At 45.0% G+C, this 57671-nt stretch carries 39 protein-coding genes (1 of these 39 running past the window's edge); 24 read left to right on the top strand and 15 right to left on the bottom strand.

Annotated features, from left to right (window positions below; genetic code table 11):
• The 5 genes from HMPREF2983_RS02905 to HMPREF2983_RS02885 form a co-directional block, all read left to right on the top strand.
• A protein-coding gene (locus HMPREF2983_RS02905; protein WP_070666578.1) for a GH92 family glycosyl hydrolase crosses the window boundary here: on the top strand, nucleotides 1–916 show its 3' end. 1340 nt of this gene lie to the left of the window's left edge; the window shows 916 of its 2256 coding nt (coding positions 1341–2256); its start codon lies off the left edge, out of view; it ends in the stop codon at nucleotides 914–916.
• A gap of 57 nt (nucleotides 917–973) precedes the next feature.
• Nucleotides 974–3058 carry a beta-N-acetylhexosaminidase gene (locus tag HMPREF2983_RS02900; RefSeq protein ID WP_070666611.1) on the top strand — a complete coding sequence of 695 codons (2085 nt, stop codon included), beginning with the start codon at nucleotides 974–976 and terminating at the stop codon, nucleotides 3056–3058.
• 7 nt (nucleotides 3059–3065) lie between these two features.
• Complete coding sequence (locus HMPREF2983_RS02895) at nucleotides 3066–4751, top strand: sialidase family protein (RefSeq protein ID WP_070666576.1); 1686 nt, start codon at nucleotides 3066–3068, stop codon at nucleotides 4749–4751.
• Nucleotides 4752–4922: 171 nt separating this feature from the next.
• Nucleotides 4923–7103, top strand: coding sequence for a GH92 family glycosyl hydrolase (locus HMPREF2983_RS02890; protein WP_070666573.1), 2181 nt, complete (start codon nucleotides 4923–4925; stop codon nucleotides 7101–7103).
• A gap of 36 nt (nucleotides 7104–7139) precedes the next feature.
• Nucleotides 7140–7793, top strand: a complete 654-nt coding sequence (locus tag HMPREF2983_RS02885) for a carbohydrate-binding family 9-like protein (RefSeq protein ID WP_070666571.1) — start codon at nucleotides 7140–7142, stop codon at nucleotides 7791–7793.
• A gap of 786 nt (nucleotides 7794–8579) precedes the next feature.
• Here HMPREF2983_RS02885 and HMPREF2983_RS02880 read toward each other — a convergent pair.
• The 6 genes from HMPREF2983_RS02880 to surE all read right to left on the bottom strand — a co-directional run bounded on the left by HMPREF2983_RS02880 (nucleotide 8580) and on the right by surE (nucleotide 20824).
• Nucleotides 8580–10265, bottom strand: a complete 1686-nt coding sequence (locus tag HMPREF2983_RS02880; protein ID WP_070666568.1) for a RagB/SusD family nutrient uptake outer membrane protein — start codon at nucleotides 10263–10265, stop codon at nucleotides 8580–8582.
• A gap of 11 nt (nucleotides 10266–10276) precedes the next feature.
• On the bottom strand, nucleotides 10277–13054 hold the full coding sequence (locus HMPREF2983_RS02875; protein ID WP_210400355.1) for a SusC/RagA family TonB-linked outer membrane protein: 2778 nt from the start codon (nucleotides 13052–13054) through the stop codon (nucleotides 10277–10279).
• Between the two features lie 20 nt (nucleotides 13055–13074).
• Nucleotides 13075–14922 (bottom strand): RagB/SusD family nutrient uptake outer membrane protein, encoded by a 1848-nt coding sequence (locus tag HMPREF2983_RS02870; protein WP_070666565.1) that lies wholly within the window; start codon nucleotides 14920–14922, stop codon nucleotides 13075–13077.
• Between the two features lie 3 nt (nucleotides 14923–14925).
• Nucleotides 14926–18051 carry a SusC/RagA family TonB-linked outer membrane protein gene (locus HMPREF2983_RS02865; protein WP_070666561.1) on the bottom strand — a complete coding sequence of 1042 codons (3126 nt, stop codon included), beginning with the start codon at nucleotides 18049–18051 and terminating at the stop codon, nucleotides 14926–14928.
• A gap of 804 nt (nucleotides 18052–18855) precedes the next feature.
• Nucleotides 18856–20034, bottom strand: a complete 1179-nt coding sequence (gene lpxB, locus HMPREF2983_RS02860; RefSeq protein WP_070666558.1) for a lipid-A-disaccharide synthase — start codon at nucleotides 20032–20034, stop codon at nucleotides 18856–18858.
• 16 nt (nucleotides 20035–20050) lie between these two features.
• Nucleotides 20051–20824 (bottom strand): 5'/3'-nucleotidase SurE, encoded by a 774-nt coding sequence (gene surE / locus HMPREF2983_RS02855; protein WP_070666555.1) that lies wholly within the window; start codon nucleotides 20822–20824, stop codon nucleotides 20051–20053.
• A gap of 100 nt (nucleotides 20825–20924) precedes the next feature.
• Here surE and HMPREF2983_RS02850 point away from each other — a divergent pair, with 100 nt between their 5' ends.
• The 5 genes from HMPREF2983_RS02850 (at nucleotide 20925) to HMPREF2983_RS02830 (ending at nucleotide 27063) form a co-directional block, all read left to right on the top strand.
• Complete coding sequence (locus HMPREF2983_RS02850; protein WP_004371850.1) at nucleotides 20925–21689, top strand: ParA family protein; 765 nt, start codon at nucleotides 20925–20927, stop codon at nucleotides 21687–21689.
• A gap of 35 nt (nucleotides 21690–21724) precedes the next feature.
• Nucleotides 21725–22615 (top strand): ParB/RepB/Spo0J family partition protein, encoded by an 891-nt coding sequence (locus tag HMPREF2983_RS02845; protein ID WP_004377681.1) that lies wholly within the window; start codon nucleotides 21725–21727, stop codon nucleotides 22613–22615.
• Between the two features lie 3 nt (nucleotides 22616–22618).
• Entirely contained in the window at nucleotides 22619–23332 is a 714-nt protein-coding gene (locus HMPREF2983_RS02840; protein WP_070666553.1) for a DUF5683 domain-containing protein, read from the top strand.
• Nucleotides 23333–23396: 64 nt separating this feature from the next.
• Nucleotides 23397–24761: a lytic transglycosylase domain-containing protein gene (locus tag HMPREF2983_RS02835; protein WP_070666550.1), complete on the top strand. Its 1365-nt coding sequence runs from the start codon at nucleotides 23397–23399 to the stop codon at nucleotides 24759–24761.
• Between the two features lie 19 nt (nucleotides 24762–24780).
• Nucleotides 24781–27063, top strand: a complete 2283-nt coding sequence (locus HMPREF2983_RS02830) for a RelA/SpoT family protein (protein ID WP_070666547.1) — start codon at nucleotides 24781–24783, stop codon at nucleotides 27061–27063.
• A 544-nt stretch (nucleotides 27064–27607) separates the two neighbouring features.
• Here the strand turns inward: HMPREF2983_RS02830 and HMPREF2983_RS02825 are convergent.
• Complete coding sequence (locus tag HMPREF2983_RS02825) at nucleotides 27608–27958, bottom strand: MerR family transcriptional regulator (protein ID WP_070666544.1); 351 nt, start codon at nucleotides 27956–27958, stop codon at nucleotides 27608–27610.
• Nucleotides 27959–28104: 146 nt separating this feature from the next.
• On the opposite strand from HMPREF2983_RS02825, the gene alaS reads away from it, so the two are divergent.
• Complete coding sequence (gene alaS, locus HMPREF2983_RS02820) at nucleotides 28105–30768, top strand: alanine--tRNA ligase (protein ID WP_070666541.1); 2664 nt, start codon at nucleotides 28105–28107, stop codon at nucleotides 30766–30768.
• Between the two features lie 85 nt (nucleotides 30769–30853).
• Here the strand turns inward: alaS and HMPREF2983_RS02815 are convergent, their stop codons facing one another.
• From HMPREF2983_RS02815 to HMPREF2983_RS02795, 4 genes are all read right to left on the bottom strand, one after another.
• A complete protein-coding gene (locus HMPREF2983_RS02815) occupies nucleotides 30854–31501 on the bottom strand; it encodes a SprT-like domain-containing protein (protein WP_070666538.1) in 648 nt (215 codons plus the stop codon).
• A complete protein-coding gene (locus tag HMPREF2983_RS13355) occupies nucleotides 31492–32805 on the bottom strand; it encodes an alpha/beta fold hydrolase (protein ID WP_246829325.1) in 1314 nt (437 codons plus the stop codon). Before HMPREF2983_RS13355 ends, HMPREF2983_RS02815 begins: the two co-directional genes overlap by 10 nt.
• Before the next feature lie 48 nt (nucleotides 32806–32853).
• Nucleotides 32854–33453 carry a glucosaminidase domain-containing protein gene (locus tag HMPREF2983_RS02800; RefSeq protein WP_025879599.1) on the bottom strand — a complete coding sequence of 200 codons (600 nt, stop codon included), beginning with the start codon at nucleotides 33451–33453 and terminating at the stop codon, nucleotides 32854–32856.
• A gap of 363 nt (nucleotides 33454–33816) precedes the next feature.
• Nucleotides 33817–35460, bottom strand: coding sequence for an ATP-dependent DNA helicase (locus tag HMPREF2983_RS02795; protein WP_210400354.1), 1644 nt, complete (start codon nucleotides 35458–35460; stop codon nucleotides 33817–33819).
• A 6-nt stretch (nucleotides 35461–35466) separates the two neighbouring features.
• Between HMPREF2983_RS02795 and HMPREF2983_RS02790 the strand changes: the two genes are divergently transcribed.
• From HMPREF2983_RS02790 to rsmD, 3 genes are read left to right on the top strand one after another with little or no spacing between them, the layout of a single operon-like run.
• Nucleotides 35467–36006, top strand: a complete 540-nt coding sequence (locus HMPREF2983_RS02790; protein ID WP_083316654.1) for a hypothetical protein — start codon at nucleotides 35467–35469, stop codon at nucleotides 36004–36006.
• Nucleotides 36007–36014: 8 nt separating this feature from the next.
• Nucleotides 36015–36827, top strand: coding sequence for a DUF3822 family protein (locus HMPREF2983_RS02785; RefSeq protein WP_070666532.1), 813 nt, complete (start codon nucleotides 36015–36017; stop codon nucleotides 36825–36827).
• Nucleotides 36828–36836: 9 nt separating this feature from the next.
• Entirely contained in the window at nucleotides 36837–37367 is a 531-nt protein-coding gene (gene rsmD, locus HMPREF2983_RS02780) for a 16S rRNA (guanine(966)-N(2))-methyltransferase RsmD (protein WP_070666529.1), read from the top strand.
• Between the two features lie 61 nt (nucleotides 37368–37428).
• Here rsmD and HMPREF2983_RS02775 read toward each other — a convergent pair whose 3' ends face one another.
• The 3 genes from HMPREF2983_RS02775 to HMPREF2983_RS02765 all read right to left on the bottom strand — a co-directional run bounded on the left by HMPREF2983_RS02775 (nucleotide 37429) and on the right by HMPREF2983_RS02765 (nucleotide 40145).
• On the bottom strand, nucleotides 37429–38103 hold the full coding sequence (locus HMPREF2983_RS02775; protein WP_070666526.1) for a hypothetical protein: 675 nt from the start codon (nucleotides 38101–38103) through the stop codon (nucleotides 37429–37431).
• A 146-nt stretch (nucleotides 38104–38249) separates the two neighbouring features.
• Complete coding sequence (locus HMPREF2983_RS02770; RefSeq protein ID WP_070666523.1) at nucleotides 38250–39227, bottom strand: hypothetical protein; 978 nt, start codon at nucleotides 39225–39227, stop codon at nucleotides 38250–38252.
• Between the two features lie 30 nt (nucleotides 39228–39257).
• Nucleotides 39258–40145 (bottom strand): tetratricopeptide repeat protein, encoded by an 888-nt coding sequence (locus tag HMPREF2983_RS02765; RefSeq protein WP_246829324.1) that lies wholly within the window; start codon nucleotides 40143–40145, stop codon nucleotides 39258–39260.
• Nucleotides 40146–40322: 177 nt separating this feature from the next.
• Between HMPREF2983_RS02765 and HMPREF2983_RS02760 the strand changes: the two genes are divergently transcribed.
• The 5 genes from HMPREF2983_RS02760 to serB all read left to right on the top strand — a co-directional run bounded on the left by HMPREF2983_RS02760 (nucleotide 40323) and on the right by serB (nucleotide 45769).
• On the top strand, nucleotides 40323–40529 hold the full coding sequence (locus HMPREF2983_RS02760) for a hypothetical protein (RefSeq protein WP_070666517.1): 207 nt from the start codon (nucleotides 40323–40325) through the stop codon (nucleotides 40527–40529).
• A 286-nt stretch (nucleotides 40530–40815) separates the two neighbouring features.
• On the top strand, nucleotides 40816–42399 hold the full coding sequence (locus HMPREF2983_RS02755; RefSeq protein WP_018919325.1) for an L-lactate permease: 1584 nt from the start codon (nucleotides 40816–40818) through the stop codon (nucleotides 42397–42399).
• 84 nt (nucleotides 42400–42483) lie between these two features.
• Nucleotides 42484–43389: a YitT family protein gene (locus HMPREF2983_RS02750; RefSeq protein WP_004371839.1), complete on the top strand. Its 906-nt coding sequence runs from the start codon at nucleotides 42484–42486 to the stop codon at nucleotides 43387–43389.
• 11 nt (nucleotides 43390–43400) lie between these two features.
• On the top strand, nucleotides 43401–44501 hold the full coding sequence (mnmA, locus tag HMPREF2983_RS02745) for a tRNA 2-thiouridine(34) synthase MnmA (protein WP_070666514.1): 1101 nt from the start codon (nucleotides 43401–43403) through the stop codon (nucleotides 44499–44501).
• A 23-nt stretch (nucleotides 44502–44524) separates the two neighbouring features.
• Entirely contained in the window at nucleotides 44525–45769 is a 1245-nt protein-coding gene (gene serB, locus HMPREF2983_RS02740; RefSeq protein WP_018919323.1) for a phosphoserine phosphatase SerB, read from the top strand.
• A gap of 162 nt (nucleotides 45770–45931) precedes the next feature.
• On the opposite strand, the gene HMPREF2983_RS02735 is transcribed toward serB, so the two are convergent.
• Entirely contained in the window at nucleotides 45932–47599 is a 1668-nt protein-coding gene (locus HMPREF2983_RS02735; RefSeq protein ID WP_070666511.1) for a formate--tetrahydrofolate ligase, read from the bottom strand.
• Nucleotides 47600–48805: 1206 nt separating this feature from the next.
• Here HMPREF2983_RS02735 and HMPREF2983_RS02730 point away from each other — a divergent pair.
• The 5 genes from HMPREF2983_RS02730 to HMPREF2983_RS02710 are packed head-to-tail and all read left to right on the top strand — an operon-like array spanning nucleotide 48806 to nucleotide 57030.
• Nucleotides 48806–52132 (top strand): SusC/RagA family TonB-linked outer membrane protein, encoded by a 3327-nt coding sequence (locus tag HMPREF2983_RS02730; RefSeq protein WP_070666508.1) that lies wholly within the window; start codon nucleotides 48806–48808, stop codon nucleotides 52130–52132.
• A 19-nt stretch (nucleotides 52133–52151) separates the two neighbouring features.
• The gene (locus HMPREF2983_RS02725) at nucleotides 52152–53720 is read left to right on the top strand and encodes a RagB/SusD family nutrient uptake outer membrane protein (protein ID WP_070666502.1); all 1569 of its coding nucleotides are present in this window, start codon (nucleotides 52152–52154) and stop codon (nucleotides 53718–53720) included.
• Between the two features lie 20 nt (nucleotides 53721–53740).
• Nucleotides 53741–54625, top strand: a complete 885-nt coding sequence (locus HMPREF2983_RS02720) for a zinc-binding metallopeptidase (RefSeq protein WP_004371824.1) — start codon at nucleotides 53741–53743, stop codon at nucleotides 54623–54625.
• 14 nt (nucleotides 54626–54639) lie between these two features.
• A complete protein-coding gene (locus HMPREF2983_RS02715) occupies nucleotides 54640–55902 on the top strand; it encodes a DUF4302 domain-containing protein (protein WP_070666499.1) in 1263 nt (420 codons plus the stop codon).
• Nucleotides 55903–55920: 18 nt separating this feature from the next.
• The gene (locus HMPREF2983_RS02710; RefSeq protein ID WP_246829323.1) at nucleotides 55921–57030 is read left to right on the top strand and encodes a BACON domain-containing protein; all 1110 of its coding nucleotides are present in this window, start codon (nucleotides 55921–55923) and stop codon (nucleotides 57028–57030) included.
• Nucleotides 57031–57671 lie beyond the last annotated feature (641 nt).

Genomic DNA, 57671 nt, shown 5'->3' with positions numbered 1-57671 from the left:
TTACGACATCAACAAGGCCTACACAGCCATGAAAAAGGGTGCAATGACAGACGAAAAAAGCAATCCCTTGCGTCCGGATAACAACGAATATGTGGAAAAGGGCTATGTTTCGTTGCGCGATTCGTTTGATAATTCGGTGTCACATGCTTTGGAATATTACATTGCTGACAATGCTTTGTCGCGCTTGGCCAATGCTTTGGGCCACAAAGCCGATGCAAAGCTGTTCTATAAACGGTCGATGGGCTATCGCCATTACTTTAGTAAGGAGTTCAATATGCTGCGTCCTATTCTTCCAAATGGCAAGTTCTACAGTCCGTTTAATCCACTCCAAGGGGCCAATTGGGAACCTTCTCCGGGTTTCCATGAGGGAAATGCGTGGAATTATACATTCTATGTGCCCCACGATGTCTATGGACTGGCCAAGTTGATGGGTGGAAAAGAGCGTTTCGTTAAACAGCTTCAGTCGGTGTTTGACAGAGGAAACTACGACCCAACTAATGAACCTAACATTGCTTATCCTTATCTGTTCTCTTATTTTAAGGGCGAAGAATGGCGCACACAGGTGCTCACTCACCAGTTGCTTCAAACCTATTTCAAGAATAGTCCCGAGGGACTTCCCGGCAATGATGACACAGGAACCATGTCGGCTTGGGCGCTTTTCAGCATGATGGGCTTCTATCCTGATTGCCCGGGTGAGCCGGCTTATACGCTGACCTCACCAGTATTCGACAAGATAACCCTTCATCTTGATGAAAAACAATGGGGTAAAGACAAACTTGTTATCGAGACTCTGCGAAGCAATCCTAATACTGTCCGCATTGAAAAGATTGAAGTTGGTGGTAAGCCTTGGCATCAGTATCGCATCAGTCACAATGACTTGGTGAAGGCGGGTACATTGAAATTCACATTAAAATAATGGCGATTGTCGTGGCGTATCATTCAAAAGACGCCACGCATAGCCAATCTTGATGAAATGAAATCATACGTAAAATTAGGTGTAATAGTTTTGTTGACCGCGTGTTTTAGTTTTGAAACCCGCGCACAAAACATCATTCCGAAGCCCCAAAGTATAGTTAAAGGTAAGGGAACGTTGGCTTCAAGTCAGTTGGAAGGTATCATGTCCAATCTCAATGGAAAAGATATAGCCCTACTGAAAGATTACATCCCGCAGTCGATAAGCCAAGAATTAAATGTTAAAAAGAAACGTTCTGTACACAAAGATAGTGGCTGTTTCTTACAGTTGGTATGCACAGGAACACCCCAGCAGGCTCAAGTGGCAGCGGATAGTGTGCGGCTTCAAGGTTATCATCTTCGCATTTCCGACCATGGAGTGAAGATAGAAGCGCTCACACCCATGGGATTTTTCTATGGTTTGCAAACGCTTCGACAACTCGAAGAGAATGGGAAGTTTCCCTATATAGCCATTACCGACCAGCCCAAATACCCCTACCGAGGCATCATGATAGACTGTTCGCGCCACTTTTTCCCTATAGATGTGCTCAAGAAACAGCTTGATGCAATGGCTTATTACAAGTTTGATCGCTTCCATTGGCATTTGGTTGATGGTGGAGGTTGGCGCTTGGAAATCAAGAAATACCCTCGTCTGACGGAAGAAACTGCCTACAGAACACAGGAAGACTGGGAAAAATGGTGGAACAACGGTGACCGAACTTTCTGCCGAAAAGAAGCTCCCGGTGCTTACGGAGGCTATTATACGCAGGATGAAGTGCGCGATCTTTTGGCCTATGCTGCAGCCCGACACATCACGGTTATACCCGAAATAGAAATGCCTGGGCATAGTAATGAAGTGCTATGGGCCTATCCAGAGCTTGCATGTGGAGGCAAGGTGCATGGTCAATCCGATTTCTGTGTGGGCAAAGACAGCACCTATCAGTTCTTGAAAGATGTGCTTATGGAAGTTATGGCGCTGTTTCCTTCCTCTTATATTCATATTGGTGGCGACGAAGCAGAGCGTAAAACATGGGCCACTTGCACCGATTGTCAACGTGAGATGCAGGCAAACGGGCTCAAGACAACAGCCGAATTGCAAGGTCATTTCACAGAAAAGATAGAGCAGTTTCTCAACAGTCATGGTCGGAGACTCATGGGTTGGGATGAGATTATGGAAGGAAAACTCGCACCAAATGCCGCTGTCATGTCGTGGAGAGGCTTCAAAGCAGGACTCGAAGCTGCACGAAAAGGACATCCGGTTGTAATGACTCCCGGAGAATATTGCTATCTCGACATGTATCAAGACGCACCAATGACACAGCCAAAGGCACAAGGTGGCTTCGTAACACTTGAGAAAACGTATGGTTATGAGCCTCTTCCTGATAGTTGCAGGACACCACAAACCGAAGCTTTTGTTGAGGGATTGCAAGGTAATGTGTGGACAGAATATATCTCAACTCCCCAACATTTGGAGTACATGCTCTATCCCCGAGCCTTAGCTTTGGCTGAGATTGGATGGACAAATGGCCCTAAGGATTATGCAAAGTTCTGTAAACGGGCACTTCATGCCGTTGCTTTCTTACAGCAGAAAGGCTATAACACTTTCGATTTGACCCATGAGATTGGGGAGCGAAAAGAATTTGTTTCCGGCATTAACCATGAGGCTTTGAACAAAAGAGTGATCTATCTGAGTAAGTATGCACCGAAGTATCGTGCCGAAGGTGATAGCACTTTGACCAATGGACGCGGTGGAAACTGGGGATATATCGAGGGTAGATGGCAAGGCTTTATCGACCCTAAAGGCGTGGAAGTCATCATAGATATGGAAAAGGTTACAGATATTAAAGACATTGAAATCAACTTCATGCAACAGCCTGCCAGCATGATTTATACCCCTGCTTCAGTGCAAATTGGTGTGTCGGCAGGTGGAAAAGACTATGTTGAAATCGACAAAACAACTTGTGATATCCAACCTTCTGCAGGCTATCTCATTTATCCTTACCGTTGGAAAGGGCATGCCAAAGGTCGCTATGTGCATATCAAAGCGCAGCTTCATGAGCCTGACAGTTGGCTCTTTACAGACGAAATTATCATTAACCGAAAATAAATAGCATATGAAAAAGATACTTCTTGCGTTACTTCTTTTAGGCAGTTTTCATGCAAAAGCAGCCGACACTTTATTTATTAAGCAGCCCCAAGTGCCTATTCTCATAGAGCGTCACGACAATATATTGCTGCTGATGCGACTTGATGCCACGGAAACTAAGACGTTGGATAACGTTGAAGTCGACCTTGACAAGGCCTTCCCAATCAATCAAGTGAAGATAATCCGTCTCTATTATGGGGGTACCGAGGCTCGGCAACATAGCAAAAAGATGCGCTTTGCGCCTGTAGATTACATCACAAACTTTACACCTGGCAAGACTTTACGTGCCATACCATCGTATGTCGTGCTGCGAAGTGAACTCAAACCTACAGCACATCATCTCACATTACAAGCCAAACAACAACTCTTCCCAGGCGTAAATTATTTCTGGGTGAGCATTGAAATGCAGCCCAATGCGCCAGTTAAAACAAAGTTGAAAGCCGTGCTTTCAAAGGCTGTTGCCGACGGAAAAGCACTGCCACTTGTCAACACCTCAACTCCCGATATGGAGCGAAGAATGGGCATAGGTGTGCGTCATGCGGGTGATGATGGCGTTTCTGCGTATCGTATCCCTGGTTTAGTGACGACAAATAAAGGTACACTTCTTGGGGTTTATGACGTGCGCTATAACAGCAGTGTCGACCTACAAGAACACATAGATGTAGGATTAAGCCGCAGCACTGATAATGGAAAAACATGGGAACCCATGCGTCTGCCATTGGCTTTTGGTGAGAATGGCGGTCTTCCTGCTGCCCAAAACGGTGTCGGCGACCCTGCAATCTTGGTGGATAACACCAATAATACCATTTGGGTTGTAGGCACTTGGACTCATGGAATGGGTAATCAAAGGGCGTGGGTAAGTTCACAACCGGGTATGGACAAGTATCATACGGCACAATTAATGATGTCAAAAAGCACCGACGATGGGCGCACATGGTCGGCTCCTATCAATCTGACAGCACAGCTGAAGCACCCGGAATGGTACTTCTTCTTCCAAGGGCCAGGCCGTGGTATCACCTGTAAAGACGGCACATTAGTATTTGCCATGCAGTTTATTGATAAGAACCGAGTGCCTCATGCAGGTATCATGTATAGCAAAGACCATGGAAAAACATGGGCTATTTCGGAGCCGGCATGCAACAACACCACTGAAGCGCAGGTGGCAGAACTGCCTAATGGCGAACTTATGCTCAACATGCGGAACCAGAGTGGCGGTGGAAGGGCGGTGTATACCACACGTGATTGGGGTAAGACATGGCAGGAACACTCTTCTAACATCAAGGCTTTGCAAGAGCCAATCTGCATGGGAAGCCTCATCAGTGTGCGTGCCAAGGACAATGTCTTGGGTAAGAATATCCTGCTTTTTGCTAATCCTAACGACCCAAAGGAACGCAAAAACATCACTATTAAGATGAGTTTCGATGACGGAAAGACATGGAAAAGCGAGCATCAAGTGCTGTTAGATGATGGCTATGGCTGGGGATATAGCTGTCTTACGATGATAGATCGCGAAACCGTAGGCATTCTTTATGAGAGCAGTGTAGCACAGATGACATTCCAAGCCATACCGCTCAAAGACTTGATTACAGGGAAAGGGCAAGAGCATACGCCCAACACAGTTGTGAAAAAAGGGCCTGTTTGCCTGACAGAATAAACCATAGGGTAAAACCATATCGCTCAAACGGTTTTGCAATATGCCTCATCTTACGCGCTAATATGGCTCATCTTACGCTCTAATATGACGCATTTCACACGGTAATATGACCCATTTCGCAAAACGGTTACAACAGAAAACAAAAACAGATAAATAGAAATCAGTAACTAAATGATATTCAGTATGAAACAAATGTTATTGGGACTGATGCTCCCACTCGCTGGTGTTGCAGGCTTACAAGCTGCAACTCAGCCCACGATGCAAGACTATACGCAATATGTCAATCCCTTTGTGGGCACTGGAGGGCATGGACATGTGTTCCTCGGAGCTAACGTTCCATTCGGTCATATCCAAGCCGGCCCGACGCAGAAGAAGCAGGGTTGGGATTGGTGTTCAGGCTATCATTACAGCGATTCTGTTCTTGTTGGTTTCGGACAGATGCACCTTAGCGGCACGGGTATCGGCGACTTGGGCGACATTGCCTTGCTTCCGGTGACGAAAAACAACGAGCGCGAGGTGAAGTTCTCACATAAAGCTGAGTATGCAACGCCGGGGTATTATGCCGTAACTTTGGCCAATGGTGTGCGCGTTGAGCTTACCGCTACACAGCGAACTGCTTTTCATCGCTACACTTTCCCTGCTGATGCGAAGCAGGAACAAGTAGTGCTCGACCTGTCGCAAGGTATTGGTTGGGACAAGATGACAGCCTGCTCTATGAAGCAAGAGGGACAGAATATCGTCGTAGGTACACGCTTTTCAACGGGTTGGGCTAAGGACCAACGTGTGTTCTTCGTAGCCGAATTCTCGCAACCTATCACTCATCAGGTTATGGAGGGCGATACTTTGAGCGTGCTTTCGTTTCAACCTACTGGTCAACCGCTCATGGTGAAAGTGGGCATTTCTAGTGTAAGTATCGACAATGCCCGTAAGAATTTACACCAAGAATCGCCCAATTGGAACTTCAATACCGTTGTGGCTGATGCACAGACGGTATGGAACAAGGAGTTGGGAAAGATTGATATCCATACCAACAACGCTACCGATAAACGCATTTTCTACACAAGCTTGTATCACACCATGACTGCACCTTCGGTGTTTAATGATGTGAATGGCGAGTACAGAGGTGCTGATGGCAAGACCTATCACGGTGACTTCACGCCTTATACCACCTTCTCTTTGTGGGACACTTATCGTGCTGCTCACCCGCTGATGACGCTCATTCATCCCGAAAAACAACGCGACATTGCACAAACCATGCTGCATATCGCCCAGCAACAAGGCCGTCTTCCCGTGTGGTATTTAGAGGGGAATGAAACTGATTGCATGGTGGGTAACCCTGGTATTCCTGTGCTTGTAGACATTGCCTTGAAGGGTTTCGACGTGGATAAGCATGCAGTTTTGGATGCAGCTAAGAAGACACAGCTCTTCGGCGACCGTGGTTTGGACTTGTTAAAAAAGTATGGTTATCTTCCTTGCGACCTTGACCCCACTCATGAAACCGTAGCCAAAGGCTTGGAATATGCCTTGGCTGATGGCTGTATTGCAAGATTAGCCAAGGCGTTAAAGGCCGAGAAAGGCTATAAGTACTTCTTGAAACGCAGCCAATCTTACCGTGATTACTACTTCGATAAGCAGACTAAGTTCATGCGGGGCATTGATTCCAAGGGCCATTTCCGCGAACCTTTCGACCCATTCAAGACCATTCACCGTGCTGACGACTATACAGAAGGCACTGCATGGCAGTATATCTGGCTCGTGCCTCATGATGTTCACGGTCTCATTTCAATCTTCGGTGGCGACAAACCCTTTACAAACAAGCTCGACTCTCTTTTCATTGTGCAGGGCGACATGGGCGAAGATGCTTCCCCTGATATATCGGGTTTGATCGGACAATATGCGCATGGAAACGAGCCCAGCCACCATATTGTCTATCTCTATGACTATGCCGGTCAGCCTTGGAAAACCGCTTCGCGTGTTCGCGAGGTGCTCAATACGATGTATCATGATAACGTTGATGGTCTGAGTGGTAATGAAGATGTGGGTCAGATGTCTGCTTGGTACATCCTTTCTTCCTTGGGTTTCTATCAAGTTGAACCTGCTGGAGGTCGTTATGTCTTTGGTTCTCCACTCTTTGATGAGGCTACCATGAACGTTGGTAAGGGCAGAACATTCCGGATTATTGCGCATAACAACAGCAAAGAAAACATGTATATCCAGAGCGTTAAGCTGAATGGGAAGCCCTATACCCGTTCATATATCGACTTCAAGGATATCGTTCGCGGTGGCAAATTAGAGTTTATGATGGGCAGCAAGCCTTCGAAATTCGGTGTAAAACCTGCTGACAGACCTTAAAGAAAGTAGTGGAGTAAAGCATAAAATCCTAAAGAAATGAAACAAATAGAAGTAAAACGTTTAGATTGTCAGCAGGTGAAAGCTGCTGATATTCCCTCTCTTTTCAAGACCGAAAAAGTTGAATATCACAAGATAGACACTGTAGATTGGCCGTCAGACTACCCTTATTGCCCCCATGTTGAATTTGCCATAGCCCATAAAGGCGATGCTATCATGATTCATTATCGGGTAGAAGAGGATAGTGTACGCGCTGTTTCGGGCAATGATCTCGGTCCCGTGTGGGAGGATTCATGCTGTGAATTCTTTGTCAGTCCCGATGCAGAAGGAGGCTATTACAATCTTGAAACCAACTGTATCGGTACAGTTCTGCTTTGCAATGGACAGACACGAGAGCACAGAACACCTGCACCTGTTGCACTACTCGGCCAGATTGACCGTTGGGCTTCACTTGGAAGAACACCTTTTGACACGAAGAATGGGGCGCAGGCTTGGGAACTTTCGTTGGTCGTTCCCGTGTCCTCATTCTTCCGGCACCGTTTAGTTGACCTGTCTGGACAGCAGATGCGTGCCAATTTCTATAAGTGCGGTGACAAGACTTCGCGTCCTCATTTCCTCTCTTGGAACCCGATTGACGTGGCATCTCCCGACTTTCATCGTCCCGATTTCTTTGGTCAGATCACCTTCTTGTAGTCTTCTTTATCGGGATATTCCTACGCTTTCGCGCGTTTCATGCAATTCATGGTCTTGTAGATAAGCTTTTGCGCTGCTGTCATCCATTGCACGAAACGCGCGAAAGCATTTGATATGGCACAGTATCATCCTACGTAACGAATTATAGGTTAATTTCTTTCAAGAAACTTTACAATAGCCGTTGCATAGCTCGCGTATTCAAAATGTCAGGCTCTCTCGTTCAAAATACGTGCTGTATTTTGATTGTTTGTAATCCGTTGTCTATCATAAAGTTATGAAATTAAAGTCAAGAAGCAATGTGAAATCATGTTGAGAGAAGCCGTATTTTGCATCGAATGACCTTGTAATCTGCAGCAAATCGCACGGTCATCTCAGTCATATTGGGCGGTAAAGTGACTGAAATCACATTGCAATTTGATGCAAATTGCAATGCCTGGCAATGTGATTTTGCCCTGCATCTTGCGTCAAACCTCATAATTTGTTGATAGTCAAAGAATTGCAAACTGAAAGAATACGGCGCATATTCAGAGCGGAGAGAACACGCGTTTCAAATACGCGAACGATTTGAAAGCATTTGTAAACATTCATGATTGATTTTAACAAAAGGAACGCCAACTGTGAAATCATATGCAATCTTAGTTTATTCGGCATCGTTGTTTGCAACAAAAAACAAAAGAGGGGAAAGCAAACAGTTGCTCTCCCCCGAAACAAAGATAAAGAATTTAGAGATACTTGTAAAGTCAATTGATGACACTAACACAAACAGCAAGAGAAAGATTACTCCGCTTACTCACCCCAACCGGGATTTTGTTTCAAGTTAGTGTTCTTATAGCGTTCTGCATTCGAGATGGGATAGAAATACATCTTGTCGGTTATCTCATACGTGCAGAGCTTTTCTTTTGCGAAAGTCAGCGTGCCATCAGCCCGTTTTTCGATATTCACTTTATAGATATCCTTCATGTCACCAAGGGCTTTCCAGCGACGCAAATCCCAGAAACGATGTCCCTCGAAAGCCAGTTCCACGCGTCGTTCATTGCGTAAACGGGCAAGGAAATCGGCCTTTGACATTCCTGTCGGGAATTTAGGCATCTTCACATTCTTGCGGGAACGGACAAGGTTTACGGCCTCACGTGCACTCATTGTGAACGGACTTACCACCTGATCTGGGCCATAGGCCTCGGCCATTGCTTCTGCATAATTCAGCAATATCTCGGCATATCTGAACAATATCCAGTTGTGATCGAAGCTGTTTGTATTCTTTCCAGCCTCAAATATCACCTTGTTATTGAGATATTTCTTCAGATAATACCCTGTTGTTGTCGCATTGAGAAGTGGTTGTCCGTTACGTCCGCCATGATAAGTCTCTACGGGTGTTTTCGCAGGCCACTGCATTCCGTTGAACACAACAGTCATTTGAAGACGTGGGTCACGGTTCTTGTAGGGATCAGCTGCCTGTACCGGGTTGTTCCAATCAAACGAACTGCCGTCTGACATCTCGTAAGCGCTGACTAAATTCTCTGTCGGACAGGTATAACCTGACCCTTTTTCAACTCCAATAGGATAGTTGGCAGACTCAAAGTGCGTAGTCTTTCCCTCGGGACGGCAAAGGATAACCTCTGCACTTTGATTGTTGGTGGCACCGAAAAGGTTCTTGTAATCATCGTCAAGGGCATAGCCAAAGGCTGAAGCCTGACGGATAACATCAAATGCGGCAGTGGCAGCAGCCTCCCATTTTGCAACATCTCCCGAGGTATTGAAAAGCGGACTGGCAAGGTAGAGCGTTGCTCTTGATTTCAAAGCCAATGCTACTCCCTTGCTGACACGCTGCATATTGGCAGCTCCTCCGGGGAGTGTTGTTGTCTTTGCAGGAAGATGTTGAGCCACATCGGTACATTCATCAATGACGAAACGAAGCACATTTTCTGCCGAAACAGGCTCTGCCTTTTTTGCCTCTTCCTTAGTGAGTGTCTTTGTAATCAACGGGATATTACCATAACGTCTGACCAATTCAAAGTAGTAGAAAGCACGCAGACATCTCACTTCATACTGGTAATTGAGATAGCTTGTATAGGTGTCTTGGAAGCCATCTGTATATTTCCAATCCTCAAAAGTGAGGCCCAGACAGTTTTCCAAATAGAAGTTTGCGTCGTGAATTGCCTTGTAGTAATGGGCAAAAACATCATCAACGACATAGTTGGGCGACCAACTTCCATTGACAAAACGCTGAATAGCAGCCGTGTTGTTGATATGAATGGCATCGTCGGTAGCAGCATCATGCATGGCACCCCCAATGCCTTCCAACCCATTGGGCAAGTAACTATAGACCTCGGTGCACAACTGTGTAACCTTTGAAGGGTCGTATAACAGTTCGCTACGGTCATAATATGTTGACTCCGAAGTATTCAGAAAGTCACAGCTGGCAAACATACTGACAGTAACGACAAGCAGTGTTGTGATTTTAATATGTTTCATAACCGAATATTTTAGAATTTCAAATCGAAGCCAACAGCATAGCGTGTCATGCTTGGATGGCCTGTTTTCATGTTCTCAGGATCCATTACCTTGATATGATCAAGACTGAAAAGATCATATGCACGAACATAGACTTTGGCTGCATTCACGTATTTCAATGGCTTTAACTGATGCTTCTTGAAATGATAATACACTTCCAATGTGCGCAACTTAAAATAGGCTCCATTCTTAATCCAAAGGGAATTATTCGCGTAGTTGTTAACCGAACCGACAGAAGTCAGCCGTGGATAGCGCGCATTCGGAGTCTCCGGAGTCCAACGGTTGTCGTAGTATTCCTTTGAAATCGTGCGATTTCCAAACAAAGGATGATAGACACTGGGCGTGTTAGCCATTACACTGACATTGCCAATGCCTTGGAACATGGCATAAAGTCCCCATCCCTTGTAATCTAAATTCAAATCGAAAGAATAGTAGATCTCAGGGAATGCACTGTAGCCTAAAGCTTTCTGATCATACGAATCAATGATACCATCATTATTGAGATCCTTATATTTAAGGTCGCCCGGCTTCACTTGCGACAATGTCTGCTTGACATTACGCTGGTCAATCTCATTCTGATTCTGATAAATTCCCTCTACTACATAGCCGAAGTACTGGCCGATGCGTTTGCCTGTACGCTGTAAATAGCCATAAGGACGATATTCCTCGTTCTGGTTTACGATTTTATTGCGAATAAAAGAGAAAGTACTTCCCAAAGCATAATGGAAGTCTTTGAGCGACTTATTCCAACGAATTGAGGTTTCAATACCGCGATTATCCACTACACCGGAGTTCTCTTTGGGCACTGGAAGACCAAACAATGAAGATACCTTTCCATTGGCATCCACCAGAATATCCGTGCGATGATCGTAGAAGAAATCAACCGTTACGTCTAAATGCTTAAAGGTACGGAAGTCAAAACCAATGTTCAGCTTGTGTGATTTCTCATAAGTCAGATTGGAAATACCCAATTGGGTCAAGCGCAAACCATTATGCTTGAGAGGGTTTTTACCAAAGAAGAAACTACCACCATTGCCATACATATCGATAAAGAGGTCGTTGTCATAGTCTGCACCGCCTGAGATACCATAGCTGGCACGCAGTTTCAAGAAGTCTAACCAATCGCGTTTGGCAAACGTTTCCTCTGACACAATCCAGCCAATGCCTGCTGCCGGGAAAACTCCCCAACGGCTTTTGGGATCTAAGATGCTTGAAGCCGACTCCGATAGCGACACATCAAAAAGATAACGATGCTTGTAAGCATAGTGCAACTGGCTGACAATATCAATGAAAGCATACGATGTATTTTGCCCTTTGGCGATTAACTTATCCATACGATATTGTGCAGTTGCGGCCAAAGAATGCAGGCCCCAATCGCGCTGGAAGTTGGCAAATGCATTGAAATTGAAATGATTATTCGATGCACCTACTGAATGACTGGCACTCAATGCCGTTTCATTTCGCAGGTTCTTATAAGTGTAGCTCCTGCTTGCCCAATCATATGTAGACTGTTCATAGCCATATTTTCGAGCGTTTCCATCCCAATAAGAAGCATTGTTATCCAAACCTAATTGCAAACCAACCGAAAGGCCTTTCAAGAGAAAATCCAATCGATGTGTCAGCTTTAAATCGGCAAAGAAGTTTCTTTGTTGTGCGCGTGCATAACCCGTTCCGGATATCATTGCTACAGGATTGGTCTCAATATCTGTCGTACCAGCCCATACCCCACGAGCATTCTTTATAGGGAATGCACCAGAAGGTACCTTATAGAGCGCAGTGAAAATATCAGAGATTGTAGCATTGGGGCGGTTATGTTCAGAGAATGTTCCAAACATATTCAACTGCAACATCGTGTTGCGTCCCAACTCAATATCAAGGTTAGTACGGATGTTTAACTTAGAATATTTGAGCTGTGTTGAATAGCCTTGGTTATCATTGACAGGTCGCAATATACCGCTGTCATTCAGATAATTCAACTGTGTGAAATATCTAACAAACTTGCCACCTCCCGTTACAGAGAATGTAACATTGTTGCCAAAGCTATGGTTTCGAAGCGACTCTCCCCACCAATCTACATTGGGGTAGGCATCAGACAGACTTCCATCTTTGAATGCTGAAAGTTCGGAAGCATCGTAACGCGGTGCAAGTCCGTCATTCTGCATACCCTCATTCAAAGCTATGGCATAGGTATGTCCGTCAACAAATTTAGGCTTTCGGAACGGAGTTGCCATGTTAAGCTCATAAGAGAACTTGATTTTCGGCGCACCATTCATCCCTCGTTTCGTCTTCACTGCAATGACTCCATTAGCTCCACGCATACCATAGAGAGCGGTTGAAGCTGCATCTTTCAACACAGTTATTGATTCAATTTCATCCATTGAAAGTTGTCCAAGCTCACGTTCAAAGCCATCAACCAAAACAAGAGGCGCCTTTTTACTGAGTGTTCCATTGCCTCTGACAAAGAGACGGCCCGTAGTTTCCCAAGCTGCACCTTGGTTCTGCAACACCTCCAAGCCTGGTATCAAGCCATAAAGAGCATTGCGAGGATTTGTTTCCTTACGATGCGTAAGCTTCTCGCTGGTTATGAAAGACGCCGCAACCGTAGCTTCCTTCTGGTCGACAGACACGTCACGACCATAGGTTATTCTATGAGGTTTCTTCTCTGTCAGCAAGCTGTCAGTCTGAGCCGACATACAGAGCGGAGAGAAAAGAAGCGCTGCAAAATATAATTTATAGTTCATTTTATTCATGTTTAAATTACATCATAGACTTACTCCCAACCTGGGTTCTGCACTAATCCATAGCCTTTGTTAACCTCCTTTGAGGGGAATGCACTCAAACACATACGTGGTTCCCAGCCTGTTTTCCACCAAGCACGGTAATATTTTGTCAAGGCAAAAGGCTTTATGAGATATTCCTTGGTTTTCTTGTGCTTATAGACATGGAGACCATGGAGCGGTGTTTCAAAGACATCATACATCTTCCAACGTATCAAATCAAAGAATCTCACCTCTTCATATGCAAATTCAACCGCACGTTCATGCAGCACTGCTTTGCGGAAATCCTCCTTACTCATACCACTTAGTGCAGGCATACCGACACGCGCACGAACGGTATTGATAGCTTGATAAGCTTCTGGTGTGGGACCATCATAGTATTCATTCAAGGCTTCTGCATAGTTCAAATAGACTTCAGCAAGTCGCATCATCGGCCATTGTACAGGTCGGTTGTAGGCTTCTGTATTTCTATCGAGTCCCCACTTGCGGCATGCCAAACCTGTTGCAAGGCTCAGTTTGTGCATTCTTCCTTGCTCCCAATCCTTTCCTTTGGGGTAGTTGGCCTTGTCTTTAGGATTGACATCTGTCATCGCTGCAGTTCGCCCATTATACTTATCACCGTCCAAAATGAAGTTTTCATATAGTCGTGGATCACGATCTTTGAACGGGTTCTTTGCCATTTTGGGGTTCTTCCAATCGAAAGGACGGCCATCTTTCATCTCAAACATATCGAAGAACTCTTTCGTCGGGCAATAAGCTCCCCATCGAAGTGCCTTATCAAACTGTCCATTATTCTTCGTACAAAGGAATGTTCTACGGCATGATATCAGTGTTTCTGTATTTCCTCGGTCGAAATAAGCACTGGTATAGGCTTCGCGCTCGGTAGTAATACCATGGTCACCAGCCTGCACCAACTTGAAGAAACCATTTTTATTCAGCGCATCAAAGAACTCTTTGCAGGCATCAACAGCTTGTTTCCAACGCTGCTTATCATAGTTCCCCCACCATGTCATCTTCTTATCAGAAGCCTCTCCTTTGGCAAAAGGCGCATCGGAATTGAACAGTGGACTGGCAACGAAAAGCAAGACACGAGTCTTCAATGCCATAGCACCAGCCTTCGTCATTCGGCCATCCCAGTTCTCCATTTCATTTTCAGGAACACTCCAAGGGAAGTCTTCGCAGGCAATAGCATCGTTCAACAGCTTCACAATGAAATCCACTGTTTGCTGCAAAGTGGCCCGAGCTGGAAAGCTTGCATCGTCAGCAGAGATAGCATGATCAATGATTGGAAGAGATCCATAATGCCGAAGCATGTGAGCATAGAACACAGCTACCATCATCTTTGCTTCTGCTTTAAGTCGCGACTTCTCCTGTTCATCCATGTCAGGAACCTTATCTACGTTCTCATATAACAGCCAAGCATGGCGCACACCTGTCCAAATGCCCGATTGAGAGAACTGCATTTTCGTACGATGTGCATTGATACGCGTATTATCCTCTATCGAAGCATTGTATAATCCAGGGTAATATGTATTCGAAAGTGCCGAATATCCGATATTATCATAATTCAAATCAGTAAGTCCTTCAATGGTACTCATGCACATCTGCGTCCAAAATCCATTGGTTTCCATACCATATGGCAGATACTGATAACTGCGCCAAAGCACTCGTCTGGCATATTCTGCCTTCCCAAATATAGTATCTATGGTGACATCTGTGCTGGGGGGCTTCTGCAAAAAACGTTCACCGAATGCCAGATCCTCGCACGATATAATGCTCATTGTCAGCATCAGACCTGCAAAGAGGCTCCATATCTTATTCATTTTTTCCATATTCTTCATCGCTTAAAAACCTACTTTCAATCCTACATCAATAACTTTAATCAAAGGATATGCCCTTCCATCTGGATTAGCTTCAGGGTCACAGACTTTCAAATGATCGAAAGTCAGCAGATTATATCCCGATACAGCGAGGCGCAAGCTATTCAAATGCAACGCACGTGTGACGTTCTTTGCAAACGAATATCCCACTTCTATATTCTTCAAACGTATGTAAGAAGCATTCCTCAGCCACAAGTCTGAGTCCAAATAGTTATGAGACTTGTTGCGAAGGGATATGGCGGGAGCTGCTGCAGCATTACCCTTTTCAGGCGTCCATGCATCATTAATCATGTAGCGCATAAGGCTCCAGTTGTTCATTTCGCCGAAAGGTATGCGGTAAGGGCCACTCAAGAAGCGCGAAGTCTTCGATGCTCCGGCAAGCGTTATGCTTAGATCAAAGCCCTTCCATGACACTCCCATGTTCACAGCATACGTCAAAAGAGGATATGCCGGAGAACCAATATCGCGGATATCCTTTTCATCTATCTTGTGATCTCCATTCAAATCTTTATACTTCACATCGCCAGGTAGTGGAACATATCCGCTTCCTTGATCTGGAATACCGCCCTCTGTACCTTTCGTATGCTCATATTCAGCAACCTCTGCTTCTGTGAAATAGCCATCAAAAACATAACCGAAATTCTGACCTACAGGCTTTCCTGTACGCTGCATCCACTCATAAGGATACTTGATTTCGTCCATAAAGACAACCTTATTCTTGGCATAGGAAATATTTCCACCTATATAATATCGGGCAGTACGTATTTTATCCTGCCAACGCATGCTTACTTCAAAACCATGATTATTCACCTTTCCCATGTTCATTGTAGGCAGCTGCACGGCAAGATAGCCAGGAATGACACCACGAGAAATCAGAATATCCCGACGATGTTCTATGAAGTAATCAAAGTTAATGGATAAGTTGTTCTTGAAAAGCTTCATATCTATACCGTAATTCTGCTTGAAAGCGGTCTCCCAAGTCACATTGGGATTGCCAATTTTTCCTTCTGAGGCACCGAGTATCTTTGTGTTCGTTGTCGTGCCAAAGCTATAACTTCCAGAGCTGATATTATAGGTATCAGGCAGATAAAGGAAGCGGGAGTTGTCCCGAGTGATGTCATTTCCCACCTTACCATAAGAGACTCTGAACTTCAAATAGTCCACAACAGGACGCAACGGCTTGAAAAATTTCTCCTCAGAAACAATCCAACCCACTGAACCTGCGGGGAAAACTCCAAATCGGCGACCCTTAGCGAAGTTCTCAGAACCATTGTATCCCACGCTAAGATCCAAAAGATAGCGTGTCATATAGTCATAAGTGGCACGACCAACCAAGCCCACATAGCTGCGCGGAATATCTGCATAACTGCTTGAGGGATAGTATTTCATGGTTTGATTATACATCGCCAAGGCCGAAACATGATGCTGACCGAAATTGCGTTTGTAATTGAACGCACCTTCAAGATACCAGTTCTTGCTCAAACCATCCGACTCCGAGAAGTCAAGTTTACGATAAGTTTCAACCAATTTCAAGGCTACAGAGCCGTCAGGAGCATTGATTGCTTCATACAAAGGCTCACGTCCTTCACGACGCTTATAGATACTTACACCGCTGTTATAAGCTGCCTTCACGTGGAAGGAAAGCCCTTTTGTAAGGAAATTAAGCTTCTGTTTCAGCGTAAAGTCAAAGTTAAGCGTGTTATTGGCCGTCGTATTGTATCCCTTTCCATAATAGATATTCAGACCATCCTGTAGTTCTCCTATTGCAAATCGGTTCGAACTCATGCGTATCCGCTTTCCATCAACCAGTCCGGTACCACTGAAAGGCACTGCAGAATAAAGGTCACGGAAGATGAAATCACTCGACTTGGTCGATCCATTATTGTAGTTTGGCTCGCGACGACTGTTCAAATAGCCGCCTAAGTTAATCTGTGCCGTCGTAGTACGCGTCAAGTCAACATCCAAGTTGATGCGATAATTATAACGATTATACTTAAATCCTTTGTCATTTCGATTTTTATAGACCTTGAACAGGCCTTCCTGGGTCAGCACACCCAATGAAGCAAAGTATCTGACACGGTTTGTTCCACCCGAAATATGAATGTTATGACGTGACTGAACAGCGGCTTTTCTGATCATCTCTCCCGTCCAATCCACATCAGGATGAGTCAAAGGACTGCTGTGTGTGCGGAATTTCTCCAAGTCATCGGGCTTGAAGGTGAGCATATCTTCAGCCACTCCGTCATGTGCTTGCGCCTTATTATACTGCGTAGCCCACTCATAACTGTTGGCAAAATCAGGCACACGTGAAGGCACTTGAAAGCCAACTGACGTTGTAAAACTGATGCGGGGCCTATCTTTCGTGCCACGCTTTGTTGTGACAAGGATAACGCCATTAGCACCTCGAACACCGAATACTGCCGTGGCAGAAGCATCTTTCAGCACCGTCACATCCTCCACTTCATTCGGATCAATCTGTGAGAAAGGACGCTCTACTCCGTCAACAAGAATAAGCGGTTGCGACAAAGAAGTGCTCAACGAACCGACACCACGGATGAACAACTGTGCACCATCAGCTCCCGGCTGACCGCTCGACTGAATACCCGATAAGCCGGAAACCTTTCCAATCAGCGAGTTGCTCATGCTCGCAACAGGCGATTTCGTCAGTTCATCACTATTGACTGAAGACAAAGCACCTGTCACCGTGACCTTTCGTGTGGAGCCATAGGCAATGATCTGCACATCATCTAACGCTACGGTCTGCTCTTCCAACTTCACTTTCAACCGTCCTTCGCCCTTGCAAACTACGGTCTTCGACTTATAACCCACACTGGAGATTTCAAGCTTTGCGCCTAAAGGTACACGCAGATGAAACGCTCCATTCACATCCGTCACGGTAGCGGTCTTGCTCCCAACTACCTTTACCGATGCCCCGATAATAGCTCCCATATCGTCAAAAACAGTGCCATACAGATCAATCGTCCTGTCGGATTGTTCTGTTTTTTCTGTTTTCAAAGCATACATAGGAATAGTGGGCACAAAACTTAAAAGCAGCATGAACATACTGCATCGAATGATTTGTTTTTCCATTATGCTAAATATAAAGGTTTTTAACAGTAAATATGTATATCATAATAATAGCTGACCAGACAATCATCAAAGTCGTCTGATGAAAATGATTAACAGTTTAGAGATAAAAGTCCATGTTGCAAAAATACACATTTTTTAAATAACAACTGTGAAATATCGTTCAAATAACTTACAATATTGTACAAAAAGCCTGTCTATTAAGCCTAAACATACCGTTTCATCCCTATTTTCTCTGTTTCTACAGTCTTAAGACTCTGACTCTGACAGATGCTTTCACAACCATGAAATCAAGCGAAAAAAGACAACAAAACAAATCAGAAAACAAGATAAGTCGGCAGAATTTGCTTGGCACTTATCCTCAAATCATAACACGAAACCAACAAAGACGTCTGCGCTTTCAACCTTTGAAATCCTTAAAAACACACCTGATTTGGCCGTTTTCTGCATTAAACTTTTTTAATAAAAAACTCAAAAAAGCAGACAAAATCAATTTACATATTTTATATTATCCATGAACAAAACTCCTCATTGCAATCTTTTCACAACACGATGAACATCAAACGACCATGTAATATGCCTCAAATCACCATGTATTTTGACGCTGATTAAAAGCCCATTCGACTGAGATTAGAACACGATTTGATACATATTGCACCACCGTTTGCAACAAGGCATAAAAAAGGGGAAAGCAAATGGCCACTCTCCCCGATGCAAAGATAATGAATTTGAGAAGTAAATGCAAATCGGTTATGAATTAAGTTTACAGAAAAGATGCGTTTACCTCCAAGACATGAACCCTATGGACTATTGGTAACGAGCGGCTTCCTGGCGCAGAAGATTGACCATTAAGCGAGCTGCATTGTCGGGAGCTATGTCATTGCCCAAGCGCCGTTCCACTTCTTCATAAGCCTTGAGCATCACTGTCCGCCCCTCATTCCCAGGCAAAATCCGTTCAAGTTCGGAGGCAATGTTCTGCACAGAGAAGCGGTCGGCAAATAGTTCGGGAACGACTTCCCTATCGACAATGAGATTAACCAATGAGATAAAACGACACGAAAGTATATGATTGAACGCCCAACGGATAAGTCGAGGCACAGGCGTCTTATAGCAAACCACCTGCGGAACATGCAGCAATGAAGTTTCCAAAGTGGCTGTTCCACTGGTCACCAAGGCAGCAACAGCGTGGGCAAGCAAGCCGTAGGTGTCGTTATGAACAAGGCAGAAACTACCGTCAGAAAGGCCTTCTGCGGCATCAATGACCTGCCGGTAATAAGCCTTGTCAATGGAAGGTGCACAGGCAATGGCTATCTGGTAGCGATCTGAAAAGCGGCAGGCAGCACGCAACATCGGCACAAGATTATCCTTGATTTCCTGCGCTCTACTGCCGGGAAGCAATGCAATGAGCGGCTTTTTTCTGTCAATATGATGCGCTTTGCAAAAGGAAGCAAAGTCTACATGATAGTTTTCAAGAAAATCATGTATTTCATGTGCCGTCGGATTGCCTACGTAATGGATTTTATAATGATGCTTTCCTTCATAGAAAGCCACCTCAAACGGCAGTATCGAAAACATCTCTTTAACGTCTCGCCGAATAGCTTTGATGCGCCATTCTTTCCATGCCCATATCTTCGGAGAGATGTAATAATAGACGGGGATATTGGTGTTTCGCTTCAGAAACTTGGCAATATTGAGATTGAAACCGGGGTAATCGACAAGTATCACCACATCGGGTTGCCAAGCCACAATATCCTTCTTGCAAAACGACATATTGCGGAATATCGTGCGAAGATGCAGCAAAACGGGCACAAAACCCATGTAGGCAAGCTCCCGATAGTGCTTTACGCGGGTGCCTCCAACAGCAGACATCAGGTCGCCACCAAAGAAACGAAACGATGCCTCGCTGTCATTTTTCTTCAGCGAAGCCATCAAATGAGAGGCATGAAGGTCGCCACTGGCCTCGCCGACAATCAGATAATACTTCATAAACTGCGGCGTTCGGTTACAGATTCCACGATTTCACAGTGTCTATAAACTGATAATCGGTGACATCAATGCGCGTCGGCGTAATGGCCACATAACCGTGATTGAGCGCCCACTGGTCGGTATCTTCGGCTTCAGGCTCATCATTTCGGCATTCACCAGCCATCCAATAGTAGTCATATCCATGCGGATGATGTCCCTTTACGACCTCGTTTATCCAGCTTCCAAAGGTCATCCGGCACACTTTTACACCCTTGAAAGGAGGCTGTTTGGGGAAGTTCACGTTGAGACAGACACCCTTTGGCAGGCCTTCTGCAAGAACCTTGTCGACAATCCGGCACACATCATCACGAAGATAGCGTAAATCGGCCTGTTCATCACGGTTACATGAGGAGAAAGCCACTGACGAAATATTTTTCATGCAGCCCTCTCTGACTACGCCCATCGTGCCAGAATAGTGGGTGTTGACCGTAGAATTATCACCATGATTGATGCCACCGAGCACAAGATCAGGCCGTCGGTCGCCACAAAGTTGACTCAAGGCAAGCTTCACACAGTCAACAGGTGTGCCGTTACACGACCACACTTCTACGTCACCCATATTGTGACGACGCTTCAAACGCAAGGGAAGAGTAGCTGAAAAGGCACAGGAGAAACCAGAACGGGCTGCTTCCGGAGCACAGACTAACAGGTCGGCACGGTCTTTCAAAAAGGAAACGAGAGTCTTTATCCCGTTGGCATGATATCCGTCATCGTTCGAAATCAGTATAAAAGGACGCTTAATATTCATCATAAACAATGTTAGTTTGGGACAAAAGTACGAAAAAAAGGTTTATTTCTCGTATTTCTCATATAAAATATGTAACTTTGCCAACAAATAAACTCTTTTCAAAATGGGAAAAATTATAGCTTTAGCTAATCAAAAAGGCGGTGTGGGTAAGACCACAACGACCATTAACTTGGCGGCTTCTTTGGCCACTCTTGAGAAAACAGTTCTCGTGGTTGATGCCGATCCACAAGCCAATGCATCAAGCGGTTTAGGCGTTGACATCAAGGATGTTGACTGCTCACTATATGAATGTATCATTGACCACGCTGATGTCCGCGATGCTATCTATACCACAGATATCAATGGATTGGATATTATTCCGAGCCACATTGACCTTGTTGGTGCCGAAATCGAGATGCTGAACTTAGACAACCGCGAACGCGTTTTGAAAAATCTCCTTGCTCCTATCAGCAGTGAATATGATTACATTCTCATTGACTGCAGTCCTTCTTTGGGGCTGATTACGGTCAATGCACTGACGGCAGCCAACTCTGTAATCATTCCCGTGCAATGTGAATACTTTGCCCTTGAGGGTATCAGCAAGTTGCTTAATACCATTAAAATCATCAAGAGCAAACTCAATCAGCAATTGGAGATTGAGGGGTTCCTGCTGACCATGTATGACAGTCGTCTCCGTTTGGCCAACCAAATCTATGATGAAGTGAAGCGACATTTCCAGGAATTGGTGTTCAAGACGGTTATTCAGCGCAATGTGAAGCTAAGCGAAAGCCCCAGCCATGGCCTTCCTGTCATCCTTTACGATGCTGACTCAACCGGTGCAAAGAACCATTTGGCCTTAGCAAAAGAACTGATTAACAGGAATGCATGACCCATAATTCTGGGGAATAAATAACGAAACAGAAAATGGCAGTACACAAGAAATACAACAGTTTAGGTCGTGGTCTTGACGCACTCATATCAACAGATGCCGTGCGCACACAGGGATCATCGACTATCAACGAAATAGCAATCGACCAGATTGAAGCCAATCCCAACCAGCCTCGCCGTGAATTTGACGATGAAGCATTGCAGGATTTGGCCAACAGCATAAAAGAAATAGGTATCATTCAGCCCATCACACTCCGCCAGATTGCCGACAATCGGTTCCAGATCATTGCCGGTGAGCGTCGTTGGAGAGCTTCCCAATTGGCTGGTCTCAAGGCACTTCCAGCCTATATCCGCACGATAAAAGACGAAAACGTCATGGAAATGGCCCTCGTGGAGAATATCCAACGCGAGGATTTGAATGCCATCGAAATTGCTTTGGCTTATGAGCATTTGCTTGAGAGCAACGGAATGACACAGGAGAAAGTGTCGGAACGTGTCGGGAAAAGCCGTACGGCAATTACCAACTACTTGCGTCTTCTGAAGCTTCCTGCACAGGTTCAGATGGCATTACAAAAGAAAGAAATCGACATGGGGCATGCCCGTGCACTGCTTGCCTTAGACAGTCCGGCACTTCAAATCAAGCTTTTCAAGGAGATACTGAAGAATGGTTACTCCGTAAGAAAGGTTGAAGAGTTGGTGCAGGCATTGAAAAATGGCGATGACATTGAAAGTGGAAAGAAGAAGATAATCGCCCGAAATCAATTGCCGGAAGAGTTCTGTGTACTCAAAAACCGATTGGCTAAGTTCCTCAACACAAAGGTTCAGATGACCTGTTCCTCTAAAGGTAAAGGAAAAATAAGTATTCCATTTGCCAACGAAGAAGAGCTTGAACGCATCATGAACCTCTTTGACAAACTGAAAGACTGAAGCATGTCTTCATCAAGACTGACGCATATCATTATCACAGTAGCCCTGCTCATCCTGCCATTCTGTACCAAGGCACAGAATGAAGAGCTTCATATGCCTCTGCAAGACACTGCACATCTCAAGGCAAACGAAGTGCTTACGCATGCAGACAGCGTCACTTTGGCTACTGATTCTGTGGTGATGACTAAGAAAAAGAAGCGTGATTGGGCCACATGGAAGCCCAACCCGAAGCGTGCTTTGTGGTTAGGATTAGTGCTTCCTGGTGCGGGTCAGATCTACAACCGCAAGTTCTGGAAGCTTCCCATCATATATGGTGGCATCGTAGGTTGTGCATATGCCTTGAGTTGGAATAATCAAATGTATCACGATTACTCACAGGCTTACATGGATATCACGGATAATGACCCCACAACTGAAAGCTATAACCAGTTCATGCACTTAGGAGCAAAGATTACAAAAGACAACATCAGCCGCTATCAAACATTGTTCAAGAACCGCAAAGACCGCTATCGCCGATGGCGCGACATGAGTTTCTTTGTGCTTGTTGGCGTGTATGCCTTGTCGGTTATTGACGCCTATGTAGACGCTTCCCTGTCGGAGTTTGACATTTCTAAAGACCTTAGTCTACGTGTCGAACCTGCTGTTGTGAATACAAACAACCATCGTAATCCCTTACAATCCGGAGGTATTGGCGTGCATTGCAGCCTCAACTTCTGACCTCACAAAGATTTGGTATAAGGAGAATTATATTCAAAATTGGAAAAAAGAACCATTTAACAGAATGAAGAAAACATATTTAATCGCCCTTTCACTCTTGTTTATCAGCACTTGTAAGCTACAGGCTCAAGTCGTAAACAACGAGGAAGACGACAACGAACAGACAGAAATCACCGTAACGAACGCACAGGGTAAGGAGGAAGTAATCGACCTCCCAGAAGCCATGACCATGGAACTTGACAGCCTGATGCACCTTTACAACACGAAGATTTACCTTCGTCCTGATACCACATGCAACCTCCCTGATGTCAATCCCGTTTATGATATAGACGTCTACAAGAAGCGTCTTGCCATGCTTCCTACCGTTATTGAGATGCCCTACAACAATGTTGTCCAGCAGTTTATCGACCGATACAGTGGCCATCTTCGACGCTCGGTGAGCTACATGTTGGGGGCACAGAACTTCTATATGCCTATCTTTGAAGAGGCCTTGGAAAGCTATGGACTTCCTTTGGAACTGAAATATTTGCCTGTCATTGAGTCGGCATTGAACCCTCGGGCCGTATCAAGAGTGGGAGCAACCGGTCTTTGGCAGTTCATGATTAACACGGCAAAACGCTATAATCTGACTGTAAACTCACTCGTAGACGAACGCAGAGACCCCGTAAAAGCATCCTATGCAGCAGCTCATTACCTGAGTGATCTTTATAAAATCTACGGTGATTGGAATCTTGTTATTGCAGCATATAACTGCGGACCTGACAAGATCAACAAGGCCATTCATCGCTCTAAGCAGAACGACTACTGGCAGATTTATCCGTATCTTCCACAAGAAACGCGTGGTTATGTACCTGCCTTTATTGCTGCAAACTATATCATGAACTACTACTGTGAGCACAATATCTGTCCGATGACAACTGATTTACCCATGAAAACAGACACTGTTGTTGTCAATCGTGACCTCCATTTTGAGCAGGTGGCACATGTCTTAGGACTTGATGTTGACCAGATAGCAGCTCTAAATCCACAGTACCGACATAACATTATCAATGGAAACTGGCGTCCGTCAACGCTTCGTCTGCCTGCAACAATGGTCACCAAGTTCATCGACAACGAAGAAGCTATCTATAAATATATGCCGGAAGACCTGACAAGCAAACGCACAGAAGTCGAAGTAAACGATGAAGAGCCAACCTTTGTCAGCTATCGCCGTGCTCACAGAAGCCATGCTTCATCAAGCAAGTACAGCAATAAGAAAGGCAAGAAGAAGAAAGGACGCAAGGAAAAAAGCAAGAGTATAACCATCCGCGAGGGTGACACGCTATCGGAAATTGCAAAGCGCAACAAAGTTTCTGTCAAGCAACTGCGACGCCTCAACGGTATAAAAGGTAGCAATATCCGTGCTGGAAAGAAGATTAAAATCAAATAATCAATAAGGAGGGAACATCATGAACGAGCACGATATGAAAGAAGCAGCGCGCGAAGCTGCTGAAGAAAAACAGATTACAGAGGCTTTCCAGCATCTGCTTGACATTTATCTTGCATCACGACATCGCAAGAAAGTGGATATCATCACCAAGGCTTTCAACTTTGCCCGACAAGCACATAAGGGTGTCAGACGACTCTCGGGAGAACCTTATATCATGCATCCTATCGCTGTTGCACAGATAGCTTGCGAGGAAATGGGGCTTGGTTCGACCAGCATCTGCGCTGCCCTGCTCCATGATGTCGTTGAAGATACCGACTATACCGTTGAAGATATTGAGAACATCTTTGGCGAAAAGATTGCTCAAATCGTAGACGGACTGACCAAGATCAGCGGTGGTATCTTCGGAGATCGGGCTTCGGCACAGGCTGAGAACTTCAAGAAACTGCTGCTTACCATGAGTGATGACATCCGCGTTATCCTCATCAAGATATGCGACCGACTGCACAATATGCGCACATTAGCCTCGCAACCGGCCAACAAGCAATACAAGATTGCAGGCGAAACACTTTATATCTATGCACCACTCGCCAACCGTTTAGGCCTGAACAAAATCAAAACTGAACTCGAAGACCTGAGTTTCAGCTACGAACATCCTGAAGAATACGCTGCAATCAAAAGCAAATTAGCACTCACTCAAGAGAAACGCGACGAACTTTTCGCACAGTTTACGGGACCAATCCGCGAAGCTCTCGACCATATGGGCATCAAATATCAGATTAAAGCCCGTGTGAAAAGCCCTTATTCTATTTGGAATAAGATGCAGAACAAACATGTAACTTTTGAGGAAATCTACGATATTCTTGCCGTCAGAATCATATTTGAACCGAAGGTAAGAGCCGAAGAAATCAATGAATGTTTCAACATCTATGTGGCTATCAGCCGCATATATAAGAGTCATCCCGACCGACTTCGCGACTGGCTTAATCATCCGAAAGCCAATGGATATCAGGCACTCCACGTGACATTGATGAGCAAACAAGGCCGCTGGATAGAGGTACAGATACGCTCTGACCGCATGAACGAGGTGGCCGAACAAGGCTTTGCAGCTCACTGGAAATATAAGGACGGCGGAGAATACAGCGAGGATGAAGGCGAACTCAACGATTGGTTGAGCACCATAAAGGAGATACTTGACGACCCACAGCCTGATGCAATGGACTTCCTTGACAGCATTAAGCTCAATCTTTTCGCTTCAGAAATCTTTGTATTCACGCCAAAAGGCGAAATCAAGACCTTGCCGGCAGGATGTACGGCACTCGACTTTGCTTTCCAAATCCACACTTTTCTCGGCAGCCATTGCATCGGAGCAAAGGTCAACCACAAGCTCGTGCCATTGAGTCATAAGCTGAACAGCGGTGACCAGGTAGAGATATTGACCAGCAAAGCACAGCATGTGCAGCCCTCATGGATTAACTTTGTGTCGACAGCAAAGGCCAAAGCGAAGATTCAGGCCATTCTAAGACGTGACGACCGGGAGACACAAAAGGCAGGCGAAGAACTGCTGAAAGCATGGCTCAAGCGCAATTCCATGGAATTAACTTCCGTTGTTCTCGACAAACTTTGCGAGTTTCACAATGTTCAGAAGCATGAAGAACTGTTTCAAGCCTTGGGCGAAAAGACCATTATTCTTGGCGAATACGACCTTGATGTGTTGCTTGGCAAGAACAAAAAAGAGTCAACCTCGTTTGGCTGGCGACGCTATGTGCCGTTCCTCCACGAAAAGAACACCGAGAAACAAAAGGCAAAGAACACTGCACCGAAAGAACTTTTCACCGTTGACAAGGGCTTCAACAAGAAGAAATCTATCATCATCAGTGAGAGAAACATCAACAACTACATCTTCCCCGACTGCTGTCATCCCATTCCGGGTGACGATATTCTGGGCTATATTGACAACAATAACCACATTGAAATCCATAAACGCGCCTGTCCTGTAGCAAGCCGTTTGAAATCAAGCTACGGCAACCGAATTCTTGACGCCAAGTGGGATATGCACAAACGGCTGTTCTTTGACGCCACTATTGAAATCAAAGGAATAGATCGCAAGGGCATGCTTCACGACCTTGCTGATGTGATTTCCGACAAAATGGACGTCAACATCCACAAGATTACCATTCAGAGTAACGAGGGAATCTTTGATGGAACCATTGAAATACGTGTGCACGACCGCGAAGAAGTGCGCCAGATCATGGATAACCTCAAGGCTATAGACGACTTGAAGGAAGTAGTGCAAATCATGTAACACAACGATATTCCTTCATGGATGCAACCAAATCATACGTTGCACCGTGCTTCCTGCATCAGCAGTTTGAATGCCCACAGCTATGAAATAAGGTGAGAAGTTATGACATCTTCGCGCTGCTGACACGACACATCATCTCTTTTTAAGAGACTATATTGTAAATATTTATGGTCAAAAAGAGGCACTTCGAAAACCAATGTAATAAATTTGACAAAACGAAGAAATGTCGCATTTCGGTACATGGAAACTGTTTTTAGAACGCAATCCATGGCACATGATGCTGCAATATGCGTCAGATTACTGCGCCAAATGAAGCAAATCACGTTCTAATTCACGGCAAAACAGAGGCTGATATGATGCAGAATGCAAGATTTTCTGATGTAAAATTGCACTTAAAGAAGCAAGGAAAAAGATAACCACCTGACTGACAACAGCTTATAAAGCACGCCAAAAACGGGCGTATTTTCATCGGGAAAGACTTTCGTTCTGAATAACGTAGCTATGCGAAAGCAATTGTAAAGTTTTTTATGAAGAAAGAGAACAATCAGACCAAACCGTCGAGTTGCTTCTTCAACAACTTCAATTCATCGCGCACAGAAGTGAGTGTGGTCATCACCTCTGCCGTCTTGTCTACCCCTTCACGATTGGCATTAAGCACTTTCCGGGCTGCAGCAATCTTGAAACCACGCACTTTCACAAGATTGTAAATGACCTTTATCTGCTCAATATCCTTATCGGTATATTGCCTGATTTTCGTGCTGTTCTGCGTCTTCGGACGCAGCTGTGGGAACTCACCTTCCCAGAATCGCAGCGTACTTTCATTGATACCGAATTGTGCAGCAACCTCCTTGATGCTGTAATACAACTTTAGGTTCTTGTTTGTATTCAGAGACATAATTCCTGGTTTTAGGTGAAACGATGATGAATTTCTTTGCAAAGTTAGCAAAATTCTATGAACTCTCTCCCCCCATCTCTAAACTTTTTTGTATCTTTGCCACTGATTTTTCAGAATGAGAACAATTAAAAAACAATATATTGAAGATGATGACAGCAAATGAAGTCCGTGAGTCTTACAAGAAATTCTTTGAAGGTAAGGGACACAAGATTGTAGCATCAGCCCCTATGGTCATTAAAGATGATCCCACGTTGATGTTTACCAATGCTGGAATGAACCAGTGGAAGGACATTATTCTCGGAACAAAAGACCCGGGAAAAGACGTGCGCAGGGTAGACTCTCAGAAGTGTCTTCGCGTGAGTGGAAAGCATAATGACCTCGAAGAAGTAGGTCATGACACCTACCATCACACGATGTTTGAGATGTTGGGTAACTGGAGTTTTGGCGATTATTTCAAGGAAGGAGCTATCGACTATGCCTGGGAATACCTTGTCAGTGTGCTTCATCTTAATCCAGAAGACCTTTATGTAACCGTGTTTGAAGGTTCACCTGAAGAAGGACTTGAACGTGACGACGAGGCTGCATCTTACTGGGCAAAGCATGTCCCGGCTGACCACATCATCAATGGAAACAAGCATGATAATTTCTGGGAAATGGGAGATACGGGGCCATGTGGTCCCTGTACAGAGATCCATGTAGACTCTCGCACACCGGAGGAAAAGGCTAAAATGCCCGGTCGTGAACTCGTCAACAAAGATAATCCGCAGGTGATAGAAATCTGGAATATCGTTTTCATGCAGTACAACCGCAAGGCAGACGGCAGTCTTGAACCGCTTCCTATGCACGTCATTGATACCGGCATGGGCTTCGAGCGCCTTGTTCGCATGCTACAAGACAAGCACAGTAACTATGACACGGATATCTTCCAGCCAATCATCAAGCAAATAGAAGCAATCAGTGGAAAGAAATATGGCTTCACAACGCCTACCGGATTGAATGGTGAAGGCAAGGACGAACAGGAGAAGATTGACATTGCCATGCGCGTGGTTGCCGACCACTTGCGTGCCGTTGCATTCTCAATTGCCGACGGACAGCTGCCGAGTAATGCCAAGGCGGGCTATGTCATCCGTCGCATTCTGCGTCGTGCTGTGCGCTATGCCTATACTTTCCTCGATCAGAAAGAAGCTTTCCTGTATAAGCTTTTGCCTGTTCTGGTTCAGGAAATGGGGCAAGCTTATCCCGAACTCCCTGCTCAACAAGAGCTTATCGCCCGCGTGATGAAAGAAGAAGAAGACTCTTTCTTGCGCACATTGGAAAAGGGCATCAACCTTCTGAACGGCGATATGGACGAGCTGAAAGCCCATGGACAGACCGAATTGGACGGCACAAGCGCCTTCCGTTTGTTTGATACTTACGGCTTCCCACTTGACTTAACCGAACTCATTTGCCGCGAACACGGTTATACAGTAGATGAGAAAGGCTTCAATGAAGAAATGGCTAAGCAGAAAGCTCGTGCTCGAAACGCAGCTGTTGTAGAGAATGGAGACTGGGAAGTGATAAGAGAAGGAGAGCAAGTATTCGTTGGTTACGACTACACGGAGTACACTTGCCACATTCTTCGCTATCGAAAAGTGACCCAGAAAAAGAATACCTTCTACGAGATTGTACTCGACTACACGCCTTTCTATGGTGAAATGGGCGGTCAGGTTGGCGATCAAGGCACACTTGTCAGCGAGAATGAGACCGTCGAAATCATTGATACGAAGCGTGAAAACAACCAGAGTATCCACATCGTTAAGCAACTTCCGAAAAATCTTGAGGCTGAATTCATGGCTTGTGTAGACGTGGAGAAACGCAATGGAAGCGCTGCCAATCACACGGCAACCCACTTGCTTGACTATGCGTTGAAGCAGGTCTTGGGCGACCATGTAGAGCAGAAAGGCTCGTATGTTGACCCGACTACGCTGCGATTTGACTTTTCTCACTTCCAGAAAGTAACCGATGAAGAGCTTCGTCAGGTAGAGAAACTCGTCAATAAGATGATCCGTGAGGACTTCCCTCTTGATGAACATCGCGACACTCCGCTTGAAGAAGCCAAGGAACTTGGTGCAGTTGCACTCTTCGGAGAGAAGTATGGAGACAAGGTTCGCGTGGTTCGTTTCGGGCCAAGTTGCGAGTTCTGTGGTGGCATCCACGCCAAGAGTACAGGACGTATCGGTTTCTTCAAGATTATCAGTGAAAGCAGTGTTGCAGCCGGCATCCGCCGTATTGAGGCCTTAACGGGCCAGGCTTGCGAAGATACAATCTATGCACTGCAAGACATGATGAATGACTTGAAATCCATGTTCAATAATTCCAAAGACCTCAAAGCTACGCTGAAGAAGTTCATCGGAGAGCATGATGAGATGCGAAAAGAAATCGAGAAGTTCCAGGCACAAGCCGTTGAACGCACCAAGGAGGAACTTCTCAAGCGCGCACAGAACATCAATGGTGTTCAAGTGATTAAGGCAGTGTTGCCTTTAGAGCCTGCAGCAGCCAAAGACCTCGCTTTCAAATTGCGCGAAAACATCAGTGAAAATCTTGTTGTTGTCATTGGAAGTACGGCAGGAAACAAACCGCTGTTGACTGTCATGTTCAGTGATGACATGGTGAAAGACCACTCACTCAACGCTGGAACTATTATCCGCGAAGCTGCCAAACTCATTCAAGGCGGTGGCGGTGGTCAGCCTCATTATGCACAGGCTGGCGGCAAAAACCTTGACGGTATCAGTGCAGCTGTCGACAAGGTTATTGAACTTGCTAATCTGTAATCAGATAAATATAAATCTCACAAAATCAACAAAGCCTCGCATCGTGATGATGCGAGGCTTTAATTTTGCTTGCTATTAAAATCTTTCAGACAACAATCGGCGTCATTTCGGCCGTTTTCTCTTCATACACCTCCATTGAAACGCGGCGACCACGAAGGCTTCTCACGCGCGGAAATTCCATGAAATAGCGGTCGCGAGTGGTGTACCAACTGAAGCTTTTCACACGACTTACACAGCTGATATTACGGTCAATCTCATGCGCATAGCGTGGATTTACTACCGAAAACAAATGCTCTCCCGAGTCAAGAAGCAAGGCCAGAACAAGAAATTCGCGGTCAGGTTGTGGCTTTGCAGGCTTTATCCCGCGCGTGGAACCCGTCACCTTGATGTTCCAACCATACTTTCTGTTGAACGCTTCAGCCATTCTTCGGAACACAACTCCGTGTGGCGAACTGTCTTTAACTCCCGTGTAAGCAATATGATAATGTATCATCTCATGCAACAAGACATTCTGAAAATCGCGTTCAGAAAGGTCATAGTAGTTGCTTAGTCGAATGGTAAAATCAGAGAATTTCGTGCCTCTGAACAAACGAGTTACCCGCTTGCACGACATTGATCCCAAGCGCGTTTTCGACCGAGACAAGGCCAATCGAGGGAGCGGAAGCCCACCGTCAAAGTATTGTTCATTGAAAGTGGTGAACCATTGCTCCATCCATTGCGTGCTTATTTGCATAAAGTTTTAATCAGAAAATCAGAAACCAAGGCATCAGCACGATAGAGATTTTGCGTAAAACCATGGTCAAAACCATCAAGAAGCACGTATTCACTGTTCTTCCAAAGCTTGTGAAAGCGCTCTCCATAAGTATAAGGCACAAGCCTGTCTCCCGTTCCATGCACAATGAAAGCAGGGCCATCATAGGGTGCAGCAGTCTCATATATCGGCAAAGAAAAGGCAGTTACGATGTAATCACGACCGAGTTTCTTGCCTTCAAAGAGTTCAACAGACTCCGGAGGATCAAGCGGATTGCAGCTTTTTCCAAACGCACTGCCGCGGATAGCGTCTTCTCTTATCACGCCGGCCGGTGCCATCAATGCCACCGCTCTAATCTTCTTGCTGCCCAATTCGCCTGCCAACATACTCGCAACGACGCCACCTTGCGAATGTCCCGACACCGCAACAGCATCCACATAAGGCAATGCTGCAACATAATCATACACCTTCTTGGCATCTTCTATCTCGTTCAACACGGTCATTTTAGAGAAATCTCCCTCGCTCTCTCCATGCCCATTGAAATCGAAACGAACAGAAGCAATGCCATGAGCCTGCAGCGAATCGGCAATCAGTTCGTTCAACTGACCACCCTTGTTGCCCATAAAACCATGCAATATCATCACCATAGGGCACTTCTCACCTGCCGAAAGCACAGGTTTCTGAATAATAGCAGCCAACTTTCCCATAGCTCCTTCTATCGTCACTCGCTCTGAAGTGCCGGGGATAGTCTTCTTCTCGGCCGTCATTTCCGTCAGTGTTTTCTCCACCTTATCCGACAAAACAGACCTCAACACCACGTTGCCATCCTTGCCGATAATATACATGGCAGGGATCCACTTCACGCCATAATCCTTCGAAATCTTCGTGTCGTGCCACTTCTTCAACTCGCTGACTGCGGTATATTCCATGCCATATTTCGCAATCGCTTTCGTCCAATTGGCTTTATCGGTGTCGAAAGATACGCCCACGAAAGCCACACCTTTATCCTTAAACTCGCGGTACATGCGCACCACATTAGGCGCATCCTTGCGGCAATCCGGGCACCAACTGGCCCAGAAATCAAGCACAACAATCTTTCCTTTCAGGCTACTCAGTCTGAAATTCTTGCCCTCTGCCGTCTTCAAATGAAAGTCGGGAGCCTTTGTTCCGGGCTTCAACAACTCCGCAGCATACTTGCTGTCCGCATCAGGAAAATCCATCTGTGCCCTGACAACGACGCTGCTCATGAGCATCATTGCCATTACAACCAAACTTTTCAGCTTCATTTCTATCATCATTTTATAGTCAATAATCTTTCAATTCATCCTTTCCTGCTACAGCGTCCGCGCTATACGCCTCACCTTTGAGGTATAGGCTTTGTCTTCAGCATAGCCAATGCGATCAAGAAAAGCATAGTAATCGCCACTGATATACTTATACTGAACGGCATCACGATAGGCTCTCACGCAGTCCATCCAATTCGGAAACTCGAAATAACTGCCGTCAGAGGGCCTGCGAAGTCCAAAGATATTATGAATGGTCAGACACACATTGCTCGTGAAATTGCCTGTTTCGAGCAGCGCTTGTGCCATGACTATCTTCTTAAACTTAATGCCATACTGATCAAGAACATCTGAAAGGTTCTCTAAATTCAATTCCAATTCGGGCACAATCTCTGCCTCGGGATAATCTTCGGCATAGGTCATACCATCAAAAACAGGCTGCTGTTTCATGCTGTCGTTTATCAAGGGAACAGCCACAACATCAGCCTTTGCCTCACCAGGCAATATATCCTGTGCCGAAACCCACGCGGGCATCAGGCACAATATAAAAGAGAAAAGCGTTTTCAAAACAATATTATTTTTATCATTATAACGCAGTATCCAATGGAATATTATATCTATCAGATGGCTTTCTGCTCTGTTTTGTATCATCTGATGCCAACTTTCCCACCTGCTTATCCTCTCTCTTTTCTGCTTCTTCCCATGCTCTTCCATCGGTATCACAATCCCCTTAAAATCCAATGCAAAACCTCTTGGTTTTCAACATGCCTTTCTCTGTCTTGTAACATGCGTCATGTTACGCTGTGAAATGACGCATTTCACACGGTAAAACAAGGCATATTACACCGTAACATGACGCATATGAGAAAGCTATTCCTAAGAAGTTGATACTCAATATGATACATGACAATATTTCAGAAGACACAAATTCCCGACAACTTCATGACGTCTACCTTCATATCCCGCCTCTTCATATCCTGTATTCTCATGGTTGAGAGGTGTTCAAAGAAATCATCAGGAAGAATGGTTAGCCTCTTCTGTCTGTGCCTTTGGCCAGTTCACGAGGAACAATTTCTCTGTAGCACGCGTGAAAGCTGTATAGAGCCAGTGGATATAATCTGGCGTAAGCATGTCGTCGGTCATATATCCTTGGTCGATATACACGTGTGCCCACTGCCCACCTTGTGCTTTATGACAGGTCACGGCATAGGCATATTTAATCTGCAAAGCATTGAAATATTCATCTTGTTTGAGTTTAGTCATGCGGTCACGCTTTAAGGGAATGTCGGCATAATCCTCCATCACAGCCTCATAAAGCTGCTCCTGTTGCTCGTGAGTTAAGGCAGGAGCCTCCGTGGTCAGCGTGTCGAGAATAACCGTTTGCTGCATTTCGAAATCGTCGTAATCGGGAAATTGCAACCAAACATCAGCGAAACGGAAACCAAACAACTCGCGTATATTGCGCACACGTTGCACCTTTACACGGTCGCCATTGGCTATAAAAGCCAACTGACCATGGTCGCCTTGCGGTTTATCAAGATATTTATTCTTGACCACCATCAGCAGATCTCCGGTACAAAGTTCGTCTTCACGGTCGAGCACTGTAGCCCGAATGCCTTGGTTGTAGACGTTAGCCCGCTTGTTACTCCGCGTTACAACCATGGTTTCGTCCATGCCCACATCGGCGTAACTGCTGCTAATGCGCTCCACAAGTTCGTCACCCGGCACCATCACTATATCTGCAAACCCCTTGAAACGAATGCGGGGAAGCCCTACCTTTAACAAGTTATCACAAGAAAACTCGCTAAAATCAAGCCTGCTATTTGACTGTAACTGAACCTCCCCTCTCCTTGGAGAAAAACTTGAGTTGAGCCTACTTTCACTCATATTACTATCAATAAGCCCACAATCTGACTCCAACTGAGCCTCCCCTCTCCTTGGAGAGGGGCCGGGGGTGAGGCTTCTTATATACGTTGCATTCACCAAAATCCCACTATCTTGGCTCTGCCTGAGCACCTCTCTCAAGTCACATTCATAAACTTTCAGCCCCATAGCTTCAAGTACCTCGGCATGAAGTGCAGGCGCTTCTTCCTCACCTACAGGCGGCAACTGGGCACAATCGCCCACCAACAACATACGGCAATTCTGTCCATTATAGACAAACTGCACCAGATCGGAGAGCAAATCACCCGTTCCGAAGTCGTTCGTCATTCCCCCACCTCTTCCTATCATCGAAGCCTCATCTATCATAAAGAGCGTGTTTTTGTACATGTTGTCGTTCAGATTAAACTGGCCTCCAATGCCCGAATAGCTTTTCTCACGATAGATTTTACGGTGAATGGTGAAGGCAGTGTGCCCACTATTCATGGCAAAGACCTTGGCAGCACGACCTGTAGGCGCCATTAACAGCAGCTTTTGTCCTAACCGAGTGAACGTGCGCACCATTGCTCCGGCCAATGAAGTCTTCCCCGTTCCAGCCGAACCACGCATCACCATGACGCAGTTTTGCTCCCTATCGGCTAAGAAACGAGCAAAGGTTTCAAGGGCGTTCAACTGGTCATGCGTGGGCGTAAAACCGAACTCGCGCACCACTTCATCTATAAATTCCTGTATTTTCAATGCAATAACGTAGAAAGTTTTTTGTAACTTTGCAGACATCAGCACATGCTTTGCACGCGCTGGCCTATCATTAACGCTACAAAGATAGAAACAATTATCGGAATGAAGCTGGCAAAACATCATAATTTATGGCTCACGCTGTGCGTTCTCGGATTAGTGGTCATCTGCTTTTTGAGCATCAGTGCACCTATCAGATTTAAGAAAGAACAAGGCATTCGCGAGCAAGCTGTCATCAATAGATTGGCAAAAATCCGTGCTGCTGAACTTAAATACTATCGCATCCACAAGGTCTATACGGGCGATTTCAGCGTGCTCATTAAAGGTGGTTACTTAGCCGACAGTCTGCAATATATCCCCTACAGCGACGGTAAGCGCTTTGATTTGGCCGCTACGGTGCAAGTAAGTAAGAGCGGACGGCAATTGCCTTTGGCCGAATGTGGTGCCACATACGACACCTATCTCCATGGACTCGATGAGAATAGCATTGCTAATCTCATTGAAAAAGCCAATGAAAGCGGACGCTATGCAGGTATCCGCATGGGTGATATTGCCGCCGGTGACTCCCGACTATCTATCAATAAATAACGAAATCTATGGCAGAAAATCCAATCATACGTCCTCCACACCGCGTCACTTTAAGGTTGACCGGCAACACCATGTCGTTTGCTATCGTCGACGAACAGGCTATCAATGGACTCGTTTATGAACCTTATGTAGTGAAAAGCGGCATGTCGACAGCAGCCAATCTGCGTGAGGCTTTCACTGAAAGTCAACTGCTTAGCAAGGAATTTCAGCGTGCACAAGTGCTTATCGACACGCCGGTGATGCTCGTTCCATTAGAGGAATTCAATGCCGATGATGCTGAAACACTATATCGTTACACTTTCACGGGCCATAAAAATGAAGAACTTCTCAACACCATTCTGCCCACACAGAATGCTGTAGCAGTGTATCCTATCAACAAAGATGTTAAGCTTGTGCTGACCGATCACTTCAAAGACATCCGCATTATGCCATTGATGCAGCCCGTGTGGAACTATCTTCACAAGCGTAGTTTCGTAGGAACGAAAAAGAAACTCTTTGCCTATTTCCGTGGAAAACAAATGGATGTGTTCAGCTTCTCACAGAACCGTTTCCGCTTTTGCAACCGCTATGAGGTGGTCAACGATAACGATGCAGCCTACTTCATGCTCTATGTTTGGAAACATCTTGGCTTTGATGTGCACGAAGACGAACTGCATCTTTGTGGGCATTTGCCCGACAGAGAGATGCTCACAACCAGCTTAAAGGAATATATTCAGAAAGTATTTGTCATCAATCCTGCAGCAGAATTCAACCGTGCTCCTATCACTAAGATTAAGGATTTGCCGTTCGACATGATGACTTTATTTGTAAAAGGCAGATAAAAAAGCAATATGAGAATCATCACAGGAACCTATAAAGGCCGTCACTTCGATATACCTCGTACGTTCAAAGCACGTCCGACAACCGACTTTGCCAAGGAGAATATCTTCAATGTGCTGCAAGGTTACATTGATTTTGAAGGCGCAACAGCCCTTGATCTCTTTGCAGGCACAGGCAGCATTTCATTGGAACTCGTCAGCAGAGGATGCAAACAAGTGGTCAGTGTGGAGGCCGATCGAGACCATGCCAACTTCATTCGTCAGTGTTTTGCTAAGCTCAAGGAAGACAAGGACTTGTTAATAAGGGGCGATGTATTCCGTTTTTTGAAGAGTTGTCATCAGCAATTCGACTTTATTTTCGCTGATCCTCCATACGCACTAAAGCAACTTCCCGAGATACCCGACCTTATCTTGAATGGCAATCTGCTTGCTGAAGACGGGCTTTTCGTGTTTGAACATGGCAAAGATCAAGACTTTTCGGCGCATCAACGCTTTGTAGAACATCGCAGTTATGGCAGCGTAAACTTCTCGATATTCAAGTAAGTGCCGCCTTTGCACTTATCTTAATGCCTATAACTTTCATCCTATCATCACTCTTTGCATGCTATTCCTGGGGATCTTTTGTAGTTTCAAAGCATTTGTAAATATAGTAATAGAACAGCAAGGAAACGAAGAATAGGATTACTCCCACTAAGCTATTCTCCACAACAAGTCTCCTATTAAACGATGTTGTAAACACAAATTCTCCCACATTCTTCATGATAAGCAATGCCAACAACGCCAAACCTGTATCTTTAAGACGTCCCGAGAAAGTAAAAGAAAGTATACATACCAGCACAAACCATGCTCCAAAAAGCAAATAAGAAGAGCCTTTCTGCAGATAAGAGAGAATTACTGAGGGGGTCGAGAAATAGAAAGTTGGATCTGATTCGAACCATATAAAAACAGAATTCGATATAAATTCTAATGCCAAGCCCACCATAACCACTACACATATCCATTGTCCCCAATGTGCAATACGCCTTAAAGCTACCCGCAATTCATTCAGAATAACACATTCACAAACCACGACAGCGGCATCCAACACTATTGTAAGAATCGGGCTTTCAGCGAGAAATTGCAACAGTATCGAGTGTGAAATTCCTGCAAAGATAGGCAATAGAGGTAGTATACAACTACGGATTACCGTCAGTACAACCATCACCCACAGGCTCACAAGCAATCTTCTATGCTGCTCTTTGCTGACTTTAAACATTGAAATTCCCTTATATTCATTCATAACTGATGATTATTTGATTTCCTAACTATTCTTCTTTTCTTCCAAATATAGCACTTGATTATTCATTAAGCGGCACAAGCCATGAACAGAAAAAGCGCAAAAAGCATTATGAAAACAGATAACAGACGCTTCATCTCCATGCGGATTTAATCTTCATCAGCTAAGCTCTGTTCCCTATGATAGGCTTCTGCAGTCCGAAGATAAGGTTTGAATGCAGGTTCATCAGGGTTTTCATAAACACACTGCAAGGCTATAGCTTTCACCCATTCAGCATCATTATAACCGTCTTCTTCTGGGATATACTGCCAACAGGCATGGATATTAAATTCATCTTTAAGCCTCCTGATTTCCTCATTCAAAGGCTTTTTGGGATGCACCCAACACTCTATTTTCTCCCTCAAGCTAAGTTTTGACACACGAATACGCTCATATTCAGCCCAATAAGCATCTACATCAATGGGGTCTTTCACCTTTCCATGGAGCGCATCCAACACATATTGCACATCTTCGGGCTTGCGGTAACGTGCCAAAGTGACTAAAGCCTCTATGTAATGGTCGTTTAAGAAAAGGGCTTTTACACGTGTATAATACTGTGGATGAGGGGGAAGTTTCATCAGCAACTGCGTGAGATAACCGAGATATTTGGCGTGGGGTGTGAACAAAACACAACTATCAATAGCCAATGAGTCGGCTTTCGTCAGCCCATAATTCCGACCTTCCTGCTGTAGGATTTCTATGCGGAGATTAGCCAGCGACTCCATATACGAATCACAACCATATAGTGCCGGCACACATGCCCGACTTTGAATATCCATCAAAGCAAGGTTTTTGGCAATGTCAGGACGCTGCTTCATGAGTGCGATAAAGGCTGCCAAACGCGTCATGGGCACGCTGTCTGCCGCAGCCAACTGATAGAGTTCATCGGACGTAGCCACGTCTCCTAAAGCCTCAATCCATTTGTCCTGATGCGTAATTCGCCCCTCATAGCCCACTGCACCAGGCGTATAAGAGCTGCCAATCCGCTGGATGATGCGCTCAACTTCCGGGCGAATAACAGGAGATTGACAGCCAACCAAAAGACAAGTAAACACAAAACACAATCCAAAAGACTTGATTTTCTTCATCTTAAAAACCTATTTTCATTAACCATTCAGCTACCACTTCAGCCCCAGCTCACGCTTAGCGTCGTTGCAAAACTCTTCATTTGCACTCTTCAGCAGCTTCTTATAGAATGCAATGGCTTGCTTATTGTTGCCCGTTTCCTTAGAAAGGGTGGCAATATTAGCTACAACAATGTCATCATTCGGCGCCAAGTTATGCAACTGCAGCAATACTTTTAAGGCCTCATTTTTCTCTCCTTTAGCCGTCAACAACGCCGCTTTATCATTCAGAAAATAAATGTTTTCAGGATAACTCCTTAGCACATGATTGACAAAAGCCATGTTAACAGCGTCTTCCTGCGCGTCGTAGAGCTGACGAAAATAGCTTTGCAGCGTGGAGAAGAAGAAGTCTTCAGCTTCTGACGGCGTAGATTTATCATTCGTCCAAAGCCACTTTTGATGATTAATTACCGAACGGTCAACCACCTGTTTCAATGTTTCAACAGCATCGTTCGCATGATTTTCAAGCAGTTGCACATGGACTTTACCAAACCAAAGGTCAAGTCTGTCGGGATATTTTGCCAAACCTTCATCAAACTTCTGATAGAGTTTGCCCATCTTTTCAGCATCATAGTACACATGATCGGTAATAGAACCAGCCTTATTTCCTGTTGAATCAGTCAGCAAAAGTCCGTCATGTACCGCCGTATCAGCCGAGAGTTGCAACACTTCTTGGCGTGCTTCCAACAACAAAAGATTACACCATGCGGCATATGTGTCGCCCGATGGCCCTGTTTTCTGCTCCCATTCAGGGATAAAAGTGCGCAGACCAACCGTGTCTTCCTTATCCAACAACTCCTGAAAATGCGCGTAATAGTCGGTCTGTCCCCACGCCATGAGACTGCAAAGACAAACTGCAAAAAGAACCACTCTCCGTTTCATATCACACCATATTAAAGGATTTACACTGGCAAATATAGTAAATTTCTATCAAAAGTCAAGTTCTTGTGAGAAATAAAACGCAATCTGCAGCTATATCATTCTGTAAAAATTCTTATCCCGTTTTTAACACTTCCAGACATGACCAAATAGAAATGAAAAGCCACTTTCTTTGCATCTATGAAGCCGTTTTATGACTTCGATACCCTTGTTTCTTTCCTCTTGCCTTGTAATCTCTATCAGATGAGCTTCTCATTTCATTCAAATGGCATTGTAATCTCCGTCATGTTGCGCGCTAAAGTGACTGGAATTACCACGCAAGAAGAAAGAAGTGAGGATACCGAAGCCGTGAAATGGGTTCGCATTCGCACAAAAAGCACATTCTGATTTCTATTTGGTGAACGCTCGAAGTGTTAAAAACCATGTGGTAATGTTTACAAAATCGAGAGATTTCAAAGGTCTTCTTTGAGGCGCATTTGTGGCAAGTAGATAGTCAATACAGAGGTTGTAGCCCGTCATTGTAACTGCTGGTCTGCAATCTTCTCTTGCAGACAAATACCGACTTTGCAACAAACTTTAACGTTGTTGCAGGACTAATTTGCAGAGAAAAAGCTAACTTTGAAGCATATCACCTTTGAACATGGCGTAATACCAAACGTAAAAATAGAAATCTATGTCTGCAATTCTTTCTGTCATTCCTGTTATCCTGCTGTTCGTTCTGATGCTCGGACTGAAGTTGGCAGGTCATAAAAGTGCCGTCATCACGCTGTGCGTCACGATTATTCTGGCGCTTGTGGCTGCCCCACAACTCGGCATGTTGCCTGACGCTTTCAAGGCTTCGGGCATCTTTGAAGTAGTGGGGTGGAGCATTGTTGAGGGCATGCTCAAAGCCGTTTTCCCCATTCTCATCATCATTCTGATGGCTATCTACAGCTATAATATCCTTGTGGAAAGCAGGCAGATAGAGGTCATTAAGCGGCAATTCACCGCTATCACGAGCGACAAGGGCATTCTTGTCTTGATGCTTGTCTGGGGCTTTGGCGGATTGTTGGAGGGCATGGCAGGTTTCGGAACGGCTGTAGCCATTCCTGCAGCCATATTGATTGGCCTGGGTTTCAAGCCCATGTTCTCGGCGCTTGTGGCTTTAATCGGCAACACGGTAGCCACGGGTTTCGGTGCTGTTGGTGTGCCGGTGACGACCCTGTGCAATGAGGTAGCACCGGGAGGGGCAGCTCCTGTTGAGGCCATTTGCGAAACATCGTCGTTTGCCGTCATTCAGTTGGCACCGCTTTTTATCCTGCTGCCGTTTATCATTCTGACGCTGACCGACCGCAAAGCCATTGTGAAAAACATCATACTTTCACTCTGGGTGGGTGGCATTTCAGTTGTCGTGCAGTATCTTTGTGCCCATTTCTTAGGTTCTGAAACGCCTGCAATCATCGGCTCTGTGGCAGCTATTCTCGCCATACTTCTCTATGTAAAGCTCTTCGACCGCAAGGGACGTGAGGGCTTGCCGACTGCGCGTTATTCGTTGGGTGAGACCTTCAAGGCATGGAGTGTCTATCTCTTTATCTTGCTTCTCATTTTAGTTTCGGGTGCACTCTGCCCACCGGTAAACGATTTTCTGAAGTCACATCTCGTTTCAAAAGTTGCCATTCCCGTCATCGGTTCAACGTTTAAGTTTGGTTGGATAAGCAATGCGGGACTCATGTTGTTCCTTGGAGCCACGATAGGTGGATTGATACAAGGACTCTCTTTCGGTCGGATGATGCGGATATTAGCCCGAACAACAGTCAATTTGAAGAACACTATCATCACGATTATCTGCTTGATTTCGTTGGCATCAGTCATGAACTACAGCGGTATGATCAGTGCTATCGCTTCGGGACTTGTTGCGATTACGGGTGGTTTCTATCCCTTCTTTGCTCCGCTTATCGGTGCTGTCGGTACGTTTGTCACGGGTTCTGACACCTCTTCGAATATTCTCTTTGCCAAATTGCAGGCCAATGTTGCAGGGCAGTTAGGTTTGACGGGGCACTCCACTTTCTACGGAGTGCCGGGCACGGAGACCAATTGGCTTGTGGCTGCCAATACGACTGGTGCCACAGGAGGCAAGATGATAAGTCCTCAGAGCATAGCCATTGCCACGGCAGCCTGCGATATGCAGGGCAGGGATGGGGAGATATTGCGTTCTGCTTTGCCTTATGCTATCGGGTATATAGCCTTGGGTGGACTGATGGTTTTCCTTGGATTGTAAGCCCTTAAACTCACTTTTAAAGTCCAATTTGCAGGAGTTGGGCTTTTATTTTGTAATTTTGCAGCTTGACAAAGCTACACTTTTATGAAAAAAATAGACAGGAAACTGGTTCGCGGTTGCTATGATTATCTTATCATTGCGTTGGCAATGGTCGTGGGAAGTCTGGGCTGGGTGGTCTTTCTTTTACCTCACAAGATTACCATTGGAGGCCTGCCCGGTATATCGTCTGTGGTGTTTTGGGCCACGGGTATCCACGTTCAGTACACCTATCTGGGTATCAACATATTGCTGTTGGCAGCTGCACTCAAGGTGTTGGGGCTTAAATTCTGTGTCAAGACCATATATGCAGTGAGTGTCTTTACATTGTTTACTACGCTTTGGCAAGGTGTAGTGGGCGATAAGGTGATGTTCAGTAAGGAGCCGTTTCTGGCCTGCGTAGTGGGTGGTTTGCTGCTGGGTTTGAGCACAGGTTTCAGCCTTTTGCGCAATGGAAGCACGGGAGGTTCGGATGTCATTGCAGCCATAGTGCATAAGTATAAAGACATATCTTTGGGGCATATCATACTCATGTGTGACCTCTGTGTCATTACATCCAGCTACTTGGTTATAGGCAGTTGGGAGAAAGTCATCTATGGTTATATCGTGCTTTTCGTAATGTCTTATACGGTAGACCACGTCATCAATGGTTTTCGTCGATCGGTACAATTCTTCGTGATTTCAGAGAAATATCAGGAGATCGGACGCCTGATTAACAATGAAGCCAATCGTGGTTGCACGGTAATTGATGCGCATGGATTTTACACGGGCAAGAAGATGGGGATGCTTTTCATTATTGCCAAGCAGAATGAAAGCCACAATATATTTAGGATTATCGATGATGTAGACCCTGAAGCCTTCGTCAGTCAGAGTGCCGTTTCAGGCGTTTATGGCTTAGGTTTCGACCGCATGAAAGTGGGAAAGAAGCATTTAAGTAAAATGAATAAAGTTTGATTTTCTGGCGAATGATAAATTATGATGAAATAAAGGACAAGCGGATAGCACTTCTTCTTTCGGGAGGTGTCGACAGCAGTGTGGTGCTTTACGAGATGGTGAGCCATGGTTTGCATCCCGATTGCTTCTACATCATGATTGGTCCCGAGGAGAAAGAAGAGTGGGATTGCACGAGTGAAGAAGACTTGGAAATGGCAACGGCCTTGACAAATCGCTTCGGTTGTCAGCTGAAAGTGATTGATTGCCACAAGGAATACTGGTCTCAAGTGACGCGATACACCATGGATAAGGTGAAAGCGGGCTTCACGCCAAACCCTGATGTCATGTGCAATCGGCTCATCAAGTTTGGTGCTTTCGATGAGAAGATAGGCCACGATTACGACCTCATTGCTACCGGACATTATGCACAGACCGAATGGATTGATGGGCGAAAGTGGCTCACGACAAGTCCTGACCCGGTTAAAGACCAGACTGATTTCTTGGCACAAATCTATGGCTGGCAACTGAGAAAGGCCATCTTCCCAATAGGACATTTCGAAAAGAATGAAGTGCGCGAGATAGCCGAAAGAGAACATCTTATCAATGCAAAGCGCCGTGACAGTCAGGGCATCTGCTTCTTGGGAAACATTGACTACAATGAATATGTGCGCCGTTATTTAGGCGAAAGCGTGGGTGATGTCATTGAATTGGAGACAGGAAAGAAGATAGGTGAGCACAAAGGACTGTGGTTTCACACGATTGGTCAGCGTAAGGGACTTGGCTTTGGCGGTGGTCCTTGGTTTGTGGTTAAAAAGGATGTGGAGCGTAATATCCTGTATGTCAGTCATGGTTATGACCCTGAAACGGCGTATAAGCAAGACTTCAAGATACATGATTTTCATGTCACTACCTATTGTCCTGAAGGAACAGCGTTGCCCGAATTGCCCGAACGCATCACGTTCAAGATACGTCATACTCCAGAATATCTGCCTGCAGCGCTTGAAAGGACAGGTGAAAACACCTATGTTATCCATGCCGACAGTAAGATACATGGCGTGGCTCCGGGACAGTTCTGCGTGGTCTATGATGCACATCACCATTATTGTTACGGTTCGGGAGAGATTACTTTATGAGCAAATGAAAACCACTTCACGAGATGGAAAATATAGAAGGAAAAGAAGAACAGATACTTATTCGCATCACAGGACAGGACCGTCCTGGGCTCACTGCAGCCGTCATGGGAATTCTGGCACGCTATAATGCTCGCATTTTAGATATCGGTCAGGCCGACATTCATAGCACCTTGTCACTCGGAATCCTTATCCGCATTGATGATACGCACTCTGGTCAGGTGATGAAAGAACTGCTGTTCAAGGCCGAGGAACTGAATGTGAACATAGGATTTGCACCGATTTCTGACGATGAATATGAGTCATGGGTCGATCATCAGGGCAAGAACCGCTACATTCTGACCGTGATTGGTCGCTCGCTTTCAGCCAAACAGATTGCTGCTGCAACAAAGATTATTGCTGAACAGGGACTGAATATTGACTTTATTCGAAGGATGACAGGTCGCATGAGCATCAAGCATCCTGAACGAAATGTGCGTGCCTGCATTGAATTCTCACTGCGCGGAACTCCGAAAGACCGTGAACTGATGCAGTCAAAACTGATGCATCTGGCTTCAGAACAGGAGATTGACTTCTCTTTCCAGCGTGATGATATGTATCGACGCATGCGCCGTCTCATCTGCTTTGATATGGACTCGACGCTCATTCAGACAGAATGTATTGATGAACTGGCAGCTCGTGCCGGAGTGGGGGATAAGGTGAAAGCTATCACAGAGCGTGCCATGCGTGGCGAGATTGATTTCAAGGAGAGTTTCACGGAGCGTGTAGCATTGCTCAAAGGACTTGATGTCAGCGTGATGCAAGATATTGCAGAGCACATGCCTATCACCGAAGGAGCCGACCGATTGATGTCAGTATTGAAGCGATGTGGATATAAGATTGCCATTCTCAGTGGTGGATTTACCTTCTTCGGAGAACAGCTCCGGCGTCGCTATGGCATTGACTATGTTTACGCAAATGAACTTGAAATCGATGAGAATGGTAAGCTGACAGGGCGCTATGTGGGTGATATTGTCGACGGAAAACGCAAGGCTGAACTCCTGAAACTCATTGCTCAAGTTGAACAGGTGAACCTTGCACAGACCATTGCTGTGGGAGACGGTGCCAACGATTTGCCGATGATAGCAGAAGCCGGATTAGGGATTGCATTCCATGCAAAGCCTCGTGTGAAGGCAACGGCACAGCAGTCTATCAACAATATCGGCTTGGATGGTGTGCTCTATTTCCTTGGGTTTAAGGACAGTTATTTGGGAGAGCAAGGGAAACTGTAGCCATTCAGTTAAATGCGCTGTGCCCAATTTCAGCATGACACTGAACTATAGACCTTGCGGATATTATTGAAATATTCGCAAGGTCTGTTCTTTTTGTGGGCTGTCTGCTAATGTCTGCAATTTGAAAATAAGGGTAGAAACAGAAGTCTTTCTGTGCTTTCTTTATTCCAAACCAATCAGCAGCCCGTCTTGGAGGTTTATCCGTTCTGCTTGCGGATGGCGTGGAAGTCCTGGCATGCGCATGATATCGCCCGCGATAGCCACAATCATTTCGGCGCCCATATTGATGACAAGGTCGCGAATAGTGAAAGTAAAATCCTTGGGAACGCCGTGCCGTTTGGCGTCATCGCTCAATGAATACTGGGTCTTGGCAATGCAGACTGGGTAGCGTTCAAGGTCCCATTTGGCAATACGCTCAAGCATTTTCAATGCCTGTTTCTTGAAAATCACCTGCTTGGCACCGTAAATCTGCTTGGCCACGGCCGTAATCTTGTCCTTCACGTTGGCTTCATCTGTGTAGCAATAAGCAATGTCTTCTGACGGATGAGCTGCAATTTCGTCGATGGCAAGCTGTGCCAAATCCATGCAACCCTCGCTTCCTTTCATGTAAGCCTCGTTTACAGCGAAGCCAATTCCTAACTTCTCGCAATGTTCACTGATTATAGCAATCTCTTCTTCTGTGTCATTGCCGAAGCGGTTCAGGGTCACGATGACGCGCTGTCCCATGTGTTGCATGTTGGCAATGTGTCTGTCTAAATTTTCCAATCCCTTACGGATATGCTCGCAACAGCCGTTCTCCGGGTCGCCCACCTGCATGCCGCCATGCATCTTCAGCCCCATGATTGTGGCCACTAACACCGTGAGTCGCGGTTGTATTCCTGCTTTACGGCATTTGATATCCAAGAACTTTTCGGCCCCAAGATCGGCCCCAAAGCCTGCTTCTGTCACGACATAATCGCCAAAGGTCATGGCCATTTTCGTGGCCAGAATACTGTTGCAGCCGTGTGCAATGTTGGCAAACGGGCCGCCATGGATAAAGGCTGCCGTGCCTTCAATGGTCTGAACGAGGTTCGGATTGAGTGCATCCCGCAGCAAAACTGTCATGGCTCCACCTATGCCGAGGTCTTTCACGCAGAAGGGCTTGTCGTCAAGAGTGATGCCTAATAAGACATTATCGATGCGTCGGCGTAGGTCTTCTTCGTCTGTGGCGAGGCAAAGAATGGCCATAATCTCACTGGCCGGCGTGATGTCAAAACCGCTTTCGCTGAGCAGCCCGTTGGTTTTTGCCCCCAGACCGGTTGTGATACAGCGTAGATTTCGGTCGTTCACATCAAGCACACGGCGCCAGAGCACATCCTTAAGTGCAAAACCTTCTTCATGGTGCTGATAGAGATAGTTGTCGAGTAGGGCTGCAATCATATTGTGAGCCGATGTAATTGCATGGAAATCGCCTGTGAAATGAAGGTTTATTCTGTCCATGGGCAGCACCTGTGCATAGCCTCCTCCTGTGGCACCGCCTTTCATTCCGAAGCACGGGCCAAGTGAAGGTTCGCGCAATGCCAACACGGATTTATGCCCCAATCGGTTCATTGCCATTGATAATCCGATGCTGACGGTGGTCTTTCCGATACCTGCTTTTGTCGGACTTATAGCTGTCACAAGAATGAGATTGCTCTTCTTGACGCGCTTTTCATCAATGAGTTTAAGGGGTACTTTAGCAATGTATTTACCATAGTTTTCGAGTTCTTCTGTGGGAATATCAATCTTTTCAGCAATCCTTTCAATGGATTGCAACTGACATTCTCGGGCTATTTCAAGTTCGGTTTTCATTTTTATTCTGTCAATTCTTTATTGAAACAATCAGTCGGTGATATTTCGGTCGGTGATAATTCCACCTCGCAACTGGGGCGGATAGCCTGTCTTTAGCAAGCAATGCATCCCTTTCTCCTTCTCATGATGTTGCTTGCAAAGATACAAATAATCTTGCTAATTAGGTGGACCACGGTTTAGTTTTCATTCACGGAACTTCAAAATCAGGGGCTGCAGATCGCTTTTGTAAGTATGGAAATACGCAAGTGGTTTGCTTTCATGGCATCTAATAAAAGGGCCTTCTGCTTCTTTCTGGATTTTGTTTCCTTGAATTAAAGATTATTCTGCCCGTTACTTCTGCTTGTAAAAAGCGTCAGTTTACGTGCTGATCTGACGCATTTCATCTGCTCATCTCTGTCATTTTACAGTGTAATATGACAGAGATGAGCCGGGCTGTTGTGGCAGATGAAATTGCTGCATGGAGGAATAAAAGCAATATTATGTAAATTATCGTCAGGAAAAAGCGACGACGTCGGCACTCTTTCTTTTTCTTTCTCGTCGTCGTTCTAGTTCTTGTTCTAGTTCTTGTTCTTAGGGGTATGTAAGTGATTGATTATCAATGGTCTCATTTGTTAATTATTCTTAATTGGAATTCATTTGCAGATTATTTGCTGACTATTTGCACAAAAACTGCAGAAAACTCATCAACAATTTCATCTTTTTTAGTGCTTTGTTGTAAGTGAAAGGTTTCCATTCTCAATCGTGGCTTTTTAGATGTGTTGCTAAAAGAGGATTATGACAGCACAACTATAGTTTTGTTTGTTAATGTTATTTTATATTTATTTGCTAAATTCATATTCAGTAACATTTCTTTTAATATAACAAATTAAAACTAAACAACCATAATAATATAATAATCAAACTAATTTTACTGTAAAAACTATTTTTTTATCACTTTTCTTGGTTATTATATTAAAATCAATTATATTTGCAAATGCAAACTAATGTTGCGTTTTTGTTATTTTATTAAAACTTTAGATAAAACCATTAACAGTTTAGGCTAAATAGAGAATAATAAGAGATAATTGATAATATAAAAAAGAATATTGCTTCAAGCAATGTTTCTTTCATCTTAAAAGAAGTATTTTCTTCGTCTGAGATGATTGCTGATTGAAACTATAGATAAGAGAATTGTTGTATAAATTATTAATTTAAGAGAGAGGATTTATGGAAAAAAGACTCATGATGTTTTTAGTCTCACTCTTCCTGAGCATGGGAATAGCGACGGCACAGACTCAAGTTTCCGGAACGGTTATCTCGTCGGAAGACAACGAACCCATTATCGGTGCTTCGATTATTGTGCAGGGTTCGAAGGCCGGAACAGTGACCGACTCAGACGGAAAGTTCTCGCTGACAGTGCCGAAAGGCAAGAAAATGGTCGTCAGTTACATTGGCATGCAGCCTCAGACGCTCAATCCTAAGGCGAACATGAGGGTTGTTTTGACCCCGAACAATGCGACATTGAACGAGGTTGTGGTAACAGGTGTCTCGAACATGGACCGCCGAATGTTCACAGGTGCAGCCGATCAGATTAAGGCCAGCGATGCTTTGATTGGCGGAATGGCAGATATCAGCCGTTCACTTGAAGGTCGTTCAGCCGGAGTGAGCGTGCAAAACGTATCGGGAACCTTTGGTACGGCACCGAAAATTCATGTGCGTGGTGCCACTTCTATCTATGGTAATTCAAAACCACTGTGGGTGGTTGACGGCGTTGTTCAGGAAGACATCACTGATATCAGTGCCGATGCACTGTCATCTGGTGATGCAGAGACGCTGATTTCTTCAGCCATTGCAGGACTTAATTCTGATGATATTGAGAGTTTTCAAATCCTGAAAGACGGTTCAGCTACGTCTATTTATGGAGCACGTGCCATGAGTGGCGTTATTGTTGTTACTACGAAAAAAGGCCGTTCGGGACAGGCTCATGTGAACTATACCGGTGAGTTTACCTCACGTTTGGTTCCCACTTACGGTCAGTTCAACATTCTGAATTCCCAGGATCAAATGGGTATCTATCAGGAAATGCAGGACAAAGGATGGCTCAATCTCTCTGATGTGTTGAATGGCAGTGACTACGGTGTTTATGGAAAGATGTATGAACTCATCAACACCTACAATCCTTCGACGGGACAGTTTGGGCTTGTCAACACTAAAGAAGCACGTGATGCCTATCTACACAGTGCCGAGATGCGTAACACCAACTGGTTCAAACAACTCTTCTCAAGTGCGTTGATGCAGAACCATTCTGTCAGTTTGAGTGGTGGTACGGCGAAGTCAAACTATTATGTTTCCATGTCGTTCATGGCCGATCCTGGCTGGTATAAAGACTCTGAGGTGAGACGTTATACGGCGAATTTCAATGCTACTCATCATCTGCTCGACAATCTCTCACTGACGCTGTTGGCTTCGGCTTCCTACCGTAAGCAGCAGGCTCCGGGCACATTGGCACAGGATGTGGATGTGATCAGTGGTCAAGTGAAGCGCGATTTCGACATCAATCCTTATTCTTATGCACTGAACACATCGCGTGCACTCGACCCGAATACCAACTATCGTGCCAACTATGCGCCCTTCAATATCCTCAATGAACTGGAGAACAACAAGATTGACATGAACGTGCTGAATACGAAATTCCAGGCAGAATTGGCTTATAAACCTATTAAAGACCTGCGTCTGTCGGTTATTGGTGCCGTGCAGTATGACACTTCTTCACAGGAGCATAAGATTACAGAGCATTCTAACCAGGCCCAGGCCTATCGTGCCATGGACAACTCTATCATTCGGGATGCCAATCATTATCTCTATAAGGATCCGACAAATCCCTATGCTTTGCCCATCTCCGTGTTGCCAAGTGGAGGCTTCTATCAGAAGACCGACCTCCAGAAAGTAAGCTGGGATGTGCGTGCCACGGCTAATTATACGCATACATTCAACCAGACACACACGTTGAATGTATTGGGAGGACTTGATGTTTCGAATGTAGATCGCAAGCGTACTTTCTTTAATGGTGTCGGTATGCAATATGATGGAGGTGAGATTCCATTCTATATTTATCAGTTCTTTAAGAAGAATATCGATGACAATGCTGTTTACTATTCACTCAACAACACTCATAACCGCACGGCAGCCTTCTTTGCTACGGGTACCTATTCCTACAAACAGCGTTACAACCTGACCGGAACTTACCGCTACGAAGGTACGAACCGATTGGGAAAGAGCCGCAGTGCACGTTGGTTGCCAACATGGAATATCTCGGGAAGTTGGAATGCAAGCGAGGAACCTTGGTTCAAGAACACGTTCAAGAATGTGCTTACGCATGCCTTGCTTCGTACGTCTTATTCTCTGACTGCCGATCCCGGGCCTTCTACCTATACCAATTCAACAGTAATTCTGAAGTCATATACCCCATACAGGATATTCGGAACAGACAAGGAATCGGGTATTCAAATCAGTGAATTGGAGAATTCAGAACTTACTTATGAAAAGAAGCACGAGTTCAATATCGGGTCGGAGTTAGGCTTCCTCAATAACCGTATCAATGTCACTTTCGACCTCTTTTGGCGCAACAACTTCGATCTGATTGGGCCGATTGCCACACAGGGTATCGGCGGACAGGTGGTTCGCTATGCTAACACGGCTTCCATGAAGTCGCAAGGTCAGGAACTTTCAATCCAGACAACAAATATTAGGAACCGTGATTTCACATGGATTACCAACTTGATTTATTCACATGTGACCACGAAGGTTACATCGTTGATGAGTCAGGCGCGTACCATTGACCTTATCAGTGGTGAGGCAAGCAGTGGATTTACAATGGAGGGTTACCCTCATCGTGCTATTTTCTCGATGCCGTTCCAAGGACTTACCGACAAAGGTATCCCCACTTATCTGAATGAAAAAGGGAATTTGACCTCTACAGATCTCAATTTCCAGAACCGTACAGACAATAGTTATCTGATTTATGAAGGGCCTACAGAGCCAACTGTTACAGGTTCTTTGGGTAATGAACTGAAATGGAAAAACTGGCGGTTGAATATCTTCGTGACCTATTCGTTTGGCAGTTACGTGCGCCTCGACCCTGTTTTCAGTGCACGTTACAACGACCTTACCTCAATGACAAAGGAGTTCAAGAACCGTTGGATGCAGGCCGGTGATGAGAAAATAACCTCTGTTCCGGGCATATTGCCTTATCGTATGTATCGTGATGACAGTAGTTTGAGAATCGCTTACAATGCTTATAACTACACGAGTAACCGCACGGCAAAGGGCGACTTCATTCGTATGAAGGAGATTTCTTTAGGTTATGACTTCCCAAGGGCTATGCTCCAGTCTACTCCTTTCACTAATCTCTCGCTGAAACTCCAGGCAACCAATCTCTTCCTTATCTATGCAGATAAGAAGCTGAACGGTCAAGATCCGGAGTTTGTCAACGCAGGTGGTGTGGCTGCTCCTATTCCACGTCAGTTCACAATGACCCTCAAATTTGGTTTATAAACGCAGAAAAATTAAAGTTATGAACATTCGAAAGATTTATATATACGTGTCGATAGCTGCTGTTACGCTGGGCATAAGCTCATGTGATGACTATCTTGACAAGCTCCCCGATAACCGTATGGAGCTGAACAGCAAGGAGAAAGTACAGCAATTTCTCGTTTCGGCTTATCCTGATCACAATCCTGCTTTGTTGGCAGAAATGTATTCTGACAATTCAGATGAGTTCAAAGTGACAAGTTGGACCAGTGCAGGACGTTTTCAAGATCAGGCTTATGCTTGGGCTGATATCACCGAGATCTCTGAGAGTGAGACACCGCAAGAGATATGGAACAGCCTTTACAAAGCCATGGGCACAGCTAATACGGCACTTAAGGCTATTCGTGATAACGGGAACACTGATGATTATCAACCCTCAAAAGGTGAAGCTTTGCTCTGTCGGGCCTATGCTGCTTTCCAACTTGCCAATACATTCTGCATGGCCTACGATGCCACAACTGCAGAGAAGTACATGGGAGTTCCTTATCCAACGGAACCGGAAACAAAAGTTGGAACAACGTACAAACGTGGTACATTGGCTGCTTTCTACGACCAGATGAACCGTGATATTGAAGAAGGATTACCTTTGATTACTGATAATTATTCACGTCCGAAGTATCATTTCACGCGTAATTCGGCTTATGCTTTTGCTGCCCTTTTCAATCTTTATTATCAGAAGTATGACAAGGCTGTGACCTATGCAACGCGTGTTCTCGGTTCTGATGCCTCTTCAAAACTACGTGATTGGAAGGCTTTCAATGTGCTTACAGTCAATGGTCAGGTAGCACCAAACAATTATGTCAATATCTCCAGCCAGGCCAACCTGCTTTTGCAGACCGTCTTTTCTGAAGCCGGAGCCTATCTGGGACCTTATGGATATGCTAACAAGTATGCACATGGTCAGTTGCTTTCTGAAAAGGAAGACCTGCAGTCGCAAGGCCCGTGGGGAAGCAGTGCAGGCTTCGGTTACACGGTATGGCATAACAACAGTATTGCAAAATACTTCATCAACAAGATTCCTTATGCGTTTGAATATACGGATGTACAGGCAAGAATAGGGTATGCCCACTCTGCTTATCCCGTATTGACGACAGACTTGACATTACTTGTACGTGCTGAAGCCAATGCAATGTTGGGCAAGTATGCTGATGCAGTGAACGATCTTAATACTGAAGTGCAGGCTTATTCTGGTGGCAGACTCAGTGTAACGCTGGCTGATATCCAAAGTTTCTACAGTGGAATTGACTATTATACGCCAACAGCTCCTACGCCGAAGAAGAAGTTCAATACGGCTTTCAGCATAGAGTCGACCACACAAGAGCCTATCCTTCAAGCTATCTTGCAGCTTCGGCGCATCATGACTTTGGGTGAAGGATGGCGTCTTCAAGACGTGAAACGCTATGGCATCGTCATCTATCGCCGTACATTGAACGGCAGTCGAAAGGTTATTGCTGTCACCGACACCATGAAGGTAGATGATCCACGCCGTGCCATTCAGTTGCCACAGGATGTTATCACGGCCGGACTTCCTGCCAATCCAAGAAACAAGTAAAATCTAAAAACGAGTAGAATATGAAGAAAATATATTTTTTAGCCATTGCAGTTCTTCTGTCATTGGGCTTCGCTTCATGCTCAGAAGATAATCCCTCGGATGAGAGTATTTTCCCAAACAAGCCGGTACAGCGTGATAATTTCGATAAATGGTTGCTGACTAACTATACTTATCCGTATAATATAGACTTCAAATATAAAATGGAAGACATCTACAGCGATATGAAATACCACCTTGTTCCGGCAGATTCTGCAAAGTCTGCAAAGCTGGCTATCATCGCTAAGTATCTTTGGTTTGATGCCTATGCAGAATGTGTCGGCTCCAATTTCGTAAAGGAGAATGTGCCGAGAGTAATCCACTTGATAGGCTCAGCAGCCTATAACAGTGGTGAAGGAACAATGGTTCTCGGTACGGCAGAGGGTGGATTGGTAATCACTCTCTATATGGTGAACCGTCTTACAGATAAGACTTTGAAGGATTATGCTACGATGAACGAGTATTATTTCCATACGATGCACCACGAGTTTACCCACATTCTCAATCAGAAAATCCCTTATGATGAGAACTTCCAGCATATCTCTGAAGGCAGTTATGTCAGTGGTGACTGGTATCAAGTGCAGGCGGCAGAAGCCAACAAGAAAGGCTTTGTCACACCGTATGCCATGAGTGAGCCTATAGAAGACTTTGCTGAAATGCTTTCTGTCTATGTAACGACATCGCCAAGTGACTGGCAGGCGCTCATGAGACGGGCCGGTTCGCAGGGCGCTCCGTTTATCCAGGCCAAACTTGACATCATTCGTGCCTATATGAAAGACTCGTGGAAACTTGATATTGACGCACTGCGCAGCATCGTTCTCCGCAGAGCTTCGGAAATTAATCAACTCGACTTGAATAAATTAAACTAAAAGAAAAGCAGCTTATGAAAAAGATAATATTTAGTATTCAGATACTTTTCGTCACGCTGATGCTTAGCTCTTGTCTGCACGATGACAACGTTGTGTTTGACGAACCGGCTGCACAACGTGTCGAAAAAGCCGTCGAAGCCGATAAAACATTATTGGAGTCAGCAACTAATGGCTGGCTGCTTCGCCTTTGGACTGAAGAGAATTATGAGGGTGGCGGCTATACCTATCTGATGAAGTTCAAGGATGGAAAGGTCACTGTTGCCAGCGATATAGACTATCCCCAGAATACATCTTCATCAAGTTATGACGTGATTAAGGATATGGGGCCTGTGTTGACGGTCAACACCTACAATAAAATCTTCCACATGCTTTCCTCACCTTCCCAGATGGATGACGACGGAAAGGGACAGGACTACGAGTTTCTCATTCAGCGTACCACCAATGACTCCATTTTCCTTGAGGGCAAGAAGTTCCATAACAAGATGGTAATGACACGCTTGAAAGACAATATAAACTGGAAAGATTACATCACAGCCATGCAGAAAGTGGCTGAAAATGTGAAGCAGAAGTACAACTGTATCATTGGAAAAGATACGACCAAAGTAGAAGTTTCGGCCGACAGACGCTTCTCTGTATCCTCAAAATCTGGCGAGAAGTCTGTGCCGTTCTGTTATACTGAGAATGGAATTGAACTTCAATCTCCTGTAATGATAGCCGGCAAGCAGGTGCAGCATTTCACGTATAGCATTGACAACTTGTCTTTCACTTCAACGGATGCGGGAGCTACAGACATTGTGCTTAACGCTGATTTCATGCGCTATGCAGATTATATAGGAACGTATAAGTTCGAGTATGAGAATGCTTCTATCCAGGTGAAATTGGTTGCATTGGGCGACGGGAAGACCTATAAGTTGGAAGGACTCTCTCCTGATTTCCACCTGACATTTACTTATAAGCCCGAAGATGGCTCGTTGACTTGGTCACCGGAACTTATCTATACAGCCCCCAACGGACATGAGTTCTGGATGTGTTCCATGGCGTTAGCCGATGGTGGAGACTATTACAAAATCGATATGTTGGGCTATAATATTACCAAGGACACCGCCCAACCGGGCACTTACCTCACGTTTACACCGACCTATGGCTATTTCTTCAACACCGATTCTTTCGTCATCATAGAGTATGACGGCAATCATGAAGTGGGAAAGTCAACCACGCTTAAGGTCAATGGAAGTGCTGAAATACCTTATATCAAGGGTATGAAGAAGATACAATAACACTTAAAAGTAATGGTTATGAATAAAGTATTATTCCACACTATATTTGCTTTGGGCTGCCTTTCCATGCTGGCAGCCTGTGGCAATGACGATATCACGAATGATGTCGACATGCACACTGTGAAGGTGGTATCGGCAAAAACTTCCTTTGATGCATTGGGAGGCACCGACAGTATCATTGTCGAAGGCAATGTGAAGCAGGCTTATGCTGTTGCATCGTGGGCCAAAGCCGAAGCTAAGGGCAGTCTTGTGACCGTCACGGCAGAAGTGAATAACGACATGCAGTCACGTCATACAACGGTGGTAATCAAGACTTCTGATGCCGATTCTACAGTCGTGGCAATTGATCAGCTCGGCCCGATCACACAGATTGATGTGCCCGAAAACCTCGTGTTGGGTGATGAAGCCAATACTGTCTCCTATAAGGTGAAGAGCACATTCGACATCAAGGTGTCATCGCCCGACAGTTGGATTACGGCGAAATATGCCAAAGGCGTGATGACCGTCAGCACTACTGCGAACAATGACGGACATCTGCGCAGAGGCAAAATCGTGATTGAAAGCATGGCGGGTAAGGACACTATCAAGGTCACCCAGGTAGATTTCGACCGTGATTTATTGGGAAGTTACTATCTCCAGATGGATGAAACGGATGAAAACAAGCAGCCCGTTACGCGCAGATATGCCATGAAATTAGTGAAACAAGGCAAGAAACTTGTGCTCAAGTTGGGCACTTCGGGCATTGCTGTTCCTGTAACCTATGATGCTGAAACTGCCAGCTTGTCGATAGCTTCAAACCAACAGGCCGGCAAGTATAAGGACTATTTCGTCGGAACAATTGTCGGGCCGTCTAAAAATCAGCTTTATTTTGATTCTTCTGTCACGATCTCCGGAGCATTTTTCTATAGCGAGAAACTGGCTACAAAGGCGCCTGAACTTGATGGAACTGTATTGACTTTCGGTAAAACAGCAGTATTTGTGTTAGGTGCTTTCAATTCAACTAAATTCTCTAACGACAGCTATCAAGGTTATTTGATGTTGGGAACGAACGTTTATCTCTATAAGCGTAAGACTACAACTGCAAGTGCAAAGGCATTCGATACCCCTGCGTTTGAATTAAAGAAATAACGCTCCAATCTTCTTAACCCATGTAAAGAGAGCCAAAAGAATTTGTCCTTTGGCTCTCTTTCTGTTCTGCCCACATTGCAGTTTCTGTTCCCTTGTTATAGCATTTGGCTGTCTATTCGTAATAACAGCCTATTTCTCACCACGCAGAAACTTCAGTGTTTCCTTGTAGTTTAGGCTAACTTCCTGTGGATGTTTAGGCTTCTTCATCTCCATTTTAATCTCTTGAAGAGTTTTACAAGTTTCCATGTAGCAGGTATAACTGGTTTTATTAAAAATATTTACAATAGCTCTCGCATAGCTTGCGTATTTGAAATGAGTTTCTCCCTCGTTCCAAATAAGCGCTGTTTTTGGGCAGTTTGTAATTTATTGTCAGTCAAACAGTTATGAAAAATGACGCGAAATCCAAGACAATATCACGCTGAAAAAGCTTGTAATTTGCATCAAATCACGGTGTAATCTGCATGAGATGACGGTGTGTTTTGACGCAGATAGCGCTGTGTTTTGCGTCAAATTACTGCGTGTAATGCATCAAAAACCGAAACAAGAACATTAAAATCATCAAATCATGTCAATTTTTCCGTTTTTCTTTTTCTATTTGGTGGTATTTTGAGATGCAGTTTAAATTAGTAAATGCGACAGTC

It is taken from the genome of Prevotella sp. HMSC077E09, from assembly GCF_001814685.1.
Taxonomy (GTDB): domain Bacteria; phylum Bacteroidota; class Bacteroidia; order Bacteroidales; family Bacteroidaceae; genus Prevotella; species Prevotella oris.
This window is presented reverse-complemented; position numbering and strand designations above follow the sequence as displayed.

What these genes read in the sequence shown, in the direction of transcription:
- HMPREF2983_RS02725 (WP_070666502.1), top strand. Translation starts at nt 52,152, where the DNA reads ATGAACATTCGAAAGATTTATATATACGTGTCGATAGCTGCTGTTACG.
- rsmD (WP_070666529.1), top strand. Translation starts at nt 36,837, where the DNA reads ATGAGAATCATCACAGGAACCTATAAAGGCCGTCACTTCGATATACCT.
- HMPREF2983_RS02715 (WP_070666499.1), top strand. Translation starts at nt 54,640, where the DNA reads ATGAAAAAGATAATATTTAGTATTCAGATACTTTTCGTCACGCTGATG.
- HMPREF2983_RS02830 (WP_070666547.1), top strand. Translation starts at nt 24,781, where the DNA reads ATGAACGAGCACGATATGAAAGAAGCAGCGCGCGAAGCTGCTGAAGAA.
- HMPREF2983_RS02845 (WP_004377681.1), top strand. Translation starts at nt 21,725, where the DNA reads ATGGCAGTACACAAGAAATACAACAGTTTAGGTCGTGGTCTTGACGCA.
- HMPREF2983_RS02890 (WP_070666573.1), top strand. Translation starts at nt 4,923, where the DNA reads ATGATATTCAGTATGAAACAAATGTTATTGGGACTGATGCTCCCACTC.
- HMPREF2983_RS02750 (WP_004371839.1), top strand. Translation starts at nt 42,484, where the DNA reads ATGAAAAAAATAGACAGGAAACTGGTTCGCGGTTGCTATGATTATCTT.
- HMPREF2983_RS02795 (WP_210400354.1), bottom strand. Translation starts at nt 35,460, where the DNA reads ATGTCTGCAAAGTTACAAAAAACTTTCTACGTTATTGCATTGAAAATA.
- HMPREF2983_RS02720 (WP_004371824.1), top strand. Translation starts at nt 53,741, where the DNA reads ATGAAGAAAATATATTTTTTAGCCATTGCAGTTCTTCTGTCATTGGGC.
- HMPREF2983_RS02880 (WP_070666568.1), bottom strand. Translation starts at nt 10,265, where the DNA reads ATGAAACATATTAAAATCACAACACTGCTTGTCGTTACTGTCAGTATG.
- HMPREF2983_RS02840 (WP_070666553.1), top strand. Translation starts at nt 22,619, where the DNA reads ATGTCTTCATCAAGACTGACGCATATCATTATCACAGTAGCCCTGCTC.
- HMPREF2983_RS02785 (WP_070666532.1), top strand. Translation starts at nt 36,015, where the DNA reads ATGGCAGAAAATCCAATCATACGTCCTCCACACCGCGTCACTTTAAGG.
- HMPREF2983_RS13355 (WP_246829325.1), bottom strand. Translation starts at nt 32,805, where the DNA reads ATGAAGCTGAAAAGTTTGGTTGTAATGGCAATGATGCTCATGAGCAGC.
- HMPREF2983_RS02895 (WP_070666576.1), top strand. Translation starts at nt 3,066, where the DNA reads ATGAAAAAGATACTTCTTGCGTTACTTCTTTTAGGCAGTTTTCATGCA.
- HMPREF2983_RS02735 (WP_070666511.1), bottom strand. Translation starts at nt 47,599, where the DNA reads ATGAAAACCGAACTTGAAATAGCCCGAGAATGTCAGTTGCAATCCATT.
- HMPREF2983_RS02835 (WP_070666550.1), top strand. Translation starts at nt 23,397, where the DNA reads ATGAAGAAAACATATTTAATCGCCCTTTCACTCTTGTTTATCAGCACT.
- HMPREF2983_RS02815 (WP_070666538.1), bottom strand. Translation starts at nt 31,501, where the DNA reads ATGCAAATAAGCACGCAATGGATGGAGCAATGGTTCACCACTTTCAAT.
- mnmA (WP_070666514.1), top strand. Translation starts at nt 43,401, where the DNA reads ATGATAAATTATGATGAAATAAAGGACAAGCGGATAGCACTTCTTCTT.
- surE (WP_070666555.1), bottom strand. Translation starts at nt 20,824, where the DNA reads ATGATGAATATTAAGCGTCCTTTTATACTGATTTCGAACGATGACGGA.
- HMPREF2983_RS02870 (WP_070666565.1), bottom strand. Translation starts at nt 14,922, where the DNA reads ATGAAGAATATGGAAAAAATGAATAAGATATGGAGCCTCTTTGCAGGT.
- HMPREF2983_RS02800 (WP_025879599.1), bottom strand. Translation starts at nt 33,453, where the DNA reads ATGATACAAAACAGAGCAGAAAGCCATCTGATAGATATAATATTCCAT.
- HMPREF2983_RS02850 (WP_004371850.1), top strand. Translation starts at nt 20,925, where the DNA reads ATGGGAAAAATTATAGCTTTAGCTAATCAAAAAGGCGGTGTGGGTAAG.
- serB (WP_018919323.1), top strand. Translation starts at nt 44,525, where the DNA reads ATGGAAAATATAGAAGGAAAAGAAGAACAGATACTTATTCGCATCACA.
- HMPREF2983_RS02790 (WP_083316654.1), top strand. Translation starts at nt 35,467, where the DNA reads ATGCTTTGCACGCGCTGGCCTATCATTAACGCTACAAAGATAGAAACA.
- HMPREF2983_RS02885 (WP_070666571.1), top strand. Translation starts at nt 7,140, where the DNA reads ATGAAACAAATAGAAGTAAAACGTTTAGATTGTCAGCAGGTGAAAGCT.
- HMPREF2983_RS02875 (WP_210400355.1), bottom strand. Translation starts at nt 13,054, where the DNA reads ATGAATAAAATGAACTATAAATTATATTTTGCAGCGCTTCTTTTCTCT.
- HMPREF2983_RS02755 (WP_018919325.1), top strand. Translation starts at nt 40,816, where the DNA reads ATGTCTGCAATTCTTTCTGTCATTCCTGTTATCCTGCTGTTCGTTCTG.
- HMPREF2983_RS02770 (WP_070666523.1), bottom strand. Translation starts at nt 39,227, where the DNA reads ATGAAGAAAATCAAGTCTTTTGGATTGTGTTTTGTGTTTACTTGTCTT.
- HMPREF2983_RS02775 (WP_070666526.1), bottom strand. Translation starts at nt 38,103, where the DNA reads ATGAATGAATATAAGGGAATTTCAATGTTTAAAGTCAGCAAAGAGCAG.
- lpxB (WP_070666558.1), bottom strand. Translation starts at nt 20,034, where the DNA reads ATGAAGTATTATCTGATTGTCGGCGAGGCCAGTGGCGACCTTCATGCC.
- HMPREF2983_RS02900 (WP_070666611.1), top strand. Translation starts at nt 974, where the DNA reads ATGAAATCATACGTAAAATTAGGTGTAATAGTTTTGTTGACCGCGTGT.
- HMPREF2983_RS02760 (WP_070666517.1), top strand. Translation starts at nt 40,323, where the DNA reads ATGAAGCCGTTTTATGACTTCGATACCCTTGTTTCTTTCCTCTTGCCT.
- HMPREF2983_RS02865 (WP_070666561.1), bottom strand. Translation starts at nt 18,051, where the DNA reads ATGGAAAAACAAATCATTCGATGCAGTATGTTCATGCTGCTTTTAAGT.
- HMPREF2983_RS02765 (WP_246829324.1), bottom strand. Translation starts at nt 40,145, where the DNA reads ATGAAACGGAGAGTGGTTCTTTTTGCAGTTTGTCTTTGCAGTCTCATG.
- HMPREF2983_RS02825 (WP_070666544.1), bottom strand. Translation starts at nt 27,958, where the DNA reads ATGTCTCTGAATACAAACAAGAACCTAAAGTTGTATTACAGCATCAAG.
- HMPREF2983_RS02710 (WP_246829323.1), top strand. Translation starts at nt 55,921, where the DNA reads ATGAATAAAGTATTATTCCACACTATATTTGCTTTGGGCTGCCTTTCC.
- HMPREF2983_RS02730 (WP_070666508.1), top strand. Translation starts at nt 48,806, where the DNA reads ATGGAAAAAAGACTCATGATGTTTTTAGTCTCACTCTTCCTGAGCATG.
- alaS (WP_070666541.1), top strand. Translation starts at nt 28,105, where the DNA reads ATGATGACAGCAAATGAAGTCCGTGAGTCTTACAAGAAATTCTTTGAA.